58 protein-coding genes and 1 tRNA gene (2 of these 59 cut by a window edge) are annotated in these 56467 nt (G+C 62.0%); 20 read left to right on the top strand and 39 right to left on the bottom strand.

The features are described 5' to 3' along the window. The 5 genes from FQ320_RS05925 to ruvC form a co-directional block, all read right to left on the bottom strand. Window positions 1-561 carry the 5' portion of a LysE/ArgO family amino acid transporter gene (locus FQ320_RS05925; protein WP_148470723.1) on the bottom strand. It extends 39 nt beyond the left edge of the window, so 561 of the gene's 600 nt are visible here — the first part of the coding sequence; its start codon is at window positions 559-561; its stop codon lies beyond the left edge, outside the window. A 442-nt stretch (window positions 562-1003) separates the two neighbouring features. Next, window positions 1004-1080 (bottom strand) — tRNA-Ile (locus FQ320_RS05920). A gap of 103 nt (window positions 1081-1183) precedes the next feature. Then, a complete protein-coding gene (gene ruvB, locus FQ320_RS05915; RefSeq protein ID WP_148470661.1) occupies window positions 1184-2233 on the bottom strand; it encodes a Holliday junction branch migration DNA helicase RuvB in 1050 nt (349 codons plus the stop codon). A 3-nt stretch (window positions 2234-2236) separates the two neighbouring features. Next, complete coding sequence (gene ruvA, locus FQ320_RS05910; protein WP_148470660.1) at window positions 2237-2911, bottom strand: Holliday junction branch migration protein RuvA; 675 nt, start codon at window positions 2909-2911, stop codon at window positions 2237-2239. Further along, complete coding sequence (gene ruvC / locus FQ320_RS05905) at window positions 2908-3414, bottom strand: crossover junction endodeoxyribonuclease RuvC (RefSeq protein ID WP_148470659.1); 507 nt, start codon at window positions 3412-3414, stop codon at window positions 2908-2910. Before ruvC ends, ruvA begins: the two co-directional genes overlap by 4 nt. 304 nt (window positions 3415-3718) lie before the next feature. Here ruvC and FQ320_RS05900 point away from each other — a divergent pair, with 304 nt between their 5' ends. Further along, window positions 3719-3907, top strand: a complete 189-nt coding sequence (locus FQ320_RS05900) for a DUF1127 domain-containing protein (RefSeq protein WP_148470658.1) — start codon at window positions 3719-3721, stop codon at window positions 3905-3907. Between the two features lie 126 nt (window positions 3908-4033). Here FQ320_RS05900 and FQ320_RS05895 read toward each other — a convergent pair whose 3' ends face one another. From FQ320_RS05895 to FQ320_RS05875, 5 genes are all read right to left on the bottom strand, one after another. After that, window positions 4034-4384 carry a hypothetical protein gene (locus FQ320_RS05895; protein ID WP_148470657.1) on the bottom strand — a complete coding sequence of 117 codons (351 nt, stop codon included), beginning with the start codon at window positions 4382-4384 and terminating at the stop codon, window positions 4034-4036. A 324-nt stretch (window positions 4385-4708) separates the two neighbouring features. Then, window positions 4709-5038 carry a hypothetical protein gene (locus FQ320_RS05890; protein ID WP_148470656.1) on the bottom strand — a complete coding sequence of 110 codons (330 nt, stop codon included), beginning with the start codon at window positions 5036-5038 and terminating at the stop codon, window positions 4709-4711. Window positions 5039-5154: 116 nt separating this feature from the next. Beyond that, window positions 5155-6027, bottom strand: coding sequence for a 50S ribosomal protein L11 methyltransferase (locus FQ320_RS05885; protein ID WP_148470655.1), 873 nt, complete (start codon window positions 6025-6027; stop codon window positions 5155-5157). A gap of 102 nt (window positions 6028-6129) precedes the next feature. Then, the gene (gene msrA / locus FQ320_RS05880) at window positions 6130-6792 is read right to left on the bottom strand and encodes a peptide-methionine (S)-S-oxide reductase MsrA (protein ID WP_148470654.1); all 663 of its coding nucleotides are present in this window, start codon (window positions 6790-6792) and stop codon (window positions 6130-6132) included. 108 nt (window positions 6793-6900) lie between these two features. Further along, on the bottom strand, window positions 6901-9093 hold the full coding sequence (locus tag FQ320_RS05875; protein ID WP_148470653.1) for a primosomal protein N': 2193 nt from the start codon (window positions 9091-9093) through the stop codon (window positions 6901-6903). A 197-nt stretch (window positions 9094-9290) separates the two neighbouring features. Here FQ320_RS05875 and fsa point away from each other — a divergent pair, with 197 nt between their 5' ends. The 4 genes from fsa (at window position 9291) to FQ320_RS05855 (ending at window position 12435) form a co-directional block, all read left to right on the top strand. Next, window positions 9291-9944 (top strand): fructose-6-phosphate aldolase, encoded by a 654-nt coding sequence (gene fsa / locus FQ320_RS05870; RefSeq protein WP_148470652.1) that lies wholly within the window; start codon window positions 9291-9293, stop codon window positions 9942-9944. Between the two features lie 139 nt (window positions 9945-10083). Continuing rightward, a complete protein-coding gene (locus tag FQ320_RS05865) occupies window positions 10084-10791 on the top strand; it encodes a DUF484 family protein (protein ID WP_148470651.1) in 708 nt (235 codons plus the stop codon). Continuing rightward, the gene (locus FQ320_RS05860) at window positions 10788-11702 is read left to right on the top strand and encodes a tyrosine recombinase XerC (protein ID WP_148470650.1); all 915 of its coding nucleotides are present in this window, start codon (window positions 10788-10790) and stop codon (window positions 11700-11702) included. The genes FQ320_RS05865 and FQ320_RS05860 overlap by 4 nt, the downstream gene beginning before the upstream one ends. 40 nt (window positions 11703-11742) lie before the next feature. Continuing rightward, window positions 11743-12435, top strand: coding sequence for a phosphatidylcholine/phosphatidylserine synthase (locus tag FQ320_RS05855; RefSeq protein WP_148470649.1), 693 nt, complete (start codon window positions 11743-11745; stop codon window positions 12433-12435). A gap of 120 nt (window positions 12436-12555) precedes the next feature. Here the strand turns inward: FQ320_RS05855 and ileS are convergent, their stop codons facing one another. The 4 genes from ileS to FQ320_RS05835 form a co-directional block, all read right to left on the bottom strand. Continuing rightward, on the bottom strand, window positions 12556-15534 hold the full coding sequence (gene ileS, locus FQ320_RS05850; RefSeq protein ID WP_148470648.1) for an isoleucine--tRNA ligase: 2979 nt from the start codon (window positions 15532-15534) through the stop codon (window positions 12556-12558). A gap of 236 nt (window positions 15535-15770) precedes the next feature. Then, a complete protein-coding gene (locus FQ320_RS05845) occupies window positions 15771-17576 on the bottom strand; it encodes a calcium-binding protein (protein WP_148470647.1) in 1806 nt (601 codons plus the stop codon). 150 nt (window positions 17577-17726) lie between these two features. Next, complete coding sequence (locus FQ320_RS05840) at window positions 17727-18752, bottom strand: YcjF family protein (protein WP_148470646.1); 1026 nt, start codon at window positions 18750-18752, stop codon at window positions 17727-17729. Between the two features lie 108 nt (window positions 18753-18860). Then, window positions 18861-20276: a YcjX family protein gene (locus FQ320_RS05835; RefSeq protein ID WP_148470645.1), complete on the bottom strand. Its 1416-nt coding sequence runs from the start codon at window positions 20274-20276 to the stop codon at window positions 18861-18863. A 107-nt stretch (window positions 20277-20383) separates the two neighbouring features. On the opposite strand from FQ320_RS05835, the gene truA reads away from it, so the two are divergent. From truA to FQ320_RS05820, 3 genes are all read left to right on the top strand, one after another. After that, the gene (truA, locus tag FQ320_RS05830) at window positions 20384-21193 is read left to right on the top strand and encodes a tRNA pseudouridine(38-40) synthase TruA (RefSeq protein ID WP_148470644.1); all 810 of its coding nucleotides are present in this window, start codon (window positions 20384-20386) and stop codon (window positions 21191-21193) included. A 129-nt stretch (window positions 21194-21322) separates the two neighbouring features. Beyond that, window positions 21323-21634 carry a hypothetical protein gene (locus FQ320_RS05825; protein WP_148470643.1) on the top strand — a complete coding sequence of 104 codons (312 nt, stop codon included), beginning with the start codon at window positions 21323-21325 and terminating at the stop codon, window positions 21632-21634. 203 nt (window positions 21635-21837) lie between these two features. Then, window positions 21838-22809 carry a DMT family transporter gene (locus FQ320_RS05820; RefSeq protein ID WP_370513022.1) on the top strand — a complete coding sequence of 324 codons (972 nt, stop codon included), beginning with the start codon at window positions 21838-21840 and terminating at the stop codon, window positions 22807-22809. Between the two features lie 157 nt (window positions 22810-22966). On the opposite strand, the gene rpmB is transcribed toward FQ320_RS05820, so the two are convergent. Then, window positions 22967-23254: a 50S ribosomal protein L28 gene (rpmB, locus tag FQ320_RS05815; RefSeq protein ID WP_148470641.1), complete on the bottom strand. Its 288-nt coding sequence runs from the start codon at window positions 23252-23254 to the stop codon at window positions 22967-22969. A gap of 101 nt (window positions 23255-23355) precedes the next feature. Then, window positions 23356-24405 carry a methylmalonyl Co-A mutase-associated GTPase MeaB gene (gene meaB, locus FQ320_RS05810; RefSeq protein ID WP_148470640.1) on the bottom strand — a complete coding sequence of 350 codons (1050 nt, stop codon included), beginning with the start codon at window positions 24403-24405 and terminating at the stop codon, window positions 23356-23358. Between the two features lie 79 nt (window positions 24406-24484). Here meaB and hrpB point away from each other — a divergent pair, with 79 nt between their 5' ends. Both hrpB and FQ320_RS05800 read left to right on the top strand, forming a co-directional pair. Further along, complete coding sequence (gene hrpB / locus FQ320_RS05805; protein ID WP_148470639.1) at window positions 24485-26917, top strand: ATP-dependent helicase HrpB; 2433 nt, start codon at window positions 24485-24487, stop codon at window positions 26915-26917. A gap of 70 nt (window positions 26918-26987) precedes the next feature. After that, window positions 26988-27215: a hypothetical protein gene (locus FQ320_RS05800; protein WP_148470638.1), complete on the top strand. Its 228-nt coding sequence runs from the start codon at window positions 26988-26990 to the stop codon at window positions 27213-27215. Window positions 27216-27314: 99 nt separating this feature from the next. Here the strand turns inward: FQ320_RS05800 and argF are convergent, their stop codons facing one another. Further along, window positions 27315-28241, bottom strand: coding sequence for an ornithine carbamoyltransferase (gene argF, locus FQ320_RS05795; RefSeq protein WP_148470637.1), 927 nt, complete (start codon window positions 28239-28241; stop codon window positions 27315-27317). 82 nt (window positions 28242-28323) lie between these two features. Next, window positions 28324-29511: an aspartate aminotransferase family protein gene (locus FQ320_RS05790; RefSeq protein ID WP_148470636.1), complete on the bottom strand. Its 1188-nt coding sequence runs from the start codon at window positions 29509-29511 to the stop codon at window positions 28324-28326. 269 nt (window positions 29512-29780) lie between these two features. Here FQ320_RS05790 and FQ320_RS05785 point away from each other — a divergent pair, with 269 nt between their 5' ends. Beyond that, window positions 29781-30686 (top strand): DMT family transporter, encoded by a 906-nt coding sequence (locus FQ320_RS05785; protein WP_148470721.1) that lies wholly within the window; start codon window positions 29781-29783, stop codon window positions 30684-30686. A gap of 160 nt (window positions 30687-30846) precedes the next feature. Beyond that, entirely contained in the window at window positions 30847-31494 is a 648-nt protein-coding gene (locus tag FQ320_RS05780) for a GcrA family cell cycle regulator (protein ID WP_148470635.1), read from the top strand. 42 nt (window positions 31495-31536) lie between these two features. Here FQ320_RS05780 and FQ320_RS05775 read toward each other — a convergent pair whose 3' ends face one another. Genes FQ320_RS05775 through FQ320_RS05745 form a run of 7 tightly spaced genes read right to left on the bottom strand, consistent with a single transcriptional unit; the run spans window position 31537 to window position 37073 of the window. After that, window positions 31537-32484, bottom strand: coding sequence for a lysophospholipid acyltransferase family protein (locus FQ320_RS05775; protein ID WP_222861573.1), 948 nt, complete (start codon window positions 32482-32484; stop codon window positions 31537-31539). Window positions 32485-32523: 39 nt separating this feature from the next. Then, window positions 32524-32802 carry an HPr family phosphocarrier protein gene (locus tag FQ320_RS05770; RefSeq protein WP_148470634.1) on the bottom strand — a complete coding sequence of 93 codons (279 nt, stop codon included), beginning with the start codon at window positions 32800-32802 and terminating at the stop codon, window positions 32524-32526. Beyond that, window positions 32799-33200, bottom strand: a complete 402-nt coding sequence (locus FQ320_RS05765) for a PTS sugar transporter subunit IIA (RefSeq protein ID WP_148470633.1) — start codon at window positions 33198-33200, stop codon at window positions 32799-32801. Before FQ320_RS05765 ends, FQ320_RS05770 begins: the two co-directional genes overlap by 4 nt. A gap of 40 nt (window positions 33201-33240) precedes the next feature. Then, window positions 33241-34158 (bottom strand): RNase adapter RapZ, encoded by a 918-nt coding sequence (gene rapZ / locus FQ320_RS05760; RefSeq protein WP_255509384.1) that lies wholly within the window; start codon window positions 34156-34158, stop codon window positions 33241-33243. A gap of 20 nt (window positions 34159-34178) precedes the next feature. Then, window positions 34179-34625: an HPr kinase/phosphorylase gene (locus FQ320_RS05755; protein WP_148470632.1), complete on the bottom strand. Its 447-nt coding sequence runs from the start codon at window positions 34623-34625 to the stop codon at window positions 34179-34181. Between the two features lie 6 nt (window positions 34626-34631). Further along, on the bottom strand, window positions 34632-36362 hold the full coding sequence (locus tag FQ320_RS05750) for a sensor histidine kinase (RefSeq protein ID WP_148470631.1): 1731 nt from the start codon (window positions 36360-36362) through the stop codon (window positions 34632-34634). Window positions 36363-36371: 9 nt separating this feature from the next. Then, window positions 36372-37073, bottom strand: coding sequence for a response regulator transcription factor (locus FQ320_RS05745; protein WP_148470630.1), 702 nt, complete (start codon window positions 37071-37073; stop codon window positions 36372-36374). Between the two features lie 337 nt (window positions 37074-37410). Between FQ320_RS05745 and FQ320_RS05740 the strand changes: the two genes are divergently transcribed. Beyond that, window positions 37411-39009 (top strand): phosphoenolpyruvate carboxykinase, encoded by a 1599-nt coding sequence (locus tag FQ320_RS05740; RefSeq protein WP_148470629.1) that lies wholly within the window; start codon window positions 37411-37413, stop codon window positions 39007-39009. Window positions 39010-39086: 77 nt separating this feature from the next. Here the strand turns inward: FQ320_RS05740 and FQ320_RS05735 are convergent, their stop codons facing one another. Then, window positions 39087-39845, bottom strand: coding sequence for a sulfite exporter TauE/SafE family protein (locus tag FQ320_RS05735; RefSeq protein ID WP_148470628.1), 759 nt, complete (start codon window positions 39843-39845; stop codon window positions 39087-39089). Window positions 39846-40029: 184 nt separating this feature from the next. Between FQ320_RS05735 and FQ320_RS05730 the strand changes: the two genes are divergently transcribed. Then, window positions 40030-41724, top strand: coding sequence for an acyl-CoA dehydrogenase family protein (locus FQ320_RS05730; RefSeq protein WP_148470627.1), 1695 nt, complete (start codon window positions 40030-40032; stop codon window positions 41722-41724). Between the two features lie 87 nt (window positions 41725-41811). Then, the gene (locus FQ320_RS05725; RefSeq protein ID WP_148470626.1) at window positions 41812-42195 is read left to right on the top strand and encodes an META domain-containing protein; all 384 of its coding nucleotides are present in this window, start codon (window positions 41812-41814) and stop codon (window positions 42193-42195) included. A 4-nt stretch (window positions 42196-42199) separates the two neighbouring features. Here the strand turns inward: FQ320_RS05725 and recO are convergent, their stop codons facing one another. The 11 genes from recO to folK form a co-directional block, all read right to left on the bottom strand. Beyond that, window positions 42200-42943, bottom strand: a complete 744-nt coding sequence (gene recO / locus FQ320_RS05720) for a DNA repair protein RecO (RefSeq protein WP_148470716.1) — start codon at window positions 42941-42943, stop codon at window positions 42200-42202. Continuing rightward, complete coding sequence (locus tag FQ320_RS05715; protein ID WP_148470625.1) at window positions 42943-43275, bottom strand: DUF1491 family protein; 333 nt, start codon at window positions 43273-43275, stop codon at window positions 42943-42945. Before FQ320_RS05715 ends, recO begins: the two co-directional genes overlap by 1 nt. A gap of 96 nt (window positions 43276-43371) precedes the next feature. Continuing rightward, a complete protein-coding gene (era, locus tag FQ320_RS05710; protein WP_370513021.1) occupies window positions 43372-44304 on the bottom strand; it encodes a GTPase Era in 933 nt (310 codons plus the stop codon). Next, on the bottom strand, window positions 44301-44987 hold the full coding sequence (gene rnc, locus FQ320_RS05705; RefSeq protein ID WP_148470624.1) for a ribonuclease III: 687 nt from the start codon (window positions 44985-44987) through the stop codon (window positions 44301-44303). The genes era and rnc overlap by 4 nt, the downstream gene beginning before the upstream one ends. Window positions 44988-44997: 10 nt before the next feature. Continuing rightward, complete coding sequence (gene lepB / locus FQ320_RS05700; RefSeq protein WP_148470623.1) at window positions 44998-45780, bottom strand: signal peptidase I; 783 nt, start codon at window positions 45778-45780, stop codon at window positions 44998-45000. Between the two features lie 95 nt (window positions 45781-45875). Then, the gene (acpS, locus tag FQ320_RS05695; RefSeq protein WP_148470622.1) at window positions 45876-46277 is read right to left on the bottom strand and encodes a holo-ACP synthase; all 402 of its coding nucleotides are present in this window, start codon (window positions 46275-46277) and stop codon (window positions 45876-45878) included. Between the two features lie 19 nt (window positions 46278-46296). Next, window positions 46297-47049, bottom strand: a complete 753-nt coding sequence (locus FQ320_RS05690; protein WP_148470621.1) for a pyridoxine 5'-phosphate synthase — start codon at window positions 47047-47049, stop codon at window positions 46297-46299. A gap of 5 nt (window positions 47050-47054) precedes the next feature. Further along, complete coding sequence (locus FQ320_RS05685; protein ID WP_370513020.1) at window positions 47055-47726, bottom strand: DUF2062 domain-containing protein; 672 nt, start codon at window positions 47724-47726, stop codon at window positions 47055-47057. Between the two features lie 24 nt (window positions 47727-47750). Beyond that, window positions 47751-49871, bottom strand: a complete 2121-nt coding sequence (locus FQ320_RS05680) for a bifunctional (p)ppGpp synthetase/guanosine-3',5'-bis(diphosphate) 3'-pyrophosphohydrolase (protein WP_148470713.1) — start codon at window positions 49869-49871, stop codon at window positions 47751-47753. Between the two features lie 55 nt (window positions 49872-49926). Beyond that, complete coding sequence (gene rpoZ, locus FQ320_RS05675) at window positions 49927-50280, bottom strand: DNA-directed RNA polymerase subunit omega (RefSeq protein ID WP_148470619.1); 354 nt, start codon at window positions 50278-50280, stop codon at window positions 49927-49929. An 87-nt stretch (window positions 50281-50367) separates the two neighbouring features. Beyond that, complete coding sequence (gene folK, locus FQ320_RS05670; protein ID WP_370513019.1) at window positions 50368-50961, bottom strand: 2-amino-4-hydroxy-6-hydroxymethyldihydropteridine diphosphokinase; 594 nt, start codon at window positions 50959-50961, stop codon at window positions 50368-50370. Between the two features lie 115 nt (window positions 50962-51076). On the opposite strand from folK, the gene FQ320_RS05665 reads away from it, so the two are divergent. The 5 genes from FQ320_RS05665 to rnhA all read left to right on the top strand — a co-directional run bounded on the left by FQ320_RS05665 (window position 51077) and on the right by rnhA (window position 55105). Next, window positions 51077-51655 (top strand): NYN domain-containing protein, encoded by a 579-nt coding sequence (locus tag FQ320_RS05665; protein ID WP_148470618.1) that lies wholly within the window; start codon window positions 51077-51079, stop codon window positions 51653-51655. Between the two features lie 179 nt (window positions 51656-51834). Beyond that, entirely contained in the window at window positions 51835-52785 is a 951-nt protein-coding gene (gene ispH / locus FQ320_RS05660) for a 4-hydroxy-3-methylbut-2-enyl diphosphate reductase (protein ID WP_148470617.1), read from the top strand. A gap of 303 nt (window positions 52786-53088) precedes the next feature. Further along, a complete protein-coding gene (locus FQ320_RS25535) occupies window positions 53089-53259 on the top strand; it encodes a hypothetical protein (protein WP_187393780.1) in 171 nt (56 codons plus the stop codon). Window positions 53260-53442: 183 nt separating this feature from the next. After that, window positions 53443-54522: an AI-2E family transporter gene (locus FQ320_RS05655; RefSeq protein ID WP_148470616.1), complete on the top strand. Its 1080-nt coding sequence runs from the start codon at window positions 53443-53445 to the stop codon at window positions 54520-54522. A 124-nt stretch (window positions 54523-54646) separates the two neighbouring features. Continuing rightward, entirely contained in the window at window positions 54647-55105 is a 459-nt protein-coding gene (gene rnhA / locus FQ320_RS05650; protein WP_148470615.1) for a ribonuclease HI, read from the top strand. Window positions 55106-55176: 71 nt separating this feature from the next. Here the strand turns inward: rnhA and fmt are convergent, their stop codons facing one another. After that, window positions 55177-56085: a methionyl-tRNA formyltransferase gene (gene fmt, locus FQ320_RS05645; protein ID WP_148470614.1), complete on the bottom strand. Its 909-nt coding sequence runs from the start codon at window positions 56083-56085 to the stop codon at window positions 55177-55179. A gap of 75 nt (window positions 56086-56160) precedes the next feature. Continuing rightward, a protein-coding gene (gene def, locus FQ320_RS05640) for a peptide deformylase (RefSeq protein ID WP_148470613.1) crosses the window boundary here: on the bottom strand, window positions 56161-56467 show its 3' portion. Its footprint extends 203 nt past the window's final position; 307 of the gene's 510 nt are visible here — the last part of the coding sequence; its start codon lies off the right edge, out of view; the stop codon is at window positions 56161-56163.

The raw sequence follows: 56467 nt of genomic DNA, 5'->3' as shown, positions 1-56467 counted from the left end.
CACGCCAATCCCGAACTCCAAAACCCGCCATGCCCCGGGCCTTGCGAACACCGGCCGGAGCAATCGCGCACCATAGCCCAACGAAAAGAAGAACACGAAAGACGCCAGAACCGCCCCCGCGCCAAACGGCCATGGCTGCCATTGCGCCGCGACAGTACCAAGCAGCACGACGGTATCCAGATACACATGCGGATTCAGCCAGGTCAACGCGAGACAGGTCAACAGCGCGCCCTTCAGCGATCCCGCAGCGTCGGCCACGGCATTGGGCTGCAAACCATCGCCACCCCGCCAGGCCGACCGGAAGGCCAGACCGCCATAGACCAGAAGAAACGCCGCCCCCGCATAGCGCATCGCAGGTGCAAGCCAGGGTGCCGCCGTCACCAGCCAGCCGAACCCCGCCACACCGGCAACGATCAGCACGGCATCGGACAGCGCACAGGTCAGACAGACGGCAAAGACATGCGCACCACGCAGTCCCTGCCGCAGAACAAAGGCGTTCTGTGCACCGATAGCCAAAATAAGGGAAAGCCCCAGGCCAAACCCGGCGACAGCAGATTGCATCATAAGATGAGAACTACGACGCGGCTTGGATAAGGTCTAGGGGACGCGCCGCCTAACACGCTGGTCCCCCCTCCTGCGTGGCACGGCCGCGATTGTTTGCGTGACGTGAGTCGGGAAATGGGCAAGCCACACCTCAGCAACACCGCGCGCCGCTACTGTGGTTTGGTCAGCCGATGTCGCAAATTGGCTGATCGCCCTTCGAAAGATATTCGATTTTCGATCAATGCCGGAAATCAGACTGCAACGGCTGTCTCGACCTTATTTCGGGGGAATTTTGAAAGCGCCACGACAATATGTCGAGTTGTTCTGGTTACGTCTGCGCAACGGCTTGCGGGTTTTCGGACTGTGTCGTGGCGCAAATGCTGAATCTACATCGTCGCAGGTGTTTGCGCTCTGCGACCCTGTGTTGATATCCGCGGTTTCAGCCAAGTCACTGAAAATATGGTAGGCCCGGCAGGACTTGAACCCGCAACCAAAGCGTTATGAGCGCTCTGCTCTAACCAGTTGAGCTACAGGCCCGCGCGACAAGCAGATACCAGACGGACAGGATGGGTCAAGCGGGATCGGGCGTGGTGCGGTCCGTCATTTTGAAATCAGTCCTAAAGGGTGTCTGCAGCAAGGCTTAATCTTCGGAGAACAGGCTTGCCTGCCCTGCCGCACGGGGCATCGGCAGGCCCAGATGCGCCCAGGCTTTCTGCGCCAGCATCCGGCCCCGGGGGGTGCGCTGAATCAGGCCCTGCTGCAAAAGGAACGGCTCGATCACTTCCTCCAGCGCATCGCGGCTTTCGGACAGGGCTGCCGACAGGGTTTCGACTCCCACCGGACCGCCCTGAAACGCATCGGCGATCAGGGACAGATATCGCCGGTCGGCGCCGTCCAGCCCCAGATGATCGACGCCCAACCGACCCAGCGCGGAATCGGCAAGCTTGCGGGTCAACGTGCCGTCACCCTCGACCAGCGCGAAATCGACCACGCGGCGCAACAACCGGCCAGCGATACGCGGTGTGCCACGGGCACGGCGGGCGATCTCCAACGCGCCTTCGGGTTCTGCGCTAATCCCCAGCAAGCGCGCCCCCCGGGTGACGATCTGGTGCAATTCCTCGACCGTATAGAATTGCAAGCGAACCGGAATCCCGAACCGGTCGCGCAATGGCGTGGTCAGCAGACCCAGCCGCGTGGTGGCCCCGACCAATGTGAAGGGCTGCAATTCGATCCGCACCGTGCGCGCCGCCGGACCCTCGCCAATCACAAGATCCAGTTCGAAATCCTCAAGCGCGGGATACAGCACCTCTTCGACCACCGGATTCAGGCGGTGGATTTCGTCGATGAACAGGACATCTCGCGCCTCAAGGTTGGTAAGGATCGCTGCCAGATCGCCGGGCCGCCCCAGAACCGGGCCGCTGGTCATGCGGAAATTCACCCCCAGCTCGCGCGCAATGATCTGCGCCAGCGTGGTCTTGCCCAAGCCGGGTGGCCCGTGAAACAATGCGTGATCCATGGCCTGACCGCGCATTTTGGCGCTTTCGATAAACACCCGCAGATTCGCACGGGCCTCGGCCTGACCGATGAATTCACCAAGATTCTGCGGTCGCAGTGCGCGGTCTGCATCCTCAGGGAGGCGGTCCGGGCGCAAGCTTGGGTCGGGGTGCGTACTGGTATCGGGGCGGTCCATGAATTATCCCTTTGGTGCCAGCAGGCGCAGTGCGGCGCGGATCAGAGTGGGCGTCGTCGCCTTCGGATCATCCCCCGCCGCCTCGGCCACCGCACCGGCAGCCTCGGACGGAGCATAGCCAAGGTTGGTCAGCGCCGACAGCGCCTCGGCCTGGGCCATACCTGCCGGAGCTTCGGCGGGTGCGGACGGGGGTACAGAGGCGACAATCAATCCGTCGTCGTCCAGATCCTCGGGCGCGGCAGGGGTTGCCGCTGCGGCGCCCCCCATGGCCATCAATGCAGGCGCCTTGTCCTTCAACTCATTCACCAGACGCTGGGCGATCTTTGTGCCAACCCCGGGCGCCGCACGTACTGCCGCCATATCGCCCAGCGCGATCGCCCGGCCAATCCCGTCGGGGCCCAATGTGCCCAGAATCCCCATGGATGCCTTGGCCCCGATCCCTTGAACGGTCATCAGCAGCCGGTGCCATTCTTTCTCCGCCAGAGTCAGGAATCCGAACAGTTGCAACAGATCCTCGCGCACCTGCAGGTCGGTGAACAACGCAGTCGCCTGCCCAGTGGCAGGCAGCGACATGAGAGTGCGGCTGGATACATGAACGACATATCCGACACCGCGCACATCGATCAGAACATGATCGGTGCCCCGGTATTCGATCCGCCCGGCAATTCGCCCGATCATCGCATCGCCCCCGCCACTGCCGCAGCCAGCCGGTCACCGGTCTGGCGGTGAAACGCATGACAGATCGCGATCGCCAGAGCATCGGCGGCATCGGGACCGAATATCTTCACCCCGGGAAGCTGCATCCGGACCATATGCTCAACCTGTGCCTTGGCCGCGTGACCAACGCCCACGACAGTTTTTTTCACGGTGTTCGGCGCGTACTCCCCGACATCCAGCCCCGCACGGGCGGGCACGAGAAGCGCGATGGCGCGGGCCTGACCCAGCTTCAGCGTGCCTGCGCCGTCCTTGTTCACAAAAGTCTGTTCGACCGCAGCGGTATCCGGGGCATGCAGTATCATAACTTCGCTCAGTTGATCGAACAGCGCCATCAACCGGTCAGGCAGATTACCCGCCACCGTCGTGCAATGACCATTGGCGACATGGCGCAGGCGCGATCCATCCACATCGATCACACCCCAGCCCATGGTCCGCAATCCCGGATCAATTCCAATCACGCGCATATTTCACCCCTGCCCTGTTGCTTTTCCGCAACCGCTAGCACGAAAGGCGAACACCCGCCACCCGAAATGCATTGTGCAATGGTTGGCGAAAGGATCGCAGAGCCTCTGAAAAGAGTTGCAAACAGCCTGTTTCCATTGGGTTTGCGACACTTCCGGACCGCCCTTCGATCCGGCGGCAAAGGTCGCGTGCGCCATGCCGCCCGCGCATGCCGGGCATGCATTCGCAGCCAGTTGCCCGCCCTGCCGATCCTGCCTAGTTGACCGGTACACAGACACATGAATTCGCTTAAAGGCACCTCACAAAATGTTCGCTCTCGACACCGCTCCATCCGCCCTTGGCCTGTCCGGCCGGATCACCGCACTTGCACTGCGCCCCATTGCGGCGTTTTCCGCTTGGAACAACACCCGTTTGACCCGCAAATCGCTGGACCGTCTGACGGACCGCGAACTTGACGATATCGGCCTGTCGCGCGGCGACATCTATCGTCTGTAGTTCGTTCCGACAGAGTACAAATCTGACCGAATGTAAAAAGGCCGCACCGGGGACAACCGGCGCGGCCTTTTGCGTTGTCCGCGCCCCGGTCACGGACAACAGCCCGGCGCGTAGCGGATCTGACGATCAGTTGATCAACGTGCGTAGATAATCGCCGACGGCCAAAGACACGCGATCTTTCTGCAACACCCAAGCGCCCGCCTGTTCCAACGCGCCACCCGCTGCCAGTCGCTCAATACGCGCATCGTATGAAGTCGGCCCGGCCTGAGCCAGCATCATCGCTTTTGCGCCGAACACCAGCATGGCAATCAGAAGCAATCCGCGGAACGGAAGGCCGCGCATCTGCAACCGACGCGGCCGCACCGTCAACAAGCCGTATTGGTCCAACTGCAATTCCGCACCACGCGCGATGGCGCGGTTGTTACGGACGATGCGTTTGCTGCGCAGGGCAAAGGAAGACGTAGATGTGGCAGACATGGCAGTGTCTCAATCCTATATCGGCCCCCACCGACAAGACCCATTATTGCCCGGATTGTGTTTGAAATGTGTCACGCGCACACATTATCATCAAATTTGCCGAAATCCTTCTTTGAATTGACGTATTCTCGATTTTCACAAAATCAATTCTTTGAAAACCCTACCATCGTCTCGGTTTCGGAAACATAACTCCGTTTCTTAACCACGCCGCCTGCCACATCAGCAACAGAATCAAATACCCACAGGGCACTGCAAGAACGACAAAAGCCGCCCCGGTCTTATCGGGGCGGCCTATTGGCGGTAGATCGAAAAAAATGGGTGCGATCAGCCGACGATTATCCGGATCAGTTGCGCCAGAATGGAAGAAAAACCGCCCGCCTGCATCATGAAAGCGCCCAAACGCTCAACCAGTGTACCATCGGCCAGCATCGCCACAGCCGCCGAATAACCCGTCATACCGATGTAGGCGATCAGACCAGCTTTGCAGACAATCAGCGCAAACATCGCACCTACAAACGCCCACAGGCTGCGGACCACGCTGCTGGTCGACCGCAGCACGTCGCCGTCCGTCGTCAAGACAACACCGGCCAGATCGGCAATGCGACGGTTGATCATGCGGATATCGACGGAAAATTCGGCTGCGGCATTCGACATGGCTGTGTCTCGTATTCTGTGTTCGGCCCCCACCGACCCTGCCTTATTCCTGCCAGATTGTGGCGTGAATAAGGCAAATGCGGCCAATTGTGGCGAAATTCGTATTTTTTCTGGTTTCATTGCCGCTTTTTCAAGGTCAGCGTTGTCCAATCGCCGATTTCTTCGCGATGAGCCAAGGCGAAACCATTTTCGTCATAGACCTGGATGATCGATTCAGCCTGCGCGTTAAGCAATCCCGACAGGATCGCATATCCTCCGCCAGCCATCGCACGCGCCATCGACGGCGCCAATTCGATCAGCGGACCCTTCAGGATATTGGCAAACACCAGATCGAATGGCGCCCTGTCCCGCAATACAGGGTGATCGAACCCTGTCGCCTCGATACAGTCGACGCGGCCGGTCAGACCATTGACCGCGACATTTGCCGCCGCCACTTCGACTGCCACCGGATCAATGTCGCTGGCCATAACCGGATCGGGCCAGACATGCGCCGCAGCCATCGCCAGAACCGCCGTTCCACAACCGATATCTACGGTGTTGTGCGCCACGAAACCTGCATCGATCAGCCGGTCCAGCGCGCGCAAGCAGCCCAGTGTGGTGCCGTGGTGCCCGGTGCCAAAGGCCATCGCCGCCTCGATCAACAATCCGATCCGGCCCGCGGGCAAAAGGTCGGTGTCGTGGCCGCCATAGACAAAGAACCGGCCTGCTTCGACCGGCACCAGCTCGCGGCGCACCTTCGCCACCCAATCAGTCTCCGGCAGTTCGCTGATCGCAAAGGGCCGCGCATCCCAGGCAGCCGCCAAGAGTGACAGCACGATGTCGTCGGGTGGCGCGGTGAAATAGCCCCCGACCTCCCACAGACCCGAACCGTCTTCCATCTCAAACACGCCAACGCCCTCGGGCGCGGGGTCCATGTCTTCCATGGCCTCGGCCATGCGGTTGGCGTTCTCGCCGTCGGCAAGGGTGGTCAGGGCTGTGAATGTGGGCATGGTGTGGCTCCGGCAGGGGTTTGTCGCGCTATAGGCGACAGGCGCCCCCACCGCAACGCGCACGAGCGCGTTTCGCGCAAACGCGCGGCACGCGCCCGCCCATCACGCGGCTGGACTAACCCCGGTGCCAATGGCGCAGGTCACGCCGGTGCCGCCGATACCGCAATATCCGCCGGGGTTCTTGGCCAGATACTGCTGATGATAATCCTCCGCGAAAAAGAACGAAGGCGCGGCCTGGATTTCAGTGGTGATCGCGCCAAAGCCCGCCTCGGCGAGGTTGTTTTGAAATTCGATGCGGCTTTGCTCGGCTGCGCGGGCCTGTTCATCGGAAAACGTATAAATGCCAGAACGGTACTGCGTGCCCCGGTCATTGCCCTGAGCCATCCCCTGCGTCGGGTCGTGCCCTTCCCAGAACACCCTGAGCAGGGCTTCAAATGAGATCTCGGCGGGGTCAAACACCACGCGCACCACCTCGTTATGGCCGGTCTTGCCCGAGCAGACCTCTTCGTAAGTCGGGTTCGGGGTGTAACCGCCTGCATAGCCAACCATCGTCAGATACAAGCCCGGCAGTTTCCAGAAAATCCGCTCGACCCCCCAGAAACAGCCCATGCCGAATATGACAACCTCGTGCCCCGGCGGAATATCTGTGCTCAGCGGACGGTCAAAGACAAAATGCGTCGCGGCCGTGGGGATGGCGGTGGTACGACCTGCCAAGGCGTCGGATTGCGCCACCATCTCGGATTTTTTTCTCTGGAAGAGGGACATGGACGGAACTCCTTTCGGGGATGGCAGCAATATAGGCGCATGTCTGGCAGGTTTCCAGATCGCTGACCGATCACAAATGGCGGCGCTCATCGGCGCGGCCACCCGGTTTCAGAGAAAGCTTTGCGGATCGATGTCGATGGACAGGCGCAGACTGGCGGGCAAGCGAAACTGCGCCACCCATTGCGTCAGCGCGGCTTGCAACGCCACACCCTTGTCGGCCTTGACCAGCAGGCGCACCCTATGGCGGCCGCGAATACGGGCAATGGGCGCGGGGGCAGGGCCGTAAAGCTGGGCGTTGACGGCGCGCAATGGGCCATCGCGCCGGGCCATTTCTGAGGCGACGTCGAACACCTCCTGCACATTCGGCGATGACAGGATGATCCCCGCCATCCTTCCATAGGGCGGCACGCCAGCCGCCTGCCGCTCTGATGCTTCGGCGGCCCAGAACCTGTCTTCGTCGCCCGCCAGAATCGCGCGGATCACCGGATGTTCGGGTTGAAACGTCTGGAGCATGGCGGTGCCCGGACGTTCAGCGCGCCCTGCCCGCCCGGCCACCTGTCGCATCAGTTGGAACGTCCGTTCGGCGGCGCGCAGGTCGGACCCCTGCAACCCCAGATCCGAATCGATGACACCGACCAGCGTCAGCAACGGAAAATTGTGCCCCTTGGCCACCAGTTGCGTGCCGACGATGATATCCGCCTCGCCCTTGGCGATGGATTCGATATGCGCCTTGAGGGCACGCGCACTGCCGTAAAGATCGGACGACAGGACGGCGATCCGCGCATCGGGGAACAGCGCCGTCGCCTCTTCGGCCAGACGTTCGACACCGGGGCCAACCGGCGACATGCGATCCTCGGCCTCGCAGGACGGACATGTGAGCGGCATCGGCTTGGTCTCGCCGCACTGATGACAGACCAGCCGTTTCTGAAACCGGTGCTCGACCATCCGCGCATCGCAATGGTCACAGCCGATCTGATGCCCACAGGCACGACACAGCGTGATCGGCGCATAGCCCCGGCGATTGAGGAACAGCAGTGATTGTTCGCCCAAGGCCAGCCGCGCCCGCACCGCATCACGCAGGGTGGGCGACACCCATTTGCCGCCGGGCAATTCCTCGGCCCGCATGTCGATGGCGCGCATCTCGGGCATCACCGCCACGCCGAACCGCGCGGTCAGATCCAGACGGCGGTATTTCCCCGCCTGCACATTGGCCCATGTTTCAAGCGACGGGGTGGCCGATGCAAGAACCACCTGCGCCGAACAGAGCGAGGCGCGCAAAACGGACATATCGCGCGCGTTATACAGCACGCCGTCCTCTTGTTTATAGGATGTATCGTGTTCTTCATCGACAACGATCAGCCCCAGATCGCGGAAGGGCAGGAACAGCGCCGAGCGCGCGCCGACGACCAGTTGCGCGCCGCCCTCGCCGACCATCCGCCAACACCGACGACGTTCGGTCATCGTCACGCCGCTGTGCCATTCGGCGGGTTGCGCGCCAAACCGCGCCTGAACCCGGGTGAGAAATTCGGCAGTCAGCGCGATTTCCGGCAGTAGCACCAAAGCCTGCCGTCCGGCACGCAGACAGGCGGCCACCGCTTCCAGATACACCTCGGTCTTTCCAGATCCGGTGACACCGCGCAACATGGTGGTGCCGTAAGTCCCCCCCGCCACGGCCTCGGCCAGCATCGCCGCGCCCGCCGCCTGATCCTCGGTCAGGGTCAGACCCGGTAAGTCGGGGTCCAAAAGCGGATAGGGCGTGTCGCGCGGGCTGGCCTGTTCCAACACCGCCCCCTGTTTCACCAGCCCCTTGACGACCGACGACGTGACTCCGGCACTTTCGGCCAGTTCCGACAGGGTGAAGGCCAAACCGCCATATTCGCGAAGAACGGCCAGCACCTTGGCCCTGGCATCGGTCATCCGCTCTGGTTCGCTGTCGCCCAGACGGTACACCGTGCGCATCCCCGGCGGATCGCCCAGTCCGGGGCTGCGCGTGGCCAGCCGCAGCATCGCGGGCAGCGGAGTCAGGGTATAGTCGGCGGCGCGGCGCAGGAACTGGTGCATTTCATCGCGCATCGGAGCGGCGTCCAACACGCGGATCACGCCACGAACCTTGGAAGGGTCATAGCCCCCCTCGCCCGGCCCCCAGACAACACCCATCACCTTGCGCGGGCCCAACGGCACCTCGACAAAGGCCCCAAGGTGACAGCCCCCCTCGGGCGCCTTGTAATCCAGACACCGGTCCAGCGGCTGGGTCGTCAAAACGGCGATCAACGCGCCTTCGTCAAAATACCCTTGCTCCAACGTCTCAACCCGCCTGCGGGCGCTGTGTCGCCGTCAACACACCCATAGTGGTCAGCGCAACACGGCCAATCGGGGTAAGCCAGATCGACATATCCATTTGCGCTCCAGTTACTGTCCAAGACATTGGGCTTTCGGCCCCCCCCACCAATGGGGTAACAAGGGGACAAATTCAACTCACCTGCCAATGGGGTACAGACATGAAATTCTTCATAGACACCGCCGATGTGGACGCGATCCGCGAACTGAACGATCTTGGCATGGCCGATGGGGTCACGACAAACCCCTCGCTGATCCTGAAATCAGGCCGTGACATCAAGGAAGTGACGAAAGAGATCTGCGATATCGTCTCGGGTCCGGTCAGTGCCGAATGCGTCGCGCTGGACTATGACGGGATGATCGCCGAAGGCCGCGAACTGGCCAAGATCGCCGAAAACATCGCGATCAAGGTGCCGCTGACATGGGCCGGGCTGAAGGCGTGCAAGACGCTTTCCGGCGAAGGCAACATGGTCAACGTGACCCTGTGCTTCTCGGCAAATCAGGCGCTTTTGGCGGCCAAGGCCGGTGCGACCTTCATTTCGCCGTTCATTGGCCGGCTTGACGATCTGAACATCGACGGGATGGAGTTGATCGGCGACATCCGGACGATCTATGACAACTATGGCTTTGAAACCCAGATCCTTGCGGCGTCGATCCGCAGCGCCAACCACATGCGCGACGCGGCCCTGATCGGCGCCGATGTGGCCACCGCACCGCCCGCCGTGATCAAGGCGATGGCGAACCACGTTCTGACCGACAAGGGGCTTGATGCCTTCATGGCCGACTGGGCAAAGACCGGACAAAAGATCGTCTAACTGTGATTTTGGCAGGGACGCAGCGATGCAAATTCGCCGCGTCCCTACTTCAGCTTGCCATAATTTGGCAAAATAACGTGACCGGCCAGCAATAATTCGGCTAGGCTGTCACAAATCGAACAATTTCCATGAGGCTGGAATGGGCGAAACCGCCGTGATCGCGGATGACCTGCGCAACAGGATCATCTCACACCCCGATGTGATTCTCGAAGATCTTGATCTGATGCGCGCCCTTGTGGCCGCCAATGACAAGACGCTGGGCGACAACGTGGTCGATCTGCGCGGCATTGCGATGCGGCGGCTGGAAGCCCGGCTTGACCGGCTTGAGGATACCCACCGCAGCGTGATTGCCGCCGCCTATGAGAATCTGGCCGGCACGAACCAGATCCACCGTGCGGTGCTGCGCATGCTGGATCCGGTGGATTTCGAAACGTTTCTGCATGATCTGGGCACTGACGTTGCCGCGATCCTGCGGGTCGATGCCCTGCGGCTGGTGCTGGAGACCGATCTGGCCGAGGATGACGCAGACCTGCGCCGCCTGTCCGATGTTCTGTCGCTGGCCCGGCCCGGTTTCATCGGCGAATATGTGACGCAGGGGCGCAATGTGCCGCAACGCCGGGTGACTCTGCGCGGCTGTGATGGTGGCGCGCCGCGCATCTATGGCGCGGTGGCTGCCGATCTGCGTTCCGAGGCCTGTCTTGCGCTGGATTTCGGCGAGGGCCGCCTGCCCGGATTGCTGGTTCTCGGGTCCGAAGATCCGCATATGTTCACACAGTTGCAAGGCACTGATCTTCTGGGGTTTTTCGCAGGAGTGTTCGAGCGTTCCATGCGCCGCTGGCTGGCATGATCGCGCCCGCGGCCCGTGACGCGTTGCAAACCTGGCTTGATGGGTTGGGCGCGCTTGACGATGCGGCGGACAACACGCTGACCGCCTATCGCGCCGATGTTCTGGGATGGCTGTCGTTCCTGCAGATGCATCTGGGTCAGGGCACCGGACTTGGCACCATCGGCACGCTTAAGATTGCCGATATGCGCGCCTGGATGGCTCATGAGCGTGGGCGCGGTGTTCAGCCCCGCTCCTTGGCACGCAGCCTGTCGGCGGTCAAAAGTTTTACCCGCTGGCTGTCCGAACGCGAAGGGTTCGACCCCACGGCGATTCTGTCCACACGTTCGCCGAAATTTCGCCGGAAACTTCCCCGCCCCCTGTCCACCGACGGAGCCCGGGCGATGATCGACACGGTGGAACTGCAGGCACGCGATCCTTGGGTTGCGGCGCGGGATGTTGCGGTAGTCACCCTGCTTTATGGCTGCGGGCTGCGGATCTCCGAGGCGCTGGGGCTGCGCGGCGCCGATCAGCCCCTGCCCGACAGTCTGCGCATCATCGGCAAGGGCGGCAAGGAACGGCTGGTGCCGGTGCTGCCCGCTGCCCGTCGCGCCGTGGCCGAATATGTCGCCGCCTGCCCGCATCCGATCACCGCCAAGGGCCCTTTGTTTCTGGCGATCCGCGGCGGACCGCTGGTCGCGCGCAGTATCCAGAAGGCAATGGAGCAATCGCGGATGCAGCTCGGCCTGCCCGCTACGGCAACGCCCCACGCCATGCGCCACAGCTTTGCCACCCATCTGTTGGACGCAGGCGGTGATCTGCGCGCAATTCAGGAGCTGTTGGGCCATGCTTCGCTTTCTACCACGCAGGCCTATACCGCAGTCGACACCGTTCGGTTGCTAGAGGTTTACGCCCGCGCCCATCCACGCGGCTGAACCGTTTGCGCATCGGCCCGCAATACGTCATGAAAGACCGATGACTCCCGCTTTGCGCGCCCTCTCCGTACACCTGCTGACCGCCACCGGCGCGGTTCTGGCGATGCTTGCCATGCTCGCAGCGGTCGAGGAGAATTGGGACATCATGTTCCTGTGGCTGGTGGTCGCCTTTTTTGTTGATGGCATCGACGGTCCGCTGGCCCGTAAATACGATGTGAAAACCAACGCACCGCAATATGACGGTGTGTTGATGGATCTGATCATCGACTATCTGACCTATGTGTTCATCCCGGCCTATGCGCTGTTCAAATCGGGGCTGTTGCCGGGCTGGACAGGCTGGATCGCGATCATCGTCATCACCTTTACCAGCGTCATTTATTTTGCCGATACACGCATGAAAACGAAAGATAATTCGTTTTCCGGATTTCCCGGCTGCTGGAATATGGTGGTGATCGTCCTGTTCGCGCTGGCACCGAATTTTTGGGTAATTCTGGCGCTCGTTGCCGTTCTGTCCATTGCGATGTTCATGCCGCTGAAGTTCGTCCACCCAGTGCGCACCGAGCGGTGGCGCATGCTGACCCTGCCGATCGCGCTGGCCTGGACATTTTTTGCCGGACGCGCGGCTTGGGTCGGGTTTGATCCTGACAGCTGGGCCCATTGGGGGCTGGCGCTGACTTCAGTCTATCTCATCGCAGCTGGAATCATTCAGCAGATCATCCCCGAAAAGGACTGACCGCCCGTCAGATCGCGACTCGGGGCGCGATTGGATCCGCGCTCAATCGTCTGGCATGTTGGATAAGTGATGCACGGCCGGGCAACCGGCGGCCAATATGACCGCCGATTGTCTGAATATCTACAGTGCGCTTAACGCCTGATCGCACCGTTTGCACACACCCGGATGGGTGTGATGACCGACGTCCGGCAAGATTTTCCAGCACCGATTACATTTCTCACCCCCGGCGAGGGCAAATACCACTGCGATCCCTTCAACCTCGGGAAGGCGGAAGGCGTCGTCGGGGGCCGCTGCAGCGCTGAGCGCAAGGTCCGAGGTGATGCAGATGTCATCGAAGGGAACCGATTCAAGCGCCACCATCAGGTCGGGGTCGGCGACATACACCGTCGGCGCTGCCTCAAGGGATGCGCCAATCGTCTTGTCACGGCGTTGCACTTCGAGCGCCGCAGTCACCACACGACGCGCCCGACGAATACCGGCCCATTTTGCGGCCAGCGCATCGTCGCGCCAAGCGTCCGGCGTGTCGGGGAAATCGACCAGATGCACAGAACTGTCATCGCCGGGGAAACGCTCCAGCCACACTTCTTCCATCGTAAACACCAGCACCGGAGCCAGCCAAGTGGTCAGCCGGTGAAACAGCATGTCCAGCACAGTGCGCGCCGCATTGCGCCGATCCGACGGGCCATCGCAGTACAGAACATCCTTGCGGATGTCGAAATAGACGGCTGAAAGATCGACGGTCGCGAAGGTGAACACCGCCGTAAACACGCCCTGAAAATCATAGCGGGCATAGCCTTCGCGCACCACAACGTCCAATTCGGCCATACGGTGCAGCACCCAACGCTCAAGCTCGGGCATGGCGGCGGGTTCAACCCGTTCGGCATCGGTATACCCGTTTAGATTGCCCAGCAGGAACCGCATGGTATTGCGCAACCGGCGATAGCTGTCGGAGGTGCCCTTCAGGATCTCCGGCCCGATCCGCTGGTCGTTGGTATAATCGGTCTGTGCCACCCAGAGACGCAGGATATCCGCGCCGTATTGCTGCACGATCTTTTCCGGAACGATGGTGTTGCCGATGGATTTGGACATCTTCATGCCCTTGGCATCCAGCGTGAACCCGTGGGTCAGCACCCCGCGGTATGGCGCGCGCCCGATGGTGCCGCAGGCCTGAAGCATGGACGAATGGAACCAACCGCGATGCTGGTCCGTCCCCTCAAGGTAAAGATCCGCAAGCCCGTCTTCCGATCCGTCGGCACGGTCCCGCAGGACAAAGGCGTGGGTCGAGCCAGAATCGAACCACACATCAAGGATATCGAACACTTGGGTGTATTCAGCCGGATCGACGACTCCTGCAAGAAACCGCTCTTTTGCGCCGGTCGCATACCAGGCATCCGCGCCTTCTTGTTCGAAAGCTTCAAGAATCCGTGCATTTACTGTGTCATTTCGCAGCAGATAGTCGGAATCGTCCGGCTTTGTGCCGATCTTGGTGAAACAAGTCATCGGCACGCCCCAGGCGCGCTGACGGCTGAGAACCCAATCGGGCCGCGCTTCCATCATCGAATACAACCGGTTGCGCCCGGTCCTTGGCGTCCAGGTCACCAATTCATCGATGCTGGTCAGGGCACGCTGGCGGATCGTGGTGCCGAATTCATCCTGCCCGTCGCCTACATTGCGGTCGATGGCGGCAAACCACTGGGGCCGGTTCAGACGGATCACCGGCGCTTTTGACCGCCAGGAATGGGCGTCGGACAGGGTGATCCGCTTGAGCGCCAGCAGCGCGCCGGGTTCCTTCAGCTTTTCGATCACCGCCTTGTTCGCGCCGCCGGGTTTGCCGTTGGGTTTCAGCACCTGCTGACCGGCAAAGAACGGCAGATCTTCGCGGAACGAGCTGTCATCGAGGATATTGAAGGTCATCGGCAGGCCTTCGCGCACCCCGATGATATAATCGTCGTCACCGTGCGACGGCGCGGTATGCACGAAACCCGTGCCCGCATCGGCGGTAACATGATCGCCGCGGAACAGCCGCACGTCGAAATCCCATTCGCCTTTTGCACCGTCCAAGCCGCGCAGGGGATGGGCACAGTGCAGGCCGGCCAATTCGCCCGCCGATACGCCGCGCACCCGCCGCACCATCGTCATATCCAGACGCCCGGCGGCGAACACCTGTTCGGCCAATGCATCTGCCACAAGCAAACGTTCACCGATCTGCGCCCAGCATTCCTCTGGGCGGTCAATCACTTCGTACAGCCCGTATTCGATGGCGGGACCAAAACATATCGCGCGGTTTTGCGGGATGGTCCAAGGGGTTGTCGTCCAGATCACGACACTTGCGCTATGCAACTCGTCGGCCAGCAAGGCCGCATCCGCTTCGGCAAAATCGTCATCCTGCCCTTCGGCAAACACGGTATTGCCACCCGACGCCACCTTAAATCGCACCCAGATCGCATCGGTCTGGCGGTCGTGATACTCGACTTCGGCCTCGGCCAGCGCGGTCTTTTCGACCGGCGACCACATCACCGGCTTGCTGCCCTGATACAGGGTGCCGTTCATCAGGAACTTCTGAAACTCCTCGGCAATCACCCGTTCGGCGTGGAAATCCATCGTCAGATAGGGATCGGCCCAGTTGCCGGTGACCCCCAGCCGTTTGAACTCCTCGCGCTGGATATCGACCCATCCGGCGGCAAATTCACGACACTCCTGACGGAATTCGATCACCGGCACGGCGTCCTTGTCGCGGCCCTTGGCGCGGTATTTCTCTTCGATCTTCCACTCGATGGGCAGACCGTGGCAATCCCAACCGGGGATATACCGGGCATCGCGCCCCATCATCTGCTGCGAACGGACGACCATATCCTTGAGGATCTTGTTCAGGGCGTGACCGATATGCAGGTTGCCGTTCGCATAGGGCGGGCCATCGTGCAGCGTAAAGCTTTCGCGCCCGGTCTTGTCGCGCAGCCGGTCATAGACACCGATCCGCGCCCATCTCTCCAGCCAGGCAGGTTCGCGCGCCGGCAGTCCCGCACGCATGGGAAAATCGGTCTGCGGCAAGCGCAGCGTATGTTTATAGTCGGTTTCGGTCACGGGCTGATCAGAGCACATCGGAACGGTCCTGCAATTTTGAGAAATGACAGCAAAGGGTGAGGGCGTCGAAAACGCAAATCCCGGCCACCCTGAGGGTCAGAGCGCCGGGTGGCTAATTCGAAGTCCGATGTGCTGTATCCGGTTCATATCGGGCCCGTCTTACCCGCTTGCGTCCGGTACGTCCAGATCGCGTTGCCCGCCCATGAAAAAGCCCGCCCCGGCATGCGGGGCGGGCGATGTCGCGCTGGAAAGGATTAGTAGACGTCAAAATCCGCGACACTCATCTGAGCATTGAAGTCGGTCAGCACCGAAATGATCTCGCGACCTTCAATGTCCGACCAGTTGTCATCATATGCGATCATCGTGTTCTGACCGTCAGAGGCGGCGATATAGGCCTCGACAGAGGCACCAGTGACCAATGACAGGTTCTCCATCGTGCTGGTCAGATAGACGACCTGCTGATCGTTCGCCATGTCCAGCTCATCGATCGACATGATCGTATCGAAGTCGAGCGTCGAGAGGTCGCTGGTTCCGCGCATCTCATTGGTGGACGAATTGGCAAAACTCACGGCACCGTTGTTCAGGAAGGAAATCACGTCTTCGCCCTGGGTAAAGTCGGTGATCCTGTCGGTCCCGGTTCCCGCGTCGAAATGGAACTCGTCGTTGCCAAAACCGCCGGTCAGTATGTCGTTGCCGCCCTGACCGCCAAAGATGTCGGCGCCGTCGCCGCCGTTCATCGTGTCATCACCGGTCCCGCCGACCAACAGGTCATCGCCTGCGCCGCCACCGATTTTATCGTCACCGGAACCGCCGCGCAGGAAATCATCGCCAGCACCGCCCGAGAGGATATCATCTCCGGCATTGCCGTTCATCGTGTCATCGCCGGCTCCGCCAGCCATCACGTCTTCGCCGTCGCCGCCCCACATGGCATCGTCGCCCGAGCCGCCCAGCATGGTATCATCACCATCACCGCCCAAAAGACCGTCGTTGCCCGATCCGCCGTTCAGCAGGTCGTCGCCCGATCCGCCGTTCAACTGGTCTGCACCGTCGCCGCCTGCAATCACGTCGTCGCCCGCAGCACCGAACAGCATGTCGTCGCCATTGCGGCCCAGCAAAAGATCGTCGCCAGCATCGGCGGTGATCAGGTCGTCGCCGTTGCCGCCGTCAAGACGGTCATCGCCGTCGCCACCACGCAGAGTGTCCGCGCCCTCGGCACCGATCAGCGTATCATCACCCGAACCGCCGCGCAGCAGATCGTCGCCGTCTTGTCCAAACAACACGTCGTTGTCGCCGCCGCCGTCAATCTGATCGTTGCCGCGTCCCGCAAACACAACGTCGTCACCCGCGCCGGTGTTCAGCACGTTGTCAGAGCCGTCCAGATAGGTCGTGCTGCGGGCATCCAGCGTCGCCTGGGCCAGAATATCAAAAGCCTGCGCCTGGGTGACCTGCTCGAATTCCGCGGCTGCGGCGGGCAAGATCGGGATATATCCGCCAGCGCCATTGACCTCGCCGGGCGTGCCATTGCCAAGCCCTGCGGGAATCGTCAGGCCATGGATCACATATTCGCGCAGCGCAACGTCGATCAGATCGTCGAATGAGTAGTCATTGCCGGTGACCGGGCTAAAGAAGTTCGCCGCGTCTTCGATCGCAAAACTCTGGACAAAGGCCAGACCGCCCTGCTGATCCGCCATCGGCGACACGCCGCCCGGTGTCTGGATCGGCAGCAGGATATCGCCGTAATTGGCAAGGCCCTCAAGAACTTCGACGACACCGTCGCGGTCCGTATCGCTGGCGATTGTCGGGGTCTGAGAATTGGCGGGATTGCCCTGATCGTCGAACAATCCGTGCACGTGCTGGATATGCACCTGATCCGGCGCCAGACCTTCGGCCGACACGGCGACGTTGATGTACCCAGTGCCATCTTCGTTTGTCTGCAAGGCCAGCAGAACATTGCCCGAGACGCCCGAACTGTTCAGGGCGATAAGATCGGCAGTATAGAAGGCGTCGGCACCCTCCAGAAAGCTGTTGTATGACTGAAAGGAAGAACCAAGATGTGACATGATGACCTCTGACAATAATTGTTCAAGATACCGTCACTCACGAAGCGTCAGTCAGATAAGTTTCAAAAAAATTTGAAAATTTGTACGACGGTGCGCGCCTCACCCGCCCTCGTTGGCTCGGATGCAATGGGGAGGTTGCCGTTCCGCCCTTCAGTCGCGCTTGTCGCCAGCGTCAAAGCCGGGGAACACCCCGGTCAGGGCTCGGCTGACCAGTCGCGACACCGACGGACGGCGTTGTCCATGGAACGGCAGCGGGCGGCACACTTCGATGGCGGCCACCCCCACACGCGCGGTTAAAGCGCCGTTCACCACACCTTCGCCAAAACGGCGCGACACTTTTGACAACAACCCGCCGCCCGCCATACTGCCGATCAGATCGTCCCCCACCGCCACGGCACCGGTGGCCACCAGATGGGTCAGAACAGTGCGGGTCAAACGCCAGCCGCCCAGAGTGCCCGCCCGCCCGCCATAGATTTCGGCGATCCGCCGGATCATCCTGATGTTGGCGCTCAGCGCCGCGACCACATCCGCCAGCGCCAGCGGCACAAGGGCGGTCACCATCGCCACCTGCCGCGCCGCCGCTTCAACCTCGGCCCGGGCCAGCGCGTCCAGCGGCGCCATCAGTTCGGCCTCGGCCAGATCGAACAGACCATCGGCATCGAAACTGTCGCCGCGCCGTTCGGTCAGCCGGTCGCGGCCCCATCGAAGCTCTTCGCGGCCCGCATAAAGTGCCAGCAGCCGGTCGATCACGCTGCGCGCCGCGCGCAGATCGCCGTTCGCCCGCGCCGCATCAGCCGCCTTGTGCACACCGTCAAGACGTTGCAACCGCGCCAATGCCGCACCTTCCCTGAGCGCGATCAGCAAAAGCACCAGAACGAAGGCCCCGACCAGAACCGCCGCCGCCATTCCGACCAGCGGATGCGACGCAATCAGCCCCGTCACGACATTCCAGGCGGCCAGTGACAGGAAGAAACCGATCACCGCGATCAGCAACCGCCAGAACCAGCGTGACAGAATCGACGGACGCCGCGCCGCCAATGCCGCCATCGTGCGCATCGCTTGACCGCTGGGCGCGCCCTCAACCGCATCGGGCACCGGTGGCACCAGATCAGGCGTCACAACCGGCGCCCCTTCCTCGTCCTCGATCAGAACCGGGCCTTTTGAATGCTCAGCCATGAGGCGCGCCCTTTCTAAAAGAAATCGGCTTCTTCTTTGTCTCAAATACTCCCGCCGGAGGCTCCGGCATTTGCCCCGAACACGGTGCTTTGACGCCCGGAAACGCGCTCACAACCGGTCACCGATCAGGAACTGCGCCGCACGGTCCAGCCGGATATGCGGCGGCCCCTCGCCGGGTTTCAGGGTCAGCGGCTGCGGTGCAAATGCCATCACGGCATAGTCCTGACCCAGCCAATCCGCCTGCCCGCCCCGCGCCGGCCCCAACAGATGCATTGGGTCCTGCGGCAATTCCCCGGGATGAAACGCCGCGCGTCGCCCAGTTTCCAAAAGCTGCCCGCGCACCACATCCAGCGTCCCGCCGTTGTGGGGCACCGTGTCTTCGGTCGTGGCGCGCAGGGCGGCAATCGACATGGCCGCCGTCTGTGCCCCGGAATAATCGGCGCGGGATTTTGCATCCGCCACCAGCGCCTGCATGATCGCGGTCAGACGGGGATGTTGGGTGTGGTGCAGATGGTCCGCCTTGGTTGCCGCGAACAGGATCTTTTCAACCCGTTTGCCCAGCAAGAGCCGGGTCAGGAAGGCGTTGCGACCGGGGCGGAACGCCGACAGGATATCGGCCATGGCAAGGCGCATATCCTCGACGGCCTGCGGCCCTGCATGAATTGCGCCCAAGGCATCGACCAGCACCACCTGCCGGTCGATCCGGGTAAAATGATCGCGAAAGAACGGTTTCACGACATTGCGCTTATACGCCTCGTACCGGCGATCCATCTCGCGCCAGAGACTGCCGCGGCTGTCCTTTTCGGGGCGCGGCAAGGGGGCAAAGGTCAGCACCGGCGACCCCGCCAGATCACCGGGCAAAAGAAACCGCCCCGGGGTGCAGTCGGAAAACCCTGCCGCGCGCGCTGCCGTCAGATAGGCGGTGAACCGGTCGGCCAGCGCCTTTGCCACGGGTTCGTCCAGCCGCGCCGCACCATCTGTCGCCCGCGCCAGCGCCAGATACTCGGCCGCCATGTCACGCGGCGCGATACGGGTCAGAGTTTCAGCCGACCATGCCTCAAAGCTCTTGTCGAGCAGCGAGAGGTCCAGCAACCATTCGCCCGGATAGTCGACGATATCCAGATGCACCGTGCGCGGCCCGCGCAGCCCGGCAATCAGCCCGGTCGGTTGCACCCGCAGCGACAGCCGCAACTCGGATATCGCCCGGGTGCTGTCGGGCCAGCGGGGGGTCAGTCCGGTCAGCGCGGCCAGATGGGTTTCATAGTCGAAACGCGGCAGGGTGTCGTCGGGCTGGGGTTGCAGATATGCAGTGCGTATCGATCCGTTGGCCGCCGCCACGAGTTGCGGCATCCGCCCTCGGTTGATCAGGTTGGCCACAAGCGATGTGATGAAAACCGTCTTGCCCGCCCGGCTCAGCCCCGTGACGCCCAGCCGGATCACGGGCTCAAAGAACGCCTCCGAGACCGTACTCCCGATTGATTCGGCGCTTCGGCCCAAACTGTCTGCGATGTCGCCGATGATCAAATCAGTCTCCTGCCCCGGTGCGCGACAACATAGGGGACAGGCCCGGCCGCTTCCAGTGCAGACGCGGCAGAATTGCCAAGCCCTCCGGCACAGGCTAAAGGCGCACCATGCCTCGCTTTGCCCTGAAAATCGAATATAACGGCGCGCCGTTTTCTGGCTGGCAACGGCAGATCGGCCTGTCGACCGTGCAAGGGTCTATCGAATCGGCGCTCAGACGGCTTGAACCGGGCGCCCCCGGCATTGCCGCCGCCGGGCGCACGGATGCCGGGGTGCATGCCACCGGACAGGTGGCGCATTGCGATCTGGCACGGGACTGGCCGCCCTTTCGTCTGGCCGAGGCGTTGAATTATCACCTGAAACCCGCACCGGTGGCGATCACTGCTGTGGTGCGGGTGGCCGATAACTGGCACGCGCGATTCTCGGCGCTTGGGCGGCGCTATACGTTCCGCTTGATTGCCCGCCGCGCGCCCATTGTGCACGATCTCGGGCTGGCCTGGCAGGTGCGCGCGCCACTGTCGCTGTCGGCGATGCAGGCGGGCGCGGTGCATCTGATCGGCCATCACGATTTCACCACTTTCCGCGCCACCATGTGCCAATCGGCATCGCCGCTTAAGACACTGGACCGGCTTGAGATTTCTGAAACCACATATCTGGGCGGGCAGGCGTTCACCTTTGAACTGGCCGCGCGCAGTTTCCTGCACAATCAGGTGCGCAGCATTGTCGGAACGCTGGAACGGGTCGGCGCCGGGGCATGGGCACCGGGCGATGTGGCCACCGCGCTTGCCGCCTGTGATCGCACGGCCTGTGGCCCTGTGTCGCCGCCCCAGGGGCTGTATCTGACCGGTGTCGACTATCCCAGAGCGGTCTTTGACGGGCCCACAGCGATCCTTGACGGGGACACTGCGCCAGAGTCTTGATCTGTGGTTTGCCAGACGGGCCGACCGAATCCTTGCCGAAACCAAAGAAAAGTGCCACCCTGCAGCAATGAGCAGCAGGCCGACTTCACCGTAAACATGCGGGTACCGGCACAAAAAGAGGCATAAGGCATGAAAATCATTCTCACCGTCGCGGCTCTCGCCGTGGGCGCAGCCGTTTTCACACCGGCTCCGGCCATGGCCGGGACGATCGAACGCGCTTGCCTGAAATCCGACCGCAAGGCAGCCAACCGTTCCACCTGTGGCTGTATTCAACAGGTGGCCGATCTGGTTCTGGACCGGCGCGATCAAAGACTTGCCGCAAAATTCTTCAAGGATCCGCACAAGGCACAAGAGATTCGCGTCTCCAAGTCCGACCGCGACAATCAATTCTGGAAGAAATACCACCAGTTCGGCACCACCGCCGAGGCGTATTGCTCCTGATCGCGCAGCCGATACTGCCATCACCACGGGATGCAGGTTAAGCCAGCTTTCGCGCTCCGCCTGACGGGGCGCGGTCCGTTTCTCCAAACGTATTGTCGGGGCCGCAAGTTTCACGCGACCCCTGACGCCGATTGATCCGCCTCTTTTCGCACAGCGCTTTACCGCCGTGCCCGATCATTTGACACTTCCGCTCCGCTGGCGTCTTGTGGCACGGCCTTTCCCCTTCGCGTTTCCGGAGCTTTCCCATAACGATCACCTCTGTCACTGCGGCGCCCTCCGGCACCGTTCAGCGCCCCGTAAACAATGCACGCGGCCTGCTTTTTATGGCAGCGGGAATGTTTCTGTTCTCCGCCGTCGATACACAGGCAAAATTCCTGACCGCGACCCTGCACCCGATCCAGATCGTCTGGTTCCGGCAGTTGGGTCTGCTGATCGGCGTGGCGGTTCTGCTTGGCTTGCGCGGGCCGCAAGTGCTGGTCACCGCACACCCCAAAATGCAGATCATGCGCGGATTGATGGCGGCGGGATCGGCCACATTGTTCGTGATCGCAGTCAGTTATGTTCCGCTCGCCGATGCCATTGCCGTCAGTTTTGTAGCGCCGTTCTTTGTGACGATCATGGGTGCGCTGTTTTTGAAGGAGCCGGTGGGGAAATACCGCTGGGGTGCCGTGATCGTCGGGTTTATCGGCACGTTGATCGTGATCCGCCCCGGATCGGGGGCAATTCACCCCGCTGTGCTGCTGGTGTTGGTCGCCGCCGGTCTGTTCGCGTTGCGTCAGGTGGTGTCGCGCATGCTGGCGGCCGGTGACCGCACCGAAACAACTCTGGTCTATACCGGGTTGGTGGGCAGTTTCGCCCTGACCCTGCCCCTGCCCTTTGTCTGGATCTGGCCCAGCGGCGGTACGCAGATCGCCCTTCTGATCGGGCTTGCCTTGCTGGCCGCGGTGGCCGAGGTGCTGGTGATCAAGGCGCTTGAGATCGGGCAGTCGGTCGTTCTTGCGCCGATGCAATATTCCTTGATGATCTGGGGCACGTTCTATGGATTTGTGGTGTTTGGGCAGGTGCCTGACGGATGGACCTGGGTCGGCGCATCGTTGATCATGGCAACCGGGCTGTTCGTGCTGTTCCGTGAGCGCCGCGCAAGGCGGCGTGCGGTTGCGGCCAACGTTGACTGATCCCGCCCGTGTGAACTGATCCCGCCCCTGTGAATCAAGTCAGAAGCTGGAGATCGCACTGAAATCGATGTGGGGCAAAAACGCCCGCCAATCAATCATCCGAAAACGCAAATGGCCCCGCCAACGGGCGAGACCATTCAACTTGAAACAGCAAGGATCAGGCGGCTGCCAGAGCCTTGGCGATTTCTTTCTTGATCTTCAGCGCGCCCGCCGACAGTTCAATGTCTTTCGCCTTTGCCATATACGCATCCAGCCCGCCACGGTGATCGACCGTCCGCAGTGCGGCAGCCGAGATCTTCAGGCTGAATGTACGGCCCAGCGCCTCGGACATCAGCGAAACCTCGTTCAGGTTCGGCAGAAACCGGCGGCGGGTTCTGTTTTTGGCATGGCTGACATTGTTGCCAGACATCGGGCCTTTTCCGGTCAGTTCGCAACGTCGCGACATGGGTCTAATCCTCGATCTGCGGTCACGACGCGCGAGAACCGGCGTCAGACACTTCCACACGGGCATGACCGGGGCCATGCCGTAAATTTCGTCCCGTGCTCTTACGTCCGGGGCGCGCGGGCGTCAAGCGATTCATCCGGCTTCGTCGCACGTCCGAACAACAACGAGAGCACTTCCTCGGCCGCCGCCGCCGGGGGGCGTTCGCCCGCCGCCACCGCATCGCCCAGCCGCGCCATGGCCGTGCGCGCGTCCGGATCGCCCGCCAACCGGGCCAGCAACCCCTGCCTCACCTCGGTTTCGAACCAGTGCCGCGCCTGATCGCGCCGCCGCGCGTCCCAATGCCCCTGCGTGCGCCGCCAATCGGCCAGCGCTTGCATCTTCTCCCATGCTGTCTCCAGCCCGTCTCCGGTCACCGCCGACACCGTCATGGCCAGAGGATACCCCTTGGGGTCATAGCTGCGCCGGCGCAGCAGCCGCAATGCCCCGGCATAATCGGCACAGGTGCGCATCGCCACCGCCGCCAGATCGCCATCGGCCTTGTTGATCAGAATCATATCGGCGATTTCCATGATGCCACGTTTGACCCCCTGCAATTCGTCGCCCCCCGCAGGCGCAAGCAGCAGAATGAACAGGTCGGTCATATCGGCCACCATGGTTTCCGACTGGCCTACACCCACGGTTTCAACCAGAACCACGTCGAATCCTGCCGCCTCGCACAGGGTGATCGCCTCGCGCGTGCGGCGCGCGACACCGCCAAGTTCGCTCTGGCTGGGGCTGGGGCGGATAAAGGCATTGGGATGCCGGGCCAGCCGGTCCATCCGGGTCTTGTCACCCAGAATCGAACCGCCCGACCGGACCGAGCTTGGGTCGACCGCCAGAACCGCAACCCTGAGCCCCGAATCGCACAGCGCCATGCCAAAGGTTTCGATGAATGTCGACTTGCCCACCCCCGGTGTGCCCGACAGCCCGATCCGCAGCGCCTGTCCTCGGGTTTGATCCCCCGCCTGCGCCCGGGCTTGCGCAAGATCATCCAGCAGCGCCACGGCCCGTACCCGATGGTCCGACCGGCGGCTTTCGATCAGCGTGATCGCCCGCGCCAGCGCCCGACGCTCGCCCGCGATGATCCCCGGTGCCAAGTCCTGTGTCTTCATGCCCTTGGTTTGCCCTTGGCAGCAGCGGCTGTCCAGTGCGCACTGGCATCATGTCCCACCTTGCGCGATAACCCCCGCCATGACCCCTCGCCCGTCCATAAGCCTGCCGATCGACGACGCCCTGCCGGCGCTGATCTCTGCTTTGCGCGATAAAGGTCAGGCCGTGTTGCAGGCACCGCCGGGAGCGGGCAAAACGACGCGCGTGCCGCTGGCGATGCTTGACGCGCTGGAATTGCCCGGGCGTATCCTGATGCTTGAACCGCGCCGTCTGGCCACCCGCGCCGCCGCCGAGCGTATGGCCGAAACGCTGGGCGAACCTGTGGGCCAGACCGCCGGATATCGCATGCGGGGCGACACTCAGGTGTCAAAATCCACCCGGATCGAAGTGGTGACCGAAGGCATCCTGACCCGCATGCTCCACACAGCACCGGACCTGCCGGGAATTTCGGCGGTGATCTTCGACGAATTCCACGAACGTTCGCTGAACGCCGATCTGGGCCTTGCCCTGTGTCTTGAGGTGCGCGACGCGCTGCGCGATGACCTGATGCTTTTGGTGATGTCGGCAACGCTGGACGCCGGACCGGTGGCCGATCTGATGGGCGCACCGGTGATCACCTCTGAAGGCCGGTCGTTTCCCGTCGAAACCCGCTGGCTCGACCGCCCGCGCCCCAAGGGTCAGTGGTTCGAGACGGCGATGGCCGACCTGATCCTGCGGGCCTTGGGCGAAACCACCGGCGGAGTATTGGCCTTTTTGCCCGGCGAGGGCGAAATCCGCCGGACCATGGCCGCACTGGCCGCCCATCTGCCTGCCGATGTCGCGCTGCACCCACTCTACGGTGCACTGCCCTTTGCGGCGCAGCGGGCAGCAATCGCTCCGGCGGCATCGGGGCGCAAGGTGGTGCTGGCAACCGCCATCGCCGAAACCTCGCTGACCATTCAGGATGTGCGCGTCGTGGTCGATGGCGGGCGGTCGCGTCGCGCGCGGTTCGACCCCGGCTCGGGCATGTCACGGCTGATTACAGAACGCGTCACCCGGGCCGAAGCGACGCAGCGCAGCGGGCGTGCGGGCCGCGTCGCGCCCGGTGTCTGCTATCGTCTGTGGACACGGGGCGAAGACGGCGCGCTTGCCGCATTTCCCCCGGCAGAAATCGAGGCGGCGGATCTGGCCCCCCTCGCGCTGGAACTGGCACTCTGGGGGGCCCGCGATCCCGCCGCCCTGCCCTTTCTGACCGCGCCGCCTCAGGCAGCCTTTGACGAGGCGCAGACCCTGCTGGCGTCGCTTGGCGCCCTGAAGGGCGAGCGGATCACCGATCACGGGCGGGCGCTTGCCGCAATGCCGCTGCACCCGCGACTGGCGCATATGTTGCGGCTCTCGGGGCCCACCGCCGCGCCCTTGGCCGCGTTGCTGGCCGAGCGTGATCCCCTGCGCGGCGCGCCGGCCGACCTGTCGCTGCGCCTTGCCGCACTGAAGGGGCGCGATCCGGCAGCCGACCGCGCAACGCTGGAACGCATTCGGACAGAGACGAAACGCCTGACCCCGATGGCCGGGCCCGCAACCGAATTATCGCCCGCGCAGATGGCCGCGCTTGCCTTTCCTGACCGCATCGCCCTGCGCCGCAAGGGCGATGCGCCCCGCTTCGTGCTGTCGGGCGGCAAGGGTGCTGTGCTGGCCGATGACGACCCGCTGGCAGGCGCGCGCCTGCTCGTGGTCACCGACACCGACGGCAACCCGCGCGAGGCGAAAATCAGGCAGGCCGTCGCGATATCCGAATCCGAATTACGGTCGATCCACGGCGCCGGTTTTACCTGGCAGAATGTCTGTGACTGGGACCGGCGGACGCGCCGGGTGGTGGCGCGGCAACAGGAACGGTTCGGGGCACTGGTGCTGGATGACCGCACCTGGCCCGACGCCCCGCCCGAGCGTGTGGCCGCAGCGATGTGCAATGGGGTGCGCGACCTTGGGCTGACGTTCTCGCCCGCCGCCGACCGGTTGCGCGCCCGCGTGGCGCTGGCCCGTGGCGAACGCGGTGACCTGCCCGACCTGTCAGAAACCGCACTTCTCGCAACGCTGGACGACTGGCTTTTGCCCCATCTGGCGGGTGTCCGCAGCGCGGCGGATTGGAAGGCGTTTGATCTTTTGCCCGCGCTGAAGGCGATTCATACATGGGACCAGATGCAGGCCATCGACCGGATCGCCCCACCCCATCTTGTCACGCCGCTGGGCAACCGGGTTCCCATAGACTATGGCGGGGAAGCGCCGGAAATAACCGTGCGCCTGCAAGAAATGTTCGGCATCACAACCCACCCCACTGTCGCGGGTCGCGCCCTGCGCATCACGCTGCTGTCGCCCGCCCGCCGCCCGGTGCAGACGACGATGGACCTGCCGGGGTTCTGGGCAAGTTCCTACGGCGATGTCAGAAAGGATATGCGCGCCCAATACCCGCGCCACCCCTGGCCCGAAGACCCCACAACAGCAGAACCCACCCTGCGCGCAAAACCGCGCGGAACATAAAAACCTGCGCGCGAAACCGCGCGGCACATAACCCTGCGCGCGAAACTGCGCAGAACACAAAGGATGCGACATGCAACTTCTCGAAGATCTGGCAGACGAACTCGCAGTTGAGGCGCTGGCCGCCGCCAATTCAAGCGGCGACGAAAAGATCGTCGACCAGGTCGGCGAAGTTCTGGGCGCATCGTCCCAGACTCTGCAAGAGGCTTATCTGACTGCCGTGCGCGTGCGCCGCGCTGAAACCCGTGCCCGCGCCCTGCTGGCACCGTTCCAAGTCGCCGCGAATAAAGAAAACAGATGAGTATTTGGACAAAGAAGAAGCCGGCCCTGTGCTCACCCGGGTTTCTCTTTTGCAAAAATACTCATACTGCACCGGGCCTCCTGCGCGACGGCTGGGGGATTACACCCCGAGACACCAGCGCATGATCGCCTTTTGCGCGTGCAGGCGGTTCTCGGCTTCATCGAAGATCACCGAATTCGGCCCGTCCATCACTGCGCTTGTCACCTCATCGTCACGGTGGGCGGGCAGGCAATGCATGAAGAGCGCGTCGGGTTTGGCGCGGGCCATAAGGGCCTCGTTCACCTGATAGGCGCGCAGCTGGTTGTGGCGCCGTTCGCGGGCCGAGGCCGGATCGTGCATCGAAACCCATGTGTCGGTGACCACCAGATCCGCACCCTCGACCGCTTTGGCGGGATCACGCTCGATCGTGACGTTCACGCCTCTGGACCGCGCTTCGTCCAGAGAACCCGGTTCTGGGTCGAGTGTGGGCGGGCCCGTGAAGGTCAGGTCGAACCCGAACTGACCGGCGGCATGGGCGAATGAGTTGAAAACGTTGTTGCCGTCGCCCGACCAGACCACCTTGCGCCCTTTGATCGGCCCCGAGTGTTCCTCGAACGTCATTATATCGGCCATGATCTGACAGGGGTGCGACCGGTTGGTCAGCCCGTTGATCACCGGCACAGTGGCGTGTTCGGCCATTTCAACCAAGGTCTGTTCTTCGAATGTCCGGATCATGATCAGATCGACATAGCGCGACAGGACCCGCGCCGTATCGGCGATGGTTTCGCCGTGCCCCAACTGCATGTCGGCCCCCGACAGCACCAAGGTCTGCCCACCCAGCTGGCGCACGCCGACGTCAAAGCTGACCCGAGTGCGGGTGCTGGGCTTTTCAAAGATCAGCGCGACCATGTGGTTGGCCAAGGGTTGTTCCGCGTCAGGGGTGCCCTTTGGCTGTCCCTTGCGGGCGGATTTCATCGCCAGAGCATTGTCGATGATACTGCGCAGGGCTTCGGGCGGGGTCGTGTTGATATCAAGAAAATCGGTCATGTATTGTCTCCTGGACGGAAGCGCCGGGGGCTGTCTGCCTCCCGGTCCCCCCCGAGGATTTCAAGGAATACTGAAAACGGCGTCAGTCGGCGTGGGAGCCTGCCTGAACGCGGGCGGCAGCACGGTCGAGGCGGGTCAGGGCTTCGGCAATATCACCTTCGGTCAGGTTCAACGGCGGCAACAGCCGGACCACATTGTCGGCGGCAGGCACGGTCAAGACATGTTCCGCATAGCCCGCCTCGACCACATCAGTGTTCGGCGCATTGCATTTCAGCCCCAGCATCAGGCCTTCGCCACGCACCGCGCCGAATACGCCGGGATGCGCGGCCACCAGCCCTTCCAGGCCCTGACGCAGCTTGGCCGCCTTGCGCAACACCTCGGGGAGGAAGTCGGGGGCGGTGACGATTTCCATCACCCGCGCACCCACGGCACAGGCCAGCGGGTTGCCGCCATAGGTCGATCCGTGGGTGCCGGCGGTCATGCCGCTGGCCGCGTCTGCGGTCGCCAGCACCGCGCCCAGAGGAAAGCCGCCGCCGATGCCCTTGGCCACCATCATGATGTCCGGCGTCACGCCCGCCCATTCATGAGCAAACAAACGGCCTGTGCGGCCCATGCCACATTGCACCTCATCGAGGATCAGCAGCGTTCCGTGATAATTGCAGCGGTCTCGCAACCCCTTCAGACATTGATCGGGCAGCGAGCGGATACCGCCTTCGCCCTGAATTGGTTCGATCAGGATCGCCGCCGTATTTTCGTCGATGGCATTGCTCAGAGCTTCGTGATCGCCATAGGGCAGATGAACAAAGCCGGGCAACAGCGGGCCAAACCCCTTAACCATCTTTTCCGACCCCGCCGCGGCGATCCCGGCGGAAGAACGTCCGTGAAACGACCCCGAAAAGGTGATGATGTCGGTGCGATCCGGCTCGCCTTTGTCGTACCAGTATTTGCGCGCCATCTTGACGGCCAGCTCGCAGGACTCTGTGCCCGAGTTGGTGAAAAAACAGGTGTCGGCGAAGGTATGTTCGACCAGCAGATCGGCCAGTTTGCGCTGTGCGGGAATCTCATACAGGTTGCTGACATGCCACAGCGCGTTCGCCTGTTCGGTCAGCGCCGCCACCAGATCGGGGTTCGCGTGGCCAAGCGCATTCACCGCGATCCCCGCCCCCATATCGAGGTATCGTTCGCCCCCCGCCTCGGTCAGCCAAGCGCCTTCGCCTTTGACAAACGAAAGCGGAGCCCGGTTATAGGTCGGCAGAATGCTGGAGATCATCGGTTAAGTCCCTGAACAGATAAGCCCGAAAGGTTGGCCAAATGGCCGGGGCTGTCAACGGATATGGCGGAGGATTTGGCAGAAAATCGGCAACGCAGGCGGCAAAGGCATTTTGGCCCGCTGCTGGCAGGAAAAGCTCAGGATCGACGTCGCGACCAATGGATTTCAGCGTTGCTCATGCCGCAGCGTTACCCGGTGTGGCGCAAAAAGAAAAGCGCTTTCAACGCGCCGTGCTTGCATCCGCCCCGGTTCCGTCGCACCAGCCGGGCATGCAAAACCACGCTCCCAATCCGCCCCTTGCCGTGCTGCTGATGCTGCTGGCCACCGCTTTCATCGCGGCCACGACTGTATTGGCCAAGGCGATCGGCACCGGAGGGCTGGGCGAACCGCTGCATCCCGTGCAAATCTCCCACGGGCGGTTCCTGTTCGCGTTTCTCGGTTTTGTCATGCTGGCCGCCGTTTTGCGTCCGAAGATCAAATCGCCTGACCTGCCGTTGCATGCCGCACGATCACTTTTCGGATGGGGAGGCATTACGCTGATGTTTGCGGCGGTTGCCTTCATTCCCCTGTCCGATGCGACCGCGATCAGTTTCCTTAATCCGGTTTTTGCGATGATGCTGGCCATCCCGCTGTTGCAAGAACGGGTCGGTCCGATCCGCTGGACCGCGGCGGGAATTGCATTGGCCGGAGCTTTGATTTTGCTGCGGCCCGGCGCGGGCGTCATTCAGCCGGGCGCGCTGCTGGCTCTGGCGGCTGCGGTGGTTCTGGGATTCGAGATCATCTGCATCAAACGGCTTACCGGTCGCGAGCCGCCGTTGCAGATCCTTCTGATCAATAACACGATGGGCGTCGTCATTGCGTCTGTCGCGGTGATCTGGGTCTGGGCGCCACCGACGGCAGCGCAATGGATCGCACTGGCCGCGATCGGAATACTGATGGCCTGTGCACAAACGCTGTTCATCCACGCCATGGCCCGGGCCGAGGCCAGTTTCGTGGCGCCATTCAGTTTTGCCACACTGCTGTTTGCCACGCTCTATGATTTCGCGGTGTTCGATGTGGTCCCCGATTCCGTGTCCTGGGTCGGGGCGGGGGTGATCGTGGCGGGCGGTGTATTGCTGGCCTTGCGTGACGGCCGGCGCAAACCTGCCCAGCGGGTCACGACCGCGCGCCTGTGATAAATGTGGCGGAAAAACTGCGTGACGCAGGGCAACTCGCAGGTTTCGGGCCTTGGTTTCACACCGGTCCTTGAATCCCCCGCGCTGGTGATTAGAATAGAGTATCCGCAGCGGGGTGCGTCAGGCACGCCCGTTTTTTGCCATTCCTGTAGGAGCCGCCATGTCCTGGACCGATGAACGCGTCGAGTTGCTGAAAAAGATGTGGACGGATGGCCAGTCTGCAAGCCAGATCGCCAAAGAGTTGGGCGGCGTGACGCGCAACGCCGTTATCGGCAAGGTACACCGTCTGGGCCTTTCCAACCGGGCGGGTGCCGCTCCGGCCAAGGCCGAGCCGCAAGCGACGCCAGCCGCGCCGCCGTTGCCTCCGGTGACAGCCGCCCCATCCACGCCCAAACCGGATACCGAACCGACGCCCGCATCAAGTGCTGTGCAAGCGCCGGAACCCGCCGCAAAACCAACCCCCGAACCGGCCACCACCGCCGCCCGCGAACCGGCACCGGTCCCGTCGACCAGTGTCACGCCGATGCGCAAGGCAATCATTCCCGCCGGACAACCTCTGCCGCCACAACCCAGCGCCAATGAGATTTCTCCCGAAGCCCTGGCCAGCGTGCGCGAAGTCGAAAAGACCAGCAAGAGGATCAGCCTGATGGAACTCACCGAACGGACCTGCAAATGGCCCATCGGCGATCCCGCCACCGATGATTTCTGGTTCTGCGGTCTGTCGACCCAGACAGGCAAACCCTATTGCGAGGCGCATGTGGGCGTTGCGTTCCAACCGATGAGCTCGCGCCGCGACCGTCGCCGTTAAAAGGCCGGGCCCGGGGTTGCTGATCTTGTCGGCACCCCGCGCCTATCGATCCCTGAGCGCCAACGTCCGTTCGCGCAGCCACGCCATGAAACCGCGCGTATTCCCGTCCCACTGCGAAAGCTCTGCCTGCGGGATCGGATGACCGACGCGGGGTGACTGGGGCTTGTTCAGCGCATGAACCACCTCGTGCAGCAACAGACCTTGCCGCAGGGTGGCGGAAATCCGGTTCGCCACCTGATACCAGCGTGAATTCTGCCCCGGAAAGAAGATCGGCACCACCGTGGCCCCGGACCGCAGGATCATCTTGGCGGTAAACGGGTTCCATTCGGCCTCGATTGCGGGGCCGGACAGTGTCTCGGACGAAGCCACCACGCCCGATGGAAACAGCACGATCACCCCGCCTACCGCCAGATGATCCATCGCCCGCTTTCGCATGGCTATGTTCTGCTGCAACGCGTTGGATTCATGCGGAAACGGCACCGGGATCATGAACTGCTCGATCTCGCCCACACCGGTCAGCAGTGACCGGGTGAGGATTTTATAATCTGTCCGGACACGCCCCACGAGTTCGGCCAGAACCATGCCATCGACCAATCCATGTGGATGGTTCGCGGTGATCACCAAGGGACCGGTGGCGGGGATGCGGGCGATTTCGTCGAGTGGGGTCGTCAGTTCGATCCCCATGACCGAAAGCGCCTGAGCCCAGAATCCCTGCCCAAAGGGTACGCCCATGGATTCGAACCGGCGGATCAGGCGCAACAGCCTTAACCGGCCGGTGACCATTTCCATCACCTGAATGAACCGCTGCGCGCGGGGGTTGGTAAACGTCTGCGCATAGGACAGACGCCGCCCGTCATAGGGTCGATCAGCCAGATTGCCGCCATCGCCCTGCCCGGCGGTCAGCGGGCGCGTCGGATCGCCGTCGCTGTCGGGAGGGCCGTCGGGGGCGGTCCTGTCATCGATATCGGAAATGACCACATCCTGTCTCATGCCACCACCCGGGCTGCGCGGTCCAAGGGAAATCCCAGGCTACATGTCCTCGCCAAACCGGTCGGCGACCAGAGACTCGATGGCGTCGGCCAGCCTGTCGGCCTCGGGGCCGCTGGTCTGCACCTCGATAAAGGTTCCGCGCGAAGCTGCCAACATCAAAAGCCCCATGATGCTGTCGCCGGCGGCGCTCAGACCATCCCGGGACACCGCTGCGCGCGCATCGTGCTGTTCGACGACTTCGACCAACCGGGCCGAGGCGCGGGCATGAAGCCCCTTTTCGTTCACGATCTGCAATTTACGGGTGACTGTCACACTCAATCCTCGTCCTCTCCGGGAACCTCGAAGGCATCAATATACTTGCGCCCGGCGGTCAGCGCCAGTCGCACGGCATCAGGCACGGGCATGTGTCGGGACTTTGTCAGTTTGATCAGCAAGGGCAGGTTGGTGCCAAAGACGATCTGGCGGTTTGCAGGGCGACAGGCGCGCAAAGACAGGTTCGACGGGCTGCCGCCGAACATGTCGGTGACCACAATAACCCCGTGGCCCACATCGACCGCATCCGCCGAAACGCAAATTTCGGCCTCTTTTACGCGACGATCATCATCCGGGCCGATCGAAATCGCGATCATGCCGACCTGCTTTCCAACCACATGTTCGACCGCCGCAAGAAATTCGCGCGCCAGGCCTCCATGTGCCACGATGACGATACCGATCACACAAAACCACCCCGTCTTCCATCCCCTTGCCGCCCGGCAGTCACAGATGCCTGCCCCCTGCCCCCAATGCCGCACGCCGCTCCATTTCGCGATGCCGAGTTGACACGCGCCAGCCGGCATCCGCAAGGGCGTTGGCCATCGCCCCGGCCATTGCGACCGAACGGTGTTGCCCACCGGTACAGCCGAACGCGATGGCAAGGTGCGTCTTGCCCTCTTCTGCGAAGCCGGGCAGCAGCGTCAACAGCAGGTCGCGGGTCTGTGCAAAGATCAAGTCATAGCGCGGATCGGCCCGGACATAGTCCAACACCGCAGGATCGGTTCCGTCCAGCGGCCGCAGATCCGCCTGCCAATACGGATTTTGCAGTAGCCGCACGTCGAACACCATATCGACACCCCGCGGCAGGCCGCGCTTGTATGAAAACGATTGCACCGACACGGCCAGCCCTGTGCCCCCCGCACCATTGAACCACTGGTCCAGTTCCGCGCGCAGATCGTGGGGTGACAGTTCCGAGGTATCGATCAGGATGTCTGATCGGGCCCGGATCGGGGCCAACAGATCCATTTCACGCGCGATTCCCACTTCCGGCGTTTCGGCGGGGGCCAGAGGATGCCGGCGGCGGGTTTCGGAAAAGCGCCGCTGAAGCACCTCGGGTGAGGCGTCAAGATACAGCACATCAACCTTCAACCCCGGCAACTGCCCCAACTGTTCGATCACGTCGATCAGTCCAAGGGTGGAGAAATCGCGGTTGCGCGCATCCAGTCCCAGCGCCAGCGGGCGGGCGAAAGGTGCTCCGTCGAGCAGGCGCGGCAACAACGAAAGTGGCAGGTTGTCGATCGCCTCGTACCCCATATCCTCAAGCACATTGATCGCGGTGGACCGCCCCGCGCCCGACGGCCCGGTGACCAGAACAAGGCGGGCTCTGGCATCGGGGGGGATCGGCCGCAGAGGGTCGCTCATCGGTTCGGGCATGATTTTGGTCACGGATTTGGGCATGGTATTGGCAGGCTACCGGTTTTCAGCATCAGGAACAACGCAGGGCCAAGATGCCCCCCCACGTCCCCGGCAAACAAGGGCAGAGTGATGGTCAGAATGTCGCAGGTGGCGGGCGGTGGCAGACGTTCGTCAGTCGATCTGTCCATGTCGACCACGGCCAGAACGGGGGCTGCGGGATGAAGAGGGACAGGCAAAAGACCGATGAACCGGGCTTCGATCAATGCGGGTAAGGTTGCTGGCGCGCTGGCGATCAATGCACCTTCCCTCACGCTCAGATGCGTGCGATCATCAGCGATCAATCCGGCACCCAAAGCGATCATATGCAGCGCCAGCGCCGATTTTCCGGACCCCGACGCGCCGCGGATCAACACCGCCCGACCGTTCAGCGCGACGGCGGTGGCGTGGACCGTCGCCGCGCCACACCCGGTCACCGCGGATCAGACCGGCAGGCCGACGACGAAACGCGCGCCCAGCGGGTCGGACGTGATATCGGCATCGGTCGGGCGGATGTTTTCGGCCCAGATCACGCCGCCATGAGCCTCGACGATCTGTTTCGAAATGGCCAGGCCAAGCCCCGAGTTATTGCCAAACTGGCCCTCGGGACGTTCCGAGTAAAACCGGTTGAACACTTTGGTCAGTGCGGATTCCGGGATGCCCGGTCCGGTATCCTCGACCACCACCAGAACCCGGTTTTCCCGCTTGCGCGCCCAGACACGGATGGCATCACCGTCCTCGCAAAACGAAACCGCATTGGTGATCAAGTTAACAAAGACCTGCGCCAGACGGCTTTCCAAGCCGTCAATCACGATCGGGTCGGTTGGCAGATCCGAGATGAACTCGATCCCTTTGGATTTCGCCTCTTGGCCCAGATACTCGGTCAGATTGCCCAGCATGCTCAGCAAATCGAAGCTTTCCTCGTCTTCCTTCACCAGTTCGCTGTCCAGCCGCGAGGCGTTGGAAATATCGCTGACCAACCGGTCCAGCCGGCGCACGTCATGTTCGATCACATCCAGCAGCTTTTCACGGTGTTCCACTTTCGTGACGAAGCGCAGAGATCCGACAGCCGAGCGCAACGACGCCAGCGGATTCTTGATTTCATGGGCGACATCCGCCGCAAACTGTTCATTTGCATCGATCCGGTCGTACAATGCGGCCACCATGCCGCGCAGCGCGCCGGACAGGCGGCCGATTTCGTCGGGCCGGGCCGTCAGATCGGGGATGCGCACGCGGCTGGGTTTCACAGTGCGCGAATTACGGTCGCGCCCGATTTCCGCCGCGGCAGCAAGATCGGACAGTGGATTGGCGATGGTCGAGGCCAAAACCAGACTCAGCCCGATGGAAACCAGGATCGCGATGACGAACATCTGCAAGACCTGTTCGCGTTCGCTTCGCACCAGAGCATCTATTTCACCCGTGGCACTGGTGATCGCGACGACGCCAACCACCTGCCCGCCCCGCACGATGGGGCTGGACACTGCAAACACGGCCGCGCCGTTCTGATCGACGCCCGTGTTCACCTGGGTCGATCCATCCAGAGTGCGCGACACCATGGCACGTGCCTGAGCTTCGGCGGGCTGAGTCGCGGGGCCGTCCTTCTTACCCGCAGCAAATATCGACGACATCCCATTCCACACCGAATTCAGCGCATCGGTAATGGCAGTGCTGCGTTCCACGCTTGAGAACCCCCTGATCGGGCCCGGCGTCGCGCGTTCGGCGCCGATGGTCGAACCGGCAAGCGCGCCTGTGGCGTCGAAGAGGAAAATCTCGTTGTCATTGGCAAAACGCAGCCCGGCCAGAACGGTGGCAGGCGTCACCGCGCCGGACAATGCGCTCAGGTCTGCCGAAGCCTCGTCCGGCAGACGCGACTCGAATACACCGGCGACCAGCCCCGCCTCGGTGACCAGCGCTGCCTCGCGCTGGATGACCAGACTGTCGCGGAACGGATTCAGATACAGAACGCCCGCGACAAGCACCAGAATGGCCAACAGATTGAACGTGATGATCTTGCGCGCCAGCGGCGAGCGGTTGACGGAGATCAGACTGCGGCGCTTGCGACGGTCGCGCAATTCCTGCTCGACCGAGGCATCCGGCCCGGTCCAGTCTTCACCCAGAACGACACCGCGGTGCTTGCCCGCGCCTTTCCTGCCCATCTCGATGCCCGACGCCATCACCACCGCTTATTCTTCGTTATAGCGATAGCCGATACCATACAGCGTCTCGATCGCCGAGAATTCGGGATCGGCGCTGCGCATCTTCTTGCGCAACCGTTTGATATGACTGTCGATCGTCCGATCATCCACATAGACTTGGTCGTCATAGGCGACATCCATCAGCTGATCGCGGCTTTTCACGAAACCCGGCCGCTGAGCCAGCGCCTGAAGCAACAGAAATTCGGTCACGGTCAGCGACACGTCGCGGCCCTTCCAGATCACCGCGTGGCGCAGCGGATCCATCGACAATTCGCCGCGCTGCATAACCTGTGCCGCTTCAGCCTCGGTCACCGCATCGCCTGAAACCACTTCTTGGCGGCGCAGCAACGCTCGGATCCGTTCGACCAGAAGACGCTGGGAAAACGGTTTCTTGACATAGTCGTCGGCGCCCATCCGCAGGCCCAGTACCTCATCGATCTCATCGTCCTTGGAGGTGAGGAAGATCACCGGCATAGCGGATTTCAGGCGCACCCGTTGCAACAGGTCCATGCCATCCATGCGCGGCATCTTGATGTCGAACACGGCCATATCCGGCAGACGCTTGTTGAATGCATCAAGGGCGGCCTGCCCGTCATTATAGGTTTCGACTTCGAAACCCTCGGCTTCCAAAGTCATGGACACTGACGTCAGGATATTCCTGTCGTCGTCCACCAATGCGATCCTCGACATGGGCGTTCCTTGTGCTGCTCTGTTATCGTTGACTTCTTTTGGGGACATATTCGGTGTCTCGTCCCGCGGAAGCAACGATTAAGTGCGAATCATGCCATAACCGGCGTCACAATCCGGCCATAAAGGTGTTAGGATTGACTAAATTGTCTCACTTTTAACAAACGGCGGCCATGGACGGGAACGGCTGCGCGTCATGGTTGCGCTAAACCATCGGGCTGGTTGCGCTAAAGGGTTGCAACCCCGTGGCCTAAAATGCTCAGCGTGTCGCAAGGGCAGACCCGGGCGCGATGCGCGGCCCGGGACACACCGGTCGCAAGCCGATTTTTGGAGAACAGACATGGCCACAGGACGCGTGAATCCGAAACAGACGCTGGATCAACAGGGGATCGGCGGGCTGGGTGCTGTGCATTACAACCTGCTGGAGCCGGGCCTGATCACCCATGCATTGAAACGCGACGAGGGTGTTCTGGGCAAGGGTGGTGCCCTTCTGGTCACCACGGGAAAGTTCACCGGACGGTCGCCCAAGGACAAGCATGTGGTGCGCAGTGCGGCGACCGAAAACACCATCTGGTGGGAAAACAACGCCTCGATGTCCCCCGAGAGTTTCGACATCCTGTACGACGACATGCTGGAGCATATGAAGGGGCGCGACTTTTTCGTGCAGGATCTGTTCGGCGGAGCCGATCCGGCGCATCGGCTGGACGTTCGGGTGGTGACGGAACTGGCCTGGCATTCGCTGTTCATTCGCACCTTGCTGCGCCGCCCCGAGCGCGAGGAACTGGACGATTTCGTCCCCGAATTCACGGTGATCAACTGCCCCAGCTTTTCGGCCGATCCGGCGCGCCACGGCTGCAATTCGGACACGATCATCGCCCTGAATTTCGAGCGTAAGTTGATCCTGATCGGTGGCACCGAATATGCCGGTGAGAACAAGAAATCGGTATTCACGCTGCTGAACTATCTGCTGCCCGAAAAGGGCATCATGCCGATGCATTGCAGCGCCAACCATGCACCGGGCAATCCCGTGGACACGGCCGTGTTTTTCGGCCTGTCGGGCACCGGCAAGACCACCCTTTCCGCCGACCCAGAGCGCATCCTGATCGGCGACGACGAGCACGGCTGGTCCGAGCGCGGCACCTTCAACTTCGAGGGTGGCTGTTACGCCAAGACGATCAACCTATCGTCCGAGGCCGAACCGGAAATCTATGCCACCACCCACAAGTTTGGCACGGTGATCGAGAACATGGTTTTCGATCCTGAGACCCTTGAGTTGGACTTCGAGGATGACAGCCTGACGGCGAACATGCGCGCGGCCTATCCGCTGCACTATATCTCGAATGCATCGCCCACAGCACTGGGCGGACATCCCAAGAACATCATCATGCTGACCTGCGATGCCTTCGGCGTGTTGCCACCGATTGCCCGGCTGACCCCGGCACAGGCGATGTATCACTTTCTGTCCGGCTTCACCTCCAAGGTCGCCGGCACCGAACGTGGCGTGACCGAGCCAGAGCCGACATTCTCAACCTGCTTTGGCGCGCCATTCATGCCGCGCCGGCCCGAAGTCTATGGTGAGTTGCTGAAGGGCAAGATCGCCAAACACGGTGCCACATGCTGGCTGGTCAACACCGGCTGGACCGGCGGTGCTTATGGCACAGGATCGCGGATGCCGATCAAAGCAACACGCGCGTTGCTGACCGCAGCGCTGGACGGATCGCTGGCGAAGGCGCCGTTCCGCAAGGACAAGAACTTTGGCTTCGACGTTCCGACGACGGTTGCGGGCGTGCCCGACATCCTGCTTGATCCGCGCCGGACTTGGGACAATCCCGAAAGCTATGACCGCCAGGCTGCCAAACTGGTGGCGATGTTTTCCGAGAACTTCGCGCAATATGCTGATCACATCGACGATGACGTGCGCGCTGTCACCATCGGCTGAGGCATCATCGGCTGACGCTCTTCACTTCCTGACGGTCGTTCCTCGCGAGGAGCGACCGCAAGGAAGCGAGGAGCGCGCTATCCCATCAGCCCACGGCGCACCAGATTGGCCCCGGCAAACACCAGAACAATCAGCGTCAACCGCCGGAACAGCACCTGGTCCACCCGGTCCTGCGCCAAAAACCCGACCCCCATGCCCAATACCGCCGGCACCACCATCGCCAGCGACAGCGGCAGTGTCTGCGCATTCAGCACGCCGGACTGCACATGCGCCCCCAGCAGCATCACCGAGCCAAGCCCATAAACGACGCCTTGCGTGCGCACATGTTCGACCTTCGGTGTGTTCAGCGCCGTCAGATACATCACTGTGGGCGGGCCCCAGACTCCGGTCAGCCCACCGATCACCCCCGATATCGTACCCAGCGTCAGTTCCGCCCGGCGCCGCATCGAGGGTACAATCTGCAATTGCCAGCCTGCCAATTGGATCAGCGCAAACACGACCACCGGAACACCAAGGATCAGAAACAGGACTGATGGCGGCAGCAGCGTCACAAGTTGCGCCGAAAAAGCCATGAATATGATGACCATCGCGATAAAGCGCCAATGGATCCGCGCCGATTTTGCCGCCGCAGGAAGACCATTGCGCAGCGATTGCCAGAGGTTGGTCACCAGCGTCGGCACGATCAGGGCTGCCAGTGCCGTTTCCGCCGGCAATGTCGACGCCAAAAGCGAAATCATCACCATCGGCATCGCGAATCCGACCATACCCTTGACGAACCCGGCCAGCAGCGTCGCGCCACTGGCAAGGATCAATACCGTTGTTGTATCGACGAACATCCTTGGTCTCCTGCAGGCGCGGTCTCTCAGCACCAAGGACGTATAGACCGGGCACCGACACGGGGACAGGGTCATTTCCCTCCGTCATTTTCGTTCAAAACGCCGCGCGAAAAAGAACTCTTGTTGCGCATTCTGTTGGCCCCGCCTAGTTTATGCTGCAACTGCAAAGAACAGGAGCCGACCCATGCCCCATGACGGACCGCCCATCGGCACGGCACCCGCTACGACTCCGGTGCTTCTTGACGATCTGCTGACCCTGACCCGGGATGCGGCGGCCTCGCTGACGGCACTGGTCGAAACGGCAACCGGGCGGGTGCGCGATCTGGTCAGCGACGGCGGGCGCGTGTCTGGTGCCCTGATCGAAACGCATCAGACGGCGGCGCATGGTCTGGCCTGGATCGCCACCTATGACGCCGCCCTGTCCCGCATGCAGGACTGGGCCGAGCAGCTGGAGTCCCAAGGAAAATTTGGTGAAGTCGAGCAGTTGATCCACCAGATCGCCTTCGGTGAATACCTTTGGCAGGTCTATGGTGGCCTGCCGATGAGCCAGGGCGAGCTCCTGCGCCCGCAGGACATCGGACTGACCCAGGACGACCAGCGCACCCTGATGACCCCGGCGGTGATGACCCTGACCCAGGGTGGCAACACCCAGGCCGCACGGTCACGTCTGGTGGCGCTGATGCAGGAACGGTCCGCCGAGATCACCGTCGGCGCGACGGGGCTGGACGATGAGCTTGAGATGATCCGCGAACAGTTTCGCCGGTTTTCCGCCGACAAGGTTGAACCGCACGCCCACGGCTGGCACCTGCGCGACGAGCTTATCCCGATGGAGATCATTACCGAAATGGCCGAAATGGGCGTGTTCGGCCTGACCATCCCCGAAGAATACGGCGGTTTCGGCCTGTCCAAAGCCTCCATGTGTGTGGTCAGCGAAGAGTTGTCGCGCGGGTATATTGGTGTCGGATCGCTCGGCACGCGCAGCGAGATCGCCGCCGAACTGATCCTGTGCGGCGGCACCGAGGCGCAGAAACAGAAATGGCTGCCCGGGCTGGCCAGCGGTGAAATCCTGCCCACCGCCGTGTTCACCGAACCCAATACCGGCTCCGACCTTGGCGCGTTGCGCACTCGCGCAGTGCGCGATGGCGCCGATTGGACAGTGACCGGCAACAAGACCTGGATCACCCACGCCGCCCGGACCCATGTGATGACCCTGCTGGCACGCACCGAACCTGACACCTCGGATTATCGGGGACTGTCGATGTTCCTTGCGGAAAAGACCCCCGGAACCGACGATGCCCCCTTCCCCACGCCCGGCATGACGGGTGGTGAGATCGAGGTGCTGGGTTACCGGGGCATGAAGGAATACGAACTGGCCTTCGACGGTTTCGCAATCAAGGGCGACAACCTGCTGGGCGGCGAACCCGGCAAGGGGTTCAAGCAGTTGATGGAAACCTTTGAATCCGCCCGCATCCAGACCGCCGCCCGCGCCATCGGCGTGGCACAATCGGCGCTGGACGTGTCCCTGAAATATGCGCAGGACCGCAAGCAGTTCGGCAAACCGCTGATCGATTTTCCCCGGGTGTCGGGCAAACTGGCGATGATGGCGGTCGAGATCATGGTTGCGCGGCAGCTGACGTATTTCAGCGCGGCCCGCAAGGATGCCGGAAAGCGTTGCGATCTTGAGGCCGGGATGGCGAAACTGCTGGGTGCACGGGTTGCATGGGCAGCGGCAGACAATGGGCTGCAGATCCACGGCGGCAACGGATTTGCGCTGGAATATACGATATCGCGCATCCTGTGCGACGCCCGCATCCTGAATATCTTTGAGGGTGCGGCGGAAATTCAGGCACAGGTGATCGCTCGGCGGCTGCTGGGCTAATCCAGGCGGCGGATATCCGCTTTGCTTACCTTGGATCTGGGAAAGGTCGGGTTGCCTTTCAGGCTGCGCGACGGCACATAAACCGGTATGCGATATCTTCTGATCCTAGCCGCGCTCGCGGCCTGTTCGAGCGATGAGACCGTTTCCGGCCTTGTCGATTCCGATACCTCCTATGTGCTTGAGACGCTGGACGGCGCTGCCTTCACTTCCCGCGCGACCATCGATTTCCCCGGCGAAGGCAAAGTGCTGGGCGAAGCGCCCTGCAACCGCTGGTCGGCGGGTCAGACGCTGGACTATCCGTTGATCAAGATCGAAACGATCCTGTCAACGAAACGCAGTTGCCCGGATCAAGCGCAGGAAACCGCGTATTTCGCCGCGCTTGAACGGATGAAACGGATCGATTCAGTTGGCCGTGTGGTGATCCTGTCTGACGGCAAGTCAGGCGAGATGGTATTTCGCGCCGAACGCTGAGTGATCAGACCCGGGATTGCGCGCCTGAAAGCCGCCGCGCAAACAGGTCGATCAGCCGCCCCCTTGCTGCCGGCAGGGGGCGCTGCCCCAGCGACGGGGCAAGGTGGTTCTCAAGAAAATGCCCGGTTGTATCCAGACCCGCCAGCAATTCGGCAGCCGTCGCCGCCCCCTGCCCCAAAAGGCAGGGCGGCAGGGCAAGCAGCCGGTCTGCCCAATCGCCCGCCCCTTCTCGACTGACCGAGCGCCCGGTTTTCGGAGACACAAAAGTCAGGTTTTCACGGCTGCCCGTGACAGCGCAAACTCCCAAGGACAGCCCGAAACCGGTTTCATCAAGCAGGGACTGCTCCCAGTGCAGGTAGTCCAGCGGCCAGTCGTCATTGTCGCCCAACCGGTCAAGCAGCGCGATGGAGTGTTGGTACAGCCCCGGATGCGCTTCGCGTTCGGGCAGGCAAAATGACAAAAGCGCAGTGATCGCGTTCAGCCCGGCCAACGTCAGCCGGTCGCCCATCAGGCCCGCCCGGCTGGCGCGGGATTCGACGGTGAAGGCGCCCATGTGATCCTCGAGCCGGGCACGCCAGACAACATCAAGCTGCGCACCCGGTTGCATCAACGGCGACAGACGCCGCCCCACACCGCCCCGCACGACCCCGGCGTGGCGGCCATGAAGCGGTGTGAACACCTCGACAATCGCCGAGGTTTCGCCGTGCGGGCGGGCGGTCAGGACGACGCCCTGATCGCGCCACTCAATCACTCCGACAGCCCCGGTTCATCCAGCAGGTGCCGCCCCTGCCGATCCTCGACCTCGATCACCCAGAGATCGGGGTCATAGCTGCGCTGGCGGGCGATGACGGTGTCGGTGTCAGGCTCGGTTCCTTCGCTGAGGATATCCCAGCGCCGCTGGCCCGACATCAGATCGAACCGGCGTTCAAACACCTTTGCCTGCCCGTCGAGTGTGGAGAGTTTGACCAGAACGGCGCCCGCGGTGTCGTCGCCATGGGCCACGACATAGGCCGGGATGTCGGCCAAACGCAGGCGCGTCAGATAGGCCTGCACCCAGAACTGTGCGGTCAGGCGCATGATAAGACGATCTGTTTCATATCGGTATCGTGGCGTGTTGAGCGGGCCGTGAAAAGGCCCACCCGCCGCCTTTTTGCGGTGGCAGGCAACAGGCCCGGATCAGTCGCCGTAGTCCAGCCCGATTTCGCGATAGCGCGCGGCCTCGTCCAGCCAGCCCGGCCGCACCTTGACCTTGAGAAACAGGTGGATCTTTCGCCCGGTGAAGGCCTCGATCTCGACGCGGGCGGCCTGACTGACCGCCTTGATCGTCTCGCCCTTTTTCCCAAGGATGATGCCCCGGTGACCGTCGCGCTGGACATAGATCACCTGATCAATCCGCGCGCTGCCGTCCTTGCGGTCTTCCCACTCTTCGGTTTCCACCGTCAACTCATAGGGAAGTTCCTGATGCAGTCGCAGCGTCAGCTTTTCGCGGGTCATTTCGGCCGCGATCATCCGCATGGGCAGATCGGCAATCTGATCCTCGGGGTACAACCAAGGCCCCTCGGGCAACGCGCCTCCCAGCCATTGACGCAGATGGTCGACGCCGTGGCCCTTTTCCGCCGAGATCATGAAGGTTTCCTCGAACGGGTGGCGGTCGTTCATCGCCTTGGTCAGGGCCAGCAGAACCGGCGCTTCGACCCGGTCGATCTTGTTGATCGCCAGCACGGTCCGACCTGTCTTGTGTTCTTCCAGCGCGGTCAGGATTGAATCGACGCCTTCGGTCAGCCCCCGGTTCGCCTCGATCATCAGCACCGTGATGTCAGCATCGGCGGCACCGCTCCATGCGGCGGCGACCATGGCGCGGTCAAGGCGGCGGCGCGGACTGAACAGCCCCGGGGTATCGACGAAAACGATCTGCGCTGCGCCCTCGATCGCCACGCCACGGATGCGGGCACGCGTGGTTTGCACCTTGTGGGTGACGATCGAAACCTTGGCGCCGACCATCCGGTTCAGCAGTGTCGATTTACCGGCATTCGGTTCGCCGATCAGGGCGACAAATCCGGCACGGCGCGGTTCATTGTCGGTCATTTCAGGGGTCGTTTCGGTTGTCATGTCGCTTGCTCCAGCCGGGCCATCAATGCAATCGCCGCGCCCTGTTCGGCCGCCCGTTTGCTATTGGCGCGGGCCTGTTCCGCCTCGCCCGAGATCAGCCGGGCCTCGATGGTGAAAACCGGGGCGTGATCTGGCCCCTCGCGCGCAATTTCAGTGTAAAGAGGTGGCGGCAGGCGACGCGCCTGTGCCCATTCCTGCAGTGCCGTCTTGGCATCACGGGCGTCCGTTTCGACCTTTTCGATCAGCACGGTCCAGTGGCGCAGGATCACGGCGCGCGCCGCCTCAAAACCTGCGTCAAGGTATACGGCGGCAATCACCGCCTCCATCGCATCACCAAGCAGCGCCTGCTTGCGCCGCCCGCCTGACATCTGTTCGGAACGGCCCAGTTTCAGCACCGCACCGATATCAATGGCACGGGCCACGTCGGCGCAGGTTTCCTTGCGCACCAGTGCATTGAACCGCGGCGCCAACTGCCCTTCGGCGGCCTGCCTGTCAGCGGCCAGCAGCGCCTCGGCCATTACAAGACCCAGCACCCGGTCGCCCAGAAACTCAAGCCGCTGATTGTCGGGCCGTGTCGCAGATGAGATCGAACCGTGGGTAATGGCGTGTACCAGCAGATCGGGCGTGGCAAAATCATGCCCCAGACGTCCGGCAAATGCCACAAGATCAGCGGATAATTTCATAACGCCCGGTTCAATCGATCGCCTTGAAAAAACGGTCCGAGCGCCATGTCCAGAAGAACAGCATCGACTTGCCCGCAGACGAAAACACCACCCGGTCGGCCCGTCCGATCAGGTTTGCAAAGGGCACGAACCCAACACCCATGGCGTTCTGGCTGACCCGGCTGTCGGTCGAGTTGTCGCGGTTGTCGCCCATGAAAAAGTATTCGCCAGCCGGCACAGTATAGACCGGCGTGTCATCCAGACGGCTTTCGCGGATATTCAGAATATCGTGACTGACCCCGCCGGGCAGAGTTTCGCGGTACCGCGACTTTTCGCAATCGCCGCCAAGACCGACGCCGCCATTCTCGCATTGCGGCAAGCTGCCCATCGGGCCCTGTTGTTCGAATGTCTCGACAAATTTGCCCGCCGGTTCCTGCTTTGCCTCTTCATCGTTGATGAACAGAACCCCGCCCTTGACCTGCACCCGGTCGCCGGGAAGGCCGATCAGACGTTTGATGAAATCCGAACCCGTCACCGGATGGCGGAACACCACGACATCACCGCGATCGGGTTCGGACCCGAAGATGCGGCCCGAGATCGGGCAGATCGAAAACGGACAGGAATACTGCGAATAGCCATAGGCCATCTTGTTGACGAACAGGAAGTCACCGACCAGCAACGTGTCTTTCATGCTGCCCGACGGAATCCAGAACGGCTGAAAGAACAGGGTGCGGAAAATACCCGCAATCAACAGGGCATAAACGATGGTCTTGACGGTTTCGAGGATGCCGTCCTTCTTCTCTGCCGCTGCCATGCCCTGCCCTTTTGATTGTTCCCGCGCTTCATGGTCCCGGGACCGGGGGGAGTCAAGGTTGCCGCGCTGCAGCGCCGGGCAAGGGCAGCGCCCGCTCAGGCATCGGGCAGGGCCTCGATCACCACAAAAGCCTGTGCCCAAGGGTGATCGTCGGTCAGGGTCACATGGATGATCGAGCGGTGGCCCGGAGGGGTCATTGCCGCCAGCCGTTCAGCCGCCCATCCGGTAACCGCCATGACCGGCTGCCCGGTGGGCAGGTTCGTCACCGCCATGTCGCGCCACGCGATCCCCATGCGCAACCCGGTGCCCAGCGCCTTTGAACACGCTTCTTTGGCGGCCCAGCGTTTTGCATAGGTGGCGGCAGGATCGAGCCGGCGCTCGGCGCGCTGCTTTTCGGGTTCGGTGAACACTCGATTGCGAAACCTGTCGCCGTGCCGCTCCAACACGCCCGCGATACGCTCGATGTTGGCCAGATCGGTGCCGATGCCCAGGATCACTCCGGCGTCTTTCGTTCTCTCACATTGCGCTCCGGGCCGCGTCCATCACCCGGCGCATTTCAGCGATGGCCGGTTTCAACCCGAGAAAGATCGACTCGCCAATCAGAAAATGGCCGATGTTCAGTTCAGCCACCTGTGGAAAGGCCGCAATCTGCGCCGCTGTCTCAAAGTTCAACCCGTGACCCGCATGCACCTCAAGCCCAAGCGAATCGGCCAGTGCCGCCATATCGCGCAGCTGCGCCAGTTCGGCGTCACGTTCGGCCATCTTTCCCGCGGCATCGAAATCGCAATAGGCCCCGGTGTGAAGTTCGATCACCGCCGCGCCGATCCGTGCTGACGCCTGGATCTGGGCCGGGTCTGCGGCGATGAACAGCGACACCCGGCACCCCGCATCGCGCAAGGGCGCGATGAACCTGCCCAGCCCGGATTCGTCGCGCAGCACGTCAAGACCGCCTTCGGTTGTGCGTTCCTCACGCTTTTCGGGGACGAGACAGACCGCATGGGGTTTATGACGCAGGGCAATCGCCTGCATTTCCGCCGTCGCCGCCATTTCAAAGTTCAGCGGCACGCGCAGGTTCGCCACCAGATTTTCTATGTCGGCGTCGCGGATATGGCGGCGATCCTCGCGCAGGTGGGCGGTGATCCCGTCGGCGCCTGCCTCTTCGGCCAGACGGGCGCCGCGCAACGGATCGGGAAAGGCGCCTCCGCGGGCGTTGCGCACCGTGGCAACGTGATCGATGTTCACACCCAGCCGCAGACGGTTCTTGCTCATGTCGGTTACCTTCCGGATTCAGCCGACGTCGTTTCCAGGTCGGCCTTCAGTTTCGTCGCCTCGATCAAAGCGCGGCGCTTTTCAAATTTCTTCTTCAACCGCTTGATCCGCGCCTTCTGATAAGCCGCCAACAACGGACGCGACGCGAAATAGGACAGCAGCGCACAGACGATACCCGGAATGATGCCGCCGACAAGGTAGGGCAGGAAGATGTGGTCAAAGAAATACTCCATCCGCCCCCAATGCGTGAGTTCTGGAGTGAAAATCGCCTTGAGGTTTCCCCAAAGCTCCAAAGATGCATAGGAAAACGACGACAGCACCACATGGAGTGGCACGCCCCCCGGATTGCCCAGCATCCTGCTGCCCAGTTCGACCGACACGGTGGCGATGATCGGAAAAGTCAGTGGATTGCCGACAAAGGTCGCCAGCAAAGCTGCCAGCATGTTGCCCCGCAGCAGCCAGGCCAGCGTCACGGCGGTAAGGAAATGAAATCCGAACAGCGGCGTAAAACTGGTGAATACCCCCGCCGCGATGCCCCGGCTGATCTTATGCGCAGGATCGGGAAGACGGCGCAGCCGCAGCACAACATACTGACCGGCACGCATCCAGCCTCCGCGCGGATAAAAGAAATGCGCGAAAGTCTGAAGATAGGAGCGTGGAGTGCGTCGTTTGAACACCACAGTCGCGCACTTTCCTTTGGTTCAGGGTTTCAGGTCCGGATCCCGATGCCGCGTTATCGTGGCAACATCGCTGTCGGCCTCAAGCATTTGCCGGACCGCATGCATATGCTCCACATCCCGCAGATCTACATCCACAATAAGGCGGTAAAAGTCCGGTTTCCGGTCGCGGAAGTGAAGATCCGATATATTCGCCTTCTGTTGGCCGATCAACGTACAGATCCGGCCCAAGACACCGGCGTCATTGCTGATCGTCATATCGAAGGACACGGTGTGCACCGCCGGGTGCAGCCCGGAATGCCACTGCAGATCGACCCAGCGTTCCGTCTCTTCTTCGAACTCGCCAAGAATTGGACAGTCGATCGCATGGATCATCACGCCACGCCCGCGATAGGTGATGCCGACGATCCGTTCGCCCGGCACCGGCTGGCAACAGCGGGCGCGCTGGAACGTCTGTTTCGGCGACAGGCCGACGATCGCGCGCCCCGGTTCGATCTCGTCTCCGGGATGGGCGATCAGTTCGGGATACAGAGTTTCGATCACAAGGCGCGCGGTGATCTCTGCTGAGCCAAGCCGCGATAGCAATTCGTCGCTGCTGGGCAAATCCATCCGCCGTGCAGCGGTGATCAGCGCCCGGTCCGTCATCCGCTTGCCCACATGATCAAAGGCGATGCGGGCCAGCTCCAGACCCAGTTTGATGAACCGTTCGCGATCCTCGTCGCGCAGGGACCGGCGGATCGCGGTCTTGGCGCGGCCGGTCACCACAATATCGATCCATGTGGCTTGCGGACGCTGGCCCTCGGCGGTGATGATATCAACCGACTGGCCGTTTTTCAGCCGCGTCCAAAGCGGCACGCGGATTCCATCGACCTTGGCACCCACGCAACTGTCGCCGATCCTTGTGTGGATCACATAGGCGAAATCCAAGGGCGTCGCCCCGCGCGGCAGTTTCACGACTTCGCCCTTGGGGGTGAAGCAGAACACCTGATCGGTGTACATCTCGAGCTTGACCGCCTCGAGAAAATCTTCGTTGTCTTCCGAGGGGTCCAGCCGCTCGGTCAGGGTGGCAATCCATTTCACCGGATCAACCGCAAACGGGTTTTCAACGCGGATCCCGTCGCGATAGGACCAATGCGCGGCAACTCCGGTTTCGGCGACCTCGTGCATCTGGCGGGTCCTGATCTGCACCTCGACCCGCTTGCCGTCGCGTCCGGACACAGTGGTGTGGATCGACCGGTAACCGTTCGATTTCGGTTGGCTGATATAATCCTTGAACCGCCCCGGCACCGCACGCCAACGCTGGTGAATCGCGCCCAGCGCGACATAGCATTCAAACTCTGATGCGCAGATCACCCGAAACCCATAGATGTCCGACAGGCGCGAGAAGGACAGCTTTTTCTCCTCCATCTTGCGCCAGATGGAATAGGGTTTCTTGGCCCGGCCGAACACTTCGGCTTCGATGCGGGCCTTGTCCAACTCATGACGGATGTCGGTGGTGATCTTGTGGATCACATCGCCGGTTTCCCGTTGCAATGTGATGAAACGGCGGATGATGCTGGTGCGCCCTTCGGGGTTCAGAACCTGAAACCCCAGATCCTCAAGCTCGTCACGCATCCATTGCATACCCATGCGCCCGGCCAGCGGAGCATAGATATCCATCGTTTCGCGGGCCTTCTGCGCCTGCTTGTCCGGGCGCATCGACTTGATCGTGCGCATATTGTGCAGCCGGTCGGCCAGCTTTACCAGAATGACCCGCAGATCCCGCGACATGGCCATGAACAGCTTGCGGAAATTCTCGGCTTGTTTGGTTTCCGAACTGTTCAACTGAAGATTGGTCAGCTTGGTGACGCCATCAACCAGTTCGGCGATTTCCTTGCCGAAATGCGCTTCGACATCGCCAAATGTCGATTTCGTATCTTCGATCGTGTCGTGCAAAAGCGCCGTCACGATGGTGGCATCGTCCAGCTGCATGTCAGCCAGAACCGCAGCAACGGCAACGGGATGGGTGAAATAGGGGTCACCCGAATGCCGCAGCTGTCCTTCGTGCATCCCCGCGCCATAGACAAAGGCGCGTCTCAGCAGATTAGCATTGGATTTCGGGTTATAGGCGCGAACCAGGTCGATCAGATCTTCGGCTGTCGTCATCTGGTCCGCCGCCACAAGTGCGCCCCGCGCATTTTCAACGCGGGCCATCACGGGGTTATTGCTGCCCCTGTGCTTCCATAAGGGCGCGCAGGAGTTTCTCTTCGCTCATGTCGTCTTCGGCGGGCTTGTCGGGTGTACCACCCATCAACAGCGCCATCGAATCCTCTTCGGGTTCGTCGACCTCGATCTGCGTCTGGTGGCTTTCGATCATCCGTTCGCGCAGGGCGTCGGCCTTCTGGGTTTCTTCTGCGATCTCGCGCAGGGAAACGACAGGGTTCTTGTCGTTGTCGCGATCAACCGTCGGCGCATCGCCGGCTGCGATTTCGCGAGCGCGGTGTGCCGCCAACATCACGAGTTCGAACCGGTTCGGAACCTTGTCAACGCAATCTTCGACCGTTACGCGGGCCATTGGAATCTCCAGTTCGTCATTGGAATGCCTGAGCCACCCTGTCTATGCCTGCTGAAAAGTCTTGACAACCACAAAATCCCCGAGAAGTCAGCCGGCGACCGGACAAATTGCAGATTTATCGGCCTCGGGCAGCGCCTGCACCATTTGCCGCACCGTCAGACCCAAAACCGGGTGCCGCCAGTCGGGCGCCACATCCATCAGGGGAATCAGCACAAAGGCCCGTTCGTGCATCCTTGGATGCGGCAGGATCAGGCGGTCGGGGGCTTCGGTTTTCTGGCGGGCAAGCGGCAACTCCCGCCATGCCTGAAATGTCGCCAGATCAGGGGATACCGCGTCGCCAAAGGCCAGCAGATCAAGGTCCAGCGTACGTTCGGCCCAACGGACGGTCCGCTCGCGTCCGGCACCCTTTTCGACAAAATGCAGCCGATTCAGCACTTCTTGCGCCGAAAGGCTTGTCTGAAAGGCCGCTGCTGCATTAATATAGTCTGGTCCGGCCCCTTCTGGAAAGCAGGGCGTATTAAATAGCCTGCTTTTGCCCGTCAAACGGCAGTCGGTTGTGTCGATTTGGGACAGTGCGTCGTTCAGCGCTTCGCTCAGGGAGTGACCCGCATTGGGTGTGTTCGCCCCCAATGCGATTAAAATATTTATATCGGTCTTTGGTCTGAATGTCGTTTTAAACACGATCCGTTTATCCTAGATACTTAACAATCCTGTACACGCGCCTATCACAATTACAACCGCCTACCACTATCGCTCACGGAAACCAGTGTTCAGGTCATTGAAAGGGCTATATTTCATGTTCTATCGAGACGAACGGCTCGCGCTGTTCATCGATGGTTCAAACCTTTACGCGGCTGCCAAGTCGCTTGGGTTTGACATCGATTACAAATTGCTGCGGCAAGAGTTCATGCGCCGCGGTAAATTACTGCGCGCTTTCTATTATACCGCGCTGCTTGAAAATGACGACTATTCGCCGATCCGGCCTTTGGTCGACTGGTTGCACTATAACGGGTATACCATGGTCACGAAACCGGCCAAGGAATATACCGACAGTCAGGGTCGCCGTAAGGTCAAGGGCAACATGGATATCGAACTTTGTGTCGATGCGATGGAGCTGGCGCCGCGGGTTGATCACATCGTCCTGTTTTCGGGCGACGGCGATTTTCGGCCATTGGTTGAATCACTGCAACGATCGGGTGTGCGGGTGTCCGTGGTTTCGACGATTCGCAGCCAACCGCCGATGATCTCTGACGAGCTCCGCCGCCAGGCCGATAATTTCATCGAACTGGACGAGCTGAAAGAAGTGATCGGTCGCCCGCCACGGGAAAATCCTCGCGACGAAGAAAATAACCTGCGCGAGATTGCTGGACAATAACCTGCTCCGGTACGGATCGGGCTGCAAATGGAACAGTGCAGCCTCGTCCAGACCGCCCCCGCCTTTGAGGGACGAGCACGTCACACTCCGCCCGGGGCTGGACGCCCCGTGCGCCCATCCCTATCTGTGGCGTGCACCCGCCTGCCTGTGGGATCCGAACTCTGCCGAGGACCGCCGCAATGCCCAAACCGCCGCTCACCTTGTATCTTGCCGCCCCGCGCGGGTTTTGCGCTGGCGTTGACCGGGCGATCCGGATTGTCGAACTGGCGTTGGAGAAATGGGGCGCGCCAGTCTTTGTGCGCCACGAGATCGTGCACAACCGTTTTGTCGTCGACAGCCTGCGCGAAAAAGGTGCCGTCTTCGTCGAGGAGCTGGAGGAATGCCCGTCGGACCGCCCGGTGATCTTTTCCGCCCATGGCGTGCCAAAATCCGTACCCGCCGCCGCCGAAGCGCGGCAGATGCTGTACGTCGATGCCACCTGCCCGCTCGTCTCAAAGGTTCACATCGAAGCCGCACGCCACCATGCAAACGGGTTGCAGATGGTGATGATCGGCCATGCCGGACACCCCGAAACACTGGGCACCATGGGCCAATTGCCCCCCGGCGAGGTGTTGTTGGTGGAAACCGCCGACGACGTGGCGCATCTGACGCCCCGCGACCCCCAACAGCTTGCCTATATCACCCAGACCACACTTTCGGTTGATGACACTGCCGGAATCGTCGCGGCGTTGCAGGCGCGGTTTCCCGCCATCGTCGGCCCGCACAAGGAAGACATCTGTTACGCCACCACCAACCGGCAACACGCGGTCAAGGCAATGGCACCGAAATGCGATGCAATACTGGTGATCGGCGCGCCGAACTCAAGCAATTCCAAACGGCTGGTCGAAGTCGGGCGCAGCGCCGGTTGCGCCTACTCCCAACTGGTGCAGCGGGCGATCGACATCGACTGGCGGGCGCTGGACGGGATCACCAGCATCGGCATCACAGCCGGGGCCAGCGCGCCCGAATTGCTGGTAAACGAAGTGATCGAAGCCTTCGGCGCCCGCTTTGACCTGACAGTTGAACAGGTGGAAACCGCCGTCGAAAACGTGGAATTCAAGGTGCCGAAAGTGCTGCGCGAATCCGTCTGACACGGTTGCGTTCAGTTGATCGGGCTAGGATCGACAGTGTCCCGTGAAACGGATTGGCTTTGGGATGCCCCGTCTCGCCTTCCTATAGATCGCGCTGGCTCACCAATGACGGCCAAGCTGGTACAAGAATGCCGTAGTGGCTCAGCGCAACCGTCGGCGGACGGGAACCGTCGCCCGTCGTGGTGCGAGATCCGCCATGACACGCCATGTCGATCCCCAAAGATCGGTTGGAGCGCCCGCTGATCACTAATCTGGCAACGGTCACGACCGAGGGTGCCCGCGCATTGCGCCCCTGTGGCACCAATGGCAAGACCGCGCACAGTGGAGGCTCGGCAGCGTTTCGCTGCTGGCGCTGGACGCGCTGTTCTGGCGGCGGGGGCTGACGCCGCCTTGGTGGAGCGCGTGATGCTGACCATCGTCGTGATCGGCGGCCTGTCACTGACCGTCATTCGAAGCGAAAGCAATGCAGCCTGAAGCACCAAAATTATTGTGATCCGCCAGTCTCGATCCGGATTTTTTCACCCGAGAAGGAACCGCATTCCCGCTGCGGTGTTGCTCTGACATCCGGCCATTCACTGGTCTGTGACGTCAATCTGTCCGGCTCGAACCGCCAAGCCCCCCGTGCCGGGTTTTCACCCTGAACCCTGCTGGTGCCATGTGAGCGACATTAGATCCATCCGACGCGGCGTGACCACGCTTGTCATCCTCGCCCTTTTCGCATCGGCCTTTTTGGCGCGCGATCTGTTGCTGCCGGTCGTCGGCGGACTGCTTTTGGCGCTGACCCTGCGCCCCCTGGCGCGCGGGATGCAGCGCGCGGGATGCCCAGCACCGTTGGCTGCCGTGCTGTTGACCCTGACGCTGACCCTTGTGCTGGTTGGAGCGGCGGGTTTGTCGGCGGGGGCGGTCAACACCCTGATGGCCGACAGCGCGCAGCTTCAAATCGACCTGAAGGTCAAGCTGGCAAGGCTGATGTCATCGGTAAAGGACGTCAAGGACGCTACGGAAGAGGTCGAATCCATGGCCCGTATGGGCGAGGATGCAACCCGCGAGGTTGTCCTGAAACAACCGTCGTTGTTGAACAATGCGATGAGCACACTGGGGCGGATCGGTGCCACCATGGGCGTATCGATGGTTCTGGCCACCTTCCTGCTCGCCTCGGGAGAAATGTTCCTGATCAAACTGATTCAGGCCCTGCCCCGGATGAGCGAAAAAAAACGCGCCCTGACCACAGTCTATGACATCGAGCGCAACGTATCGCGGTATCTGCTGACCATCACGCTGATCAATTTCTGTCTCGGGCTGGCCGTCGGAGCGTTCCTGATGGCGATGGGGTTGGACTATCCCTATATCTGGGGGGTCCTCGCCTTCACTCTCAACTTCCTGCCCTATTTGGGCGGACTGGTCGGTGCGGCGATGGTCGGGGCCTATGCCATCGTAGCCTTCGACAATATCGGATACGCGCTGCTGCTTCCTGCGGGTTACGTGTTTCTGACGGCAATCGAAGGACAGTTCCTCACCCCTTGGCTGGTCGGTCGGCGGCTTGAGATGAACGGCGTCGCGGTGTTTCTGGCGGTTGTGCTGTGGGGCTGGCTCTGGGGCATTCCCGGGGCGCTGGTGGCAGTGCCGCTGCTGGTCGTGTTCAAGGTGATCTGTGACAATGTCGAACGGCTGAACACCATTGGCGCATTCCTTGGCGGCGAATCCGTCAAAGCCGCCCCTGTAACGCCACCGGCGTAACAAACGATCCTTGGGGAATTACCACGCCCCTCTGGCCCCCGCAGCGATGATCGGCTAGGTCGGGCACAACACCGCCGGGTCACCCTCCCGCGCCACACCTTGACATCAATTTCTGCGAGGCCCGATGCCCCATATCACCGCGTACACTGACGGCGCGTGCAGCGGCAATCCCGGCCCCGGTGGCTGGGGCGCGTTGCTGATCGCCCGCGACGGCGGCTCTGTCCTCAAGCAACGAGAGCTGAGCGGCGGCGAACGGGATACGACAAACAACCGCATGGAATTGCTGGGTGCAATAAATGCGCTTGAATCCCTGTCGCGCCCCTCGGAAATCACCGTCATCACCGACAGCGCCTATGTCAAGAATGGCGTCACCACCTGGATCCACGGCTGGAAACGCAATGGCTGGCGCACGTCGCAGAAGAAACCGGTCAAGAACGAGGATTTGTGGCGTCGCCTTGATGAAGCACAACAGCGCCATCAAGTGTCCTGGGAATGGGTCAAGGGCCATGCCGGGCACCCCGAAAACGAAAAGGCCGACGAACTCGCGCGCGCCGGAATGGCACCGTTCAAGGCAAAGGCCTGAACCCGAGGTTTGCCTGTGTGATTTCGCCTGTGTGATCGAGCGCGGCTCCCCCACACAGCTTACTGCACGCGTCAGTCCAGCTTGGCTGGCAACCTCAGTCCGCGCAGCACATCTTCCGCCGCCATCGGTTGTCGGCCCGACCGCTGGGCCTGATCAATTCGCACCGCACCCGTTCCGCAGGCAATCGTGAACCCCTCCAGAACCTGCCCGGGAACCGACCGCGCCTCAGAGCCCATCACAACCTGTGAACGCAATAGCTTCACCCTTTCGCCGGCCACCTCGCACCAGGCACCCGGAAAGGGCGACAGGCCGCGAATCTGCCGATCCACAGCAACCGCCGAAAGTGTCCAGTCGACCCGTGCTTCCGCCTTGTCGATCTTTGCCGCATAACTCACGCCTGCCTCCGGCTGGGGCACTGGGCGCAGATCGTCCAGCCGCTCCAGCGCATCGACGATCAAACGCGCACCCATCCCGGACAGACGGTCATGCAGATCACCGGTCGTCTCGACAGCACCAATCGGCGTCTTTTCACACAGCAGCACTGGTCCGGTGTCCAGACCTGCCTCCATCCCCATGATGCAAACCCCGGTTTCGGCGTCTCCCTCGATGATTGCGCGGTGAATCGGCGCCGCACCACGCCAACGGGGCAAAAGCGACGCATGAATATTTAGACAGCCCCGCACCGGCGCATCTAGAACCGCCTGCGGCAGGATCAACCCATAGGCGACGACGACGGCAATATCGGCCCCCAGCGCTGCGAATGCCGCCCGCTCTGCATCACCTTTCAGCGAGATCGGATGGCGCACCGGCAGCCCCAACGCCTCGGCGCGGGCATGCACAGGGCCGGGCCGGTCCTTCTTGCCACGTCCCGCAGGGCGCGGCGGCTGGGTGTACACACAAGCCACCTCATGCCCCGCAGCAACCAACGCGTCGAGCACCGGTACCGAAAACGTCGGCGTTCCCATGAAAACGATCCGCATGTGCAGCTCCCCGTTTCTTCTTTGTAAAAATACTCTCGCCGAAGGCCAGAATTTCCACGAAATTCTGTACCCCCCTCAGCGGCGTTTCAACGCCCGCTTCAGCAGCATGTCCCGCTTGATCCGTCCGAGCCGGTCGAAATACATCCGGCCGTTCAAATGATCGATCTGATGCTGCGCACTGGTCGCCCAAAGTCCGACAAAATCGCGTTCCTCGGATTCGCCATCACGGTTCACAAAGCGCAGGGTCACCGCCCTTGGTCGCGCGATGACGGCAGAGGCTCCGGGGAGATTGGGCGATGCTTCTTCGTGTTCGCGCAGGGTGACGCTGGCGTGCAGCACTTCGGGATTGGCCATACACACGGCCTGCCCGCGCGCATCGGAC

The sequence above is a fragment of the Oceaniovalibus sp. ACAM 378 genome, assembly GCF_008085915.1.
Taxonomy (GTDB): Bacteria; Pseudomonadota; Alphaproteobacteria; order Rhodobacterales; family Rhodobacteraceae; genus Oceaniglobus.
This window is presented reverse-complemented; position numbering and strand designations above follow the sequence as displayed.

Coding starts and splice junctions, on each gene's coding strand:
- FQ320_RS25535 (WP_187393780.1), top strand. CDS start 53,089: ATGGCAAGACCGCGCACAGTGGAGGCTCGGCAGCGTTTCGCTGCTGGC.
- FQ320_RS05860 (WP_148470650.1), top strand. CDS start 10,788: ATGATCGCGCCCGCGGCCCGTGACGCGTTGCAAACCTGGCTTGATGGG.
- fsa (WP_148470652.1), top strand. CDS start 9,291: ATGAAATTCTTCATAGACACCGCCGATGTGGACGCGATCCGCGAACTG.
- truA (WP_148470644.1), top strand. CDS start 20,384: ATGCCTCGCTTTGCCCTGAAAATCGAATATAACGGCGCGCCGTTTTCT.
- rpoZ (WP_148470619.1), bottom strand. CDS start 50,280: ATGGCCCGCGTAACGGTCGAAGATTGCGTTGACAAGGTTCCGAACCGG.
- FQ320_RS05780 (WP_148470635.1), top strand. CDS start 30,847: ATGTCCTGGACCGATGAACGCGTCGAGTTGCTGAAAAAGATGTGGACG.
- FQ320_RS05895 (WP_148470657.1), bottom strand. CDS start 4,384: ATGTCTGCCACATCTACGTCTTCCTTTGCCCTGCGCAGCAAACGCATC.
- FQ320_RS05745 (WP_148470630.1), bottom strand. CDS start 37,073: ATGTCGAGGATCGCATTGGTGGACGACGACAGGAATATCCTGACGTCA.
- FQ320_RS05730 (WP_148470627.1), top strand. CDS start 40,030: ATGCCCCATGACGGACCGCCCATCGGCACGGCACCCGCTACGACTCCG.
- FQ320_RS05785 (WP_148470721.1), top strand. CDS start 29,781: ATGCAAAACCACGCTCCCAATCCGCCCCTTGCCGTGCTGCTGATGCTG.
- FQ320_RS05665 (WP_148470618.1), top strand. CDS start 51,077: ATGTTCTATCGAGACGAACGGCTCGCGCTGTTCATCGATGGTTCAAAC.
- rnc (WP_148470624.1), bottom strand. CDS start 44,987: ATGAAATTATCCGCTGATCTTGTGGCATTTGCCGGACGTCTGGGGCAT.
- rpmB (WP_148470641.1), bottom strand. CDS start 23,254: ATGTCGCGACGTTGCGAACTGACCGGAAAAGGCCCGATGTCTGGCAAC.
- FQ320_RS05680 (WP_148470713.1), bottom strand. CDS start 49,871: ATGACGACAGCCGAAGATCTGATCGACCTGGTTCGCGCCTATAACCCG.
- FQ320_RS05790 (WP_148470636.1), bottom strand. CDS start 29,511: ATGATCTCCAGCATTCTGCCGACCTATAACCGGGCTCCGCTTTCGTTT.
- FQ320_RS05885 (WP_148470655.1), bottom strand. CDS start 6,027: ATGCCCACATTCACAGCCCTGACCACCCTTGCCGACGGCGAGAACGCC.
- era (WP_370513021.1), bottom strand. CDS start 44,304: ATGACAACCGAAACGACCCCTGAAATGACCGACAATGAACCGCGCCGT.
- FQ320_RS05855 (WP_148470649.1), top strand. CDS start 11,743: ATGACTCCCGCTTTGCGCGCCCTCTCCGTACACCTGCTGACCGCCACC.
- FQ320_RS05735 (WP_148470628.1), bottom strand. CDS start 39,845: ATGTTCGTCGATACAACAACGGTATTGATCCTTGCCAGTGGCGCGACG.
- ruvA (WP_148470660.1), bottom strand. CDS start 2,911: ATGATCGGGCGAATTGCCGGGCGGATCGAATACCGGGGCACCGATCAT.
- rnhA (WP_148470615.1), top strand. CDS start 54,647: ATGCCCCATATCACCGCGTACACTGACGGCGCGTGCAGCGGCAATCCC.
- FQ320_RS05900 (WP_148470658.1), top strand. CDS start 3,719: ATGTTCGCTCTCGACACCGCTCCATCCGCCCTTGGCCTGTCCGGCCGG.
- msrA (WP_148470654.1), bottom strand. CDS start 6,792: ATGTCCCTCTTCCAGAGAAAAAAATCCGAGATGGTGGCGCAATCCGAC.
- FQ320_RS05740 (WP_148470629.1), top strand. CDS start 37,411: ATGGCCACAGGACGCGTGAATCCGAAACAGACGCTGGATCAACAGGGG.
- FQ320_RS05890 (WP_148470656.1), bottom strand. CDS start 5,038: ATGTCGAATGCCGCAGCCGAATTTTCCGTCGATATCCGCATGATCAAC.
- FQ320_RS05800 (WP_148470638.1), top strand. CDS start 26,988: ATGCAACTTCTCGAAGATCTGGCAGACGAACTCGCAGTTGAGGCGCTG.
- fmt (WP_148470614.1), bottom strand. CDS start 56,085: ATGCGGATCGTTTTCATGGGAACGCCGACGTTTTCGGTACCGGTGCTC.
- ileS (WP_148470648.1), bottom strand. CDS start 15,534: ATGTGCTCTGATCAGCCCGTGACCGAAACCGACTATAAACATACGCTG.
- FQ320_RS05845 (WP_148470647.1), bottom strand. CDS start 17,576: ATGTCACATCTTGGTTCTTCCTTTCAGTCATACAACAGCTTTCTGGAG.
- FQ320_RS05725 (WP_148470626.1), top strand. CDS start 41,812: ATGCGATATCTTCTGATCCTAGCCGCGCTCGCGGCCTGTTCGAGCGAT.
- ruvC (WP_148470659.1), bottom strand. CDS start 3,414: ATGCGCGTGATTGGAATTGATCCGGGATTGCGGACCATGGGCTGGGGT.
- FQ320_RS05865 (WP_148470651.1), top strand. CDS start 10,084: ATGGGCGAAACCGCCGTGATCGCGGATGACCTGCGCAACAGGATCATC.
- meaB (WP_148470640.1), bottom strand. CDS start 24,405: ATGAAGACACAGGACTTGGCACCGGGGATCATCGCGGGCGAGCGTCGG.
- hrpB (WP_148470639.1), top strand. CDS start 24,485: ATGACCCCTCGCCCGTCCATAAGCCTGCCGATCGACGACGCCCTGCCG.
- ruvB (WP_148470661.1), bottom strand. CDS start 2,233: ATGGACCGCCCCGATACCAGTACGCACCCCGACCCAAGCTTGCGCCCG.
- FQ320_RS05840 (WP_148470646.1), bottom strand. CDS start 18,752: ATGGCTGAGCATTCAAAAGGCCCGGTTCTGATCGAGGACGAGGAAGGG.
- FQ320_RS05750 (WP_148470631.1), bottom strand. CDS start 36,362: ATGGCGTCGGGCATCGAGATGGGCAGGAAAGGCGCGGGCAAGCACCGC.
- FQ320_RS05775 (WP_222861573.1), bottom strand. CDS start 32,484: ATGAGACAGGATGTGGTCATTTCCGATATCGATGACAGGACCGCCCCC.
- FQ320_RS05690 (WP_148470621.1), bottom strand. CDS start 47,049: ATGAGCAAGAACCGTCTGCGGCTGGGTGTGAACATCGATCACGTTGCC.
- rapZ (WP_255509384.1), bottom strand. CDS start 34,158: ATGAGCGACCCTCTGCGGCCGATCCCCCCCGATGCCAGAGCCCGCCTT.
- ispH (WP_148470617.1), top strand. CDS start 51,835: ATGCCCAAACCGCCGCTCACCTTGTATCTTGCCGCCCCGCGCGGGTTT.
- argF (WP_148470637.1), bottom strand. CDS start 28,241: ATGACCGATTTTCTTGATATCAACACGACCCCGCCCGAAGCCCTGCGC.
- lepB (WP_148470623.1), bottom strand. CDS start 45,780: ATGGCAGCGGCAGAGAAGAAGGACGGCATCCTCGAAACCGTCAAGACC.
- FQ320_RS05825 (WP_148470643.1), top strand. CDS start 21,323: ATGAAAATCATTCTCACCGTCGCGGCTCTCGCCGTGGGCGCAGCCGTT.